This window comes from Photorhabdus aegyptia (assembly GCF_000612035.1).
GTDB classification, from domain to species: Bacteria; Pseudomonadota; Gammaproteobacteria; order Enterobacterales; family Enterobacteriaceae; genus Photorhabdus; species Photorhabdus akhurstii.
In genome coordinates this window covers 56286-111100 of the sequence record NZ_JFGV01000007.1, presented here as the reverse complement: position 1 = coordinate 111100, position 54815 = coordinate 56286, and the positions used below count along the sequence as shown (strand labels likewise).

At 41.4% G+C, this 54815-nt stretch carries 45 protein-coding genes, 1 tRNA gene and 2 pseudogenes; 24 read left to right on the top strand and 24 right to left on the bottom strand.

The annotated features are described in order from the left end of the window. Window positions 1-401 precede the first annotated feature (401 nt). Complete coding sequence (locus BA1DRAFT_RS23425) at window positions 402-875, bottom strand: GFA family protein (RefSeq protein WP_051560633.1); 474 nt, start codon at window positions 873-875, stop codon at window positions 402-404. Window positions 876-1423: 548 nt separating this feature from the next. On the opposite strand from BA1DRAFT_RS23425, the gene BA1DRAFT_RS03430 reads away from it, so the two are divergent. From BA1DRAFT_RS03430 to BA1DRAFT_RS03425, 3 genes are all read left to right on the top strand, one after another. Next, on the top strand, window positions 1424-2326 hold the full coding sequence (locus tag BA1DRAFT_RS03430; protein WP_235200958.1) for an MFS transporter: 903 nt from the start codon (window positions 1424-1426) through the stop codon (window positions 2324-2326). Between the two features lie 22 nt (window positions 2327-2348). Next, entirely contained in the window at window positions 2349-2633 is a 285-nt protein-coding gene (locus BA1DRAFT_RS23875) for an MFS transporter (RefSeq protein ID WP_235200957.1), read from the top strand. A 683-nt stretch (window positions 2634-3316) separates the two neighbouring features. Then, entirely contained in the window at window positions 3317-4459 is a 1143-nt protein-coding gene (locus BA1DRAFT_RS03425; protein WP_036776078.1) for a Fic family protein, read from the top strand. Here the strand turns inward: BA1DRAFT_RS03425 and BA1DRAFT_RS03420 are convergent. After that, window positions 4454-6256 carry a hypothetical protein gene (locus BA1DRAFT_RS03420; protein WP_036776087.1) on the bottom strand — a complete coding sequence of 601 codons (1803 nt, stop codon included), beginning with the start codon at window positions 6254-6256 and terminating at the stop codon, window positions 4454-4456. The genes BA1DRAFT_RS03425 and BA1DRAFT_RS03420 overlap by 6 nt on opposite strands. Window positions 6257-6299: 43 nt before the next feature. After that, the gene (locus BA1DRAFT_RS03415) at window positions 6300-10046 is read right to left on the bottom strand and encodes a hypothetical protein (RefSeq protein ID WP_036776076.1); all 3747 of its coding nucleotides are present in this window, start codon (window positions 10044-10046) and stop codon (window positions 6300-6302) included. Window positions 10047-10284: 238 nt separating this feature from the next. On the opposite strand from BA1DRAFT_RS03415, the pseudogene BA1DRAFT_RS24325 reads away from it, so the two are divergent. Further along, window positions 10285-10650, top strand: a pseudogene (locus BA1DRAFT_RS24325) (ash family protein); the annotation flags it as partial. Here BA1DRAFT_RS24325 and BA1DRAFT_RS03410 read toward each other — a convergent pair. From BA1DRAFT_RS03410 to aspA, 6 genes and pseudogenes are all read right to left on the bottom strand, one after another. Then, a pseudogene (locus tag BA1DRAFT_RS03410) lies at window positions 10642-11019 on the bottom strand (Arm DNA-binding domain-containing protein); the annotation flags it as partial. The pseudogenes BA1DRAFT_RS24325 and BA1DRAFT_RS03410 overlap by 9 nt on opposite strands. A 162-nt stretch (window positions 11020-11181) precedes the next feature. Further along, a tRNA-Phe gene (locus BA1DRAFT_RS03405) sits at window positions 11182-11257 on the bottom strand. 128 nt (window positions 11258-11385) lie between these two features. After that, window positions 11386-11958: a division control transcriptional repressor DicD gene (gene dicD, locus BA1DRAFT_RS03400; RefSeq protein WP_036776074.1), complete on the bottom strand. Its 573-nt coding sequence runs from the start codon at window positions 11956-11958 to the stop codon at window positions 11386-11388. Window positions 11959-11975: 17 nt separating this feature from the next. Next, window positions 11976-13703 carry a protein-disulfide reductase DsbD gene (locus BA1DRAFT_RS03395; protein WP_036776073.1) on the bottom strand — a complete coding sequence of 576 codons (1728 nt, stop codon included), beginning with the start codon at window positions 13701-13703 and terminating at the stop codon, window positions 11976-11978. Between the two features lie 184 nt (window positions 13704-13887). Continuing rightward, the gene (locus BA1DRAFT_RS03390; RefSeq protein ID WP_036776071.1) at window positions 13888-15189 is read right to left on the bottom strand and encodes an anaerobic C4-dicarboxylate transporter; all 1302 of its coding nucleotides are present in this window, start codon (window positions 15187-15189) and stop codon (window positions 13888-13890) included. A 140-nt stretch (window positions 15190-15329) separates the two neighbouring features. Next, window positions 15330-16754 carry an aspartate ammonia-lyase gene (aspA, locus tag BA1DRAFT_RS03385; protein WP_036776070.1) on the bottom strand — a complete coding sequence of 475 codons (1425 nt, stop codon included), beginning with the start codon at window positions 16752-16754 and terminating at the stop codon, window positions 15330-15332. A 376-nt stretch (window positions 16755-17130) separates the two neighbouring features. On the opposite strand from aspA, the gene BA1DRAFT_RS03380 reads away from it, so the two are divergent. The 5 genes from BA1DRAFT_RS03380 to BA1DRAFT_RS03360 all read left to right on the top strand — a co-directional run bounded on the left by BA1DRAFT_RS03380 (window position 17131) and on the right by BA1DRAFT_RS03360 (window position 22494). Beyond that, the gene (locus BA1DRAFT_RS03380; RefSeq protein ID WP_036776069.1) at window positions 17131-17619 is read left to right on the top strand and encodes an FxsA family protein; all 489 of its coding nucleotides are present in this window, start codon (window positions 17131-17133) and stop codon (window positions 17617-17619) included. 197 nt (window positions 17620-17816) lie between these two features. Then, window positions 17817-18110 carry a co-chaperone GroES gene (locus BA1DRAFT_RS03375; protein WP_036776068.1) on the top strand — a complete coding sequence of 98 codons (294 nt, stop codon included), beginning with the start codon at window positions 17817-17819 and terminating at the stop codon, window positions 18108-18110. A 49-nt stretch (window positions 18111-18159) separates the two neighbouring features. After that, window positions 18160-19806, top strand: coding sequence for a chaperonin GroEL (gene groL / locus BA1DRAFT_RS03370; RefSeq protein WP_036776066.1), 1647 nt, complete (start codon window positions 18160-18162; stop codon window positions 19804-19806). Window positions 19807-20457: 651 nt separating this feature from the next. Beyond that, a complete protein-coding gene (locus BA1DRAFT_RS03365; protein ID WP_235200956.1) occupies window positions 20458-21342 on the top strand; it encodes a LysR family transcriptional regulator in 885 nt (294 codons plus the stop codon). A gap of 807 nt (window positions 21343-22149) precedes the next feature. Continuing rightward, a complete protein-coding gene (locus BA1DRAFT_RS03360; protein ID WP_036776064.1) occupies window positions 22150-22494 on the top strand; it encodes a DUF4156 domain-containing protein in 345 nt (114 codons plus the stop codon). 59 nt (window positions 22495-22553) lie between these two features. Here the strand turns inward: BA1DRAFT_RS03360 and epmB are convergent, their stop codons facing one another. Then, the gene (gene epmB / locus BA1DRAFT_RS03355; protein WP_036776063.1) at window positions 22554-23582 is read right to left on the bottom strand and encodes an EF-P beta-lysylation protein EpmB; all 1029 of its coding nucleotides are present in this window, start codon (window positions 23580-23582) and stop codon (window positions 22554-22556) included. A gap of 38 nt (window positions 23583-23620) precedes the next feature. Here epmB and efp point away from each other — a divergent pair, with 38 nt between their 5' ends. Then, on the top strand, window positions 23621-24187 hold the full coding sequence (gene efp / locus BA1DRAFT_RS03350) for an elongation factor P (RefSeq protein WP_036776062.1): 567 nt from the start codon (window positions 23621-23623) through the stop codon (window positions 24185-24187). A gap of 234 nt (window positions 24188-24421) precedes the next feature. Continuing rightward, window positions 24422-24736: a quaternary ammonium compound efflux SMR transporter SugE gene (gene sugE / locus BA1DRAFT_RS03345; protein WP_036776061.1), complete on the top strand. Its 315-nt coding sequence runs from the start codon at window positions 24422-24424 to the stop codon at window positions 24734-24736. Window positions 24737-25016: 280 nt separating this feature from the next. On the opposite strand, the gene BA1DRAFT_RS03340 is transcribed toward sugE, so the two are convergent. The 5 genes from BA1DRAFT_RS03340 to frdA form a co-directional block, all read right to left on the bottom strand. Then, complete coding sequence (locus BA1DRAFT_RS03340) at window positions 25017-25907, bottom strand: Rpn family recombination-promoting nuclease/putative transposase (protein ID WP_036776060.1); 891 nt, start codon at window positions 25905-25907, stop codon at window positions 25017-25019. 283 nt (window positions 25908-26190) lie between these two features. Then, window positions 26191-26544: a fumarate reductase subunit FrdD gene (gene frdD / locus BA1DRAFT_RS03335; protein ID WP_036776059.1), complete on the bottom strand. Its 354-nt coding sequence runs from the start codon at window positions 26542-26544 to the stop codon at window positions 26191-26193. Between the two features lie 16 nt (window positions 26545-26560). Further along, complete coding sequence (frdC, locus tag BA1DRAFT_RS03330) at window positions 26561-26953, bottom strand: fumarate reductase subunit FrdC (protein ID WP_036776057.1); 393 nt, start codon at window positions 26951-26953, stop codon at window positions 26561-26563. A gap of 17 nt (window positions 26954-26970) precedes the next feature. Next, window positions 26971-27705 carry a succinate dehydrogenase/fumarate reductase iron-sulfur subunit gene (locus BA1DRAFT_RS03325; protein ID WP_036776056.1) on the bottom strand — a complete coding sequence of 245 codons (735 nt, stop codon included), beginning with the start codon at window positions 27703-27705 and terminating at the stop codon, window positions 26971-26973. After that, complete coding sequence (gene frdA, locus BA1DRAFT_RS03320) at window positions 27698-29494, bottom strand: fumarate reductase (quinol) flavoprotein subunit (RefSeq protein WP_036776055.1); 1797 nt, start codon at window positions 29492-29494, stop codon at window positions 27698-27700. The genes BA1DRAFT_RS03325 and frdA overlap by 8 nt, the downstream gene beginning before the upstream one ends. Window positions 29495-30222: 728 nt before the next feature. Here frdA and BA1DRAFT_RS03315 point away from each other — a divergent pair. From BA1DRAFT_RS03315 to epmA, 4 genes are all read left to right on the top strand, one after another. Beyond that, entirely contained in the window at window positions 30223-30636 is a 414-nt protein-coding gene (locus BA1DRAFT_RS03315) for a fascin domain-containing protein (RefSeq protein ID WP_036776054.1), read from the top strand. Between the two features lie 473 nt (window positions 30637-31109). Beyond that, complete coding sequence (locus BA1DRAFT_RS03310; protein WP_036776053.1) at window positions 31110-31523, top strand: fascin domain-containing protein; 414 nt, start codon at window positions 31110-31112, stop codon at window positions 31521-31523. Window positions 31524-31940: 417 nt separating this feature from the next. After that, a complete protein-coding gene (locus tag BA1DRAFT_RS03305; RefSeq protein ID WP_235200955.1) occupies window positions 31941-32357 on the top strand; it encodes a fascin domain-containing protein in 417 nt (138 codons plus the stop codon). 237 nt (window positions 32358-32594) lie between these two features. Beyond that, a complete protein-coding gene (epmA, locus tag BA1DRAFT_RS03300) occupies window positions 32595-33572 on the top strand; it encodes an elongation factor P--(R)-beta-lysine ligase (RefSeq protein WP_036776050.1) in 978 nt (325 codons plus the stop codon). 49 nt (window positions 33573-33621) lie between these two features. Here the strand turns inward: epmA and glpQ are convergent, their stop codons facing one another. Then, window positions 33622-34698 (bottom strand): glycerophosphodiester phosphodiesterase, encoded by a 1077-nt coding sequence (gene glpQ, locus BA1DRAFT_RS03295; protein ID WP_036776049.1) that lies wholly within the window; start codon window positions 34696-34698, stop codon window positions 33622-33624. Window positions 34699-34878: 180 nt separating this feature from the next. Next, the gene (glpT, locus tag BA1DRAFT_RS03290) at window positions 34879-36231 is read right to left on the bottom strand and encodes a glycerol-3-phosphate transporter (RefSeq protein ID WP_036776048.1); all 1353 of its coding nucleotides are present in this window, start codon (window positions 36229-36231) and stop codon (window positions 34879-34881) included. Window positions 36232-36761: 530 nt separating this feature from the next. On the opposite strand from glpT, the gene BA1DRAFT_RS03285 reads away from it, so the two are divergent. From BA1DRAFT_RS03285 to BA1DRAFT_RS03270, 4 genes are all read left to right on the top strand, one after another. Next, on the top strand, window positions 36762-37931 hold the full coding sequence (locus BA1DRAFT_RS03285) for an RNA-guided endonuclease InsQ/TnpB family protein (RefSeq protein ID WP_036776047.1): 1170 nt from the start codon (window positions 36762-36764) through the stop codon (window positions 37929-37931). Between the two features lie 308 nt (window positions 37932-38239). Continuing rightward, window positions 38240-38671: a DUF29 domain-containing protein gene (locus tag BA1DRAFT_RS03280; protein ID WP_036776046.1), complete on the top strand. Its 432-nt coding sequence runs from the start codon at window positions 38240-38242 to the stop codon at window positions 38669-38671. A gap of 460 nt (window positions 38672-39131) precedes the next feature. After that, window positions 39132-40157, top strand: coding sequence for a hypothetical protein (locus BA1DRAFT_RS03275; protein WP_235200954.1), 1026 nt, complete (start codon window positions 39132-39134; stop codon window positions 40155-40157). Window positions 40158-40464: 307 nt separating this feature from the next. Continuing rightward, window positions 40465-40965, top strand: a complete 501-nt coding sequence (locus tag BA1DRAFT_RS03270) for a tetratricopeptide repeat protein (protein ID WP_235200953.1) — start codon at window positions 40465-40467, stop codon at window positions 40963-40965. A 198-nt stretch (window positions 40966-41163) separates the two neighbouring features. Here the strand turns inward: BA1DRAFT_RS03270 and BA1DRAFT_RS03265 are convergent, their stop codons facing one another. Both BA1DRAFT_RS03265 and fucA read right to left on the bottom strand, forming a co-directional pair. Beyond that, window positions 41164-42264, bottom strand: coding sequence for a glycerol dehydrogenase (locus tag BA1DRAFT_RS03265; protein ID WP_036776044.1), 1101 nt, complete (start codon window positions 42262-42264; stop codon window positions 41164-41166). Between the two features lie 324 nt (window positions 42265-42588). After that, window positions 42589-43239, bottom strand: coding sequence for an L-fuculose-phosphate aldolase (gene fucA / locus BA1DRAFT_RS03260; RefSeq protein ID WP_036776043.1), 651 nt, complete (start codon window positions 43237-43239; stop codon window positions 42589-42591). Between the two features lie 465 nt (window positions 43240-43704). Here fucA and fucP point away from each other — a divergent pair, with 465 nt between their 5' ends. The 4 genes from fucP (at window position 43705) to fucR (ending at window position 49260) form a co-directional block, all read left to right on the top strand. Continuing rightward, window positions 43705-45015 carry an L-fucose:H+ symporter permease gene (gene fucP / locus BA1DRAFT_RS03255; protein ID WP_036776042.1) on the top strand — a complete coding sequence of 437 codons (1311 nt, stop codon included), beginning with the start codon at window positions 43705-43707 and terminating at the stop codon, window positions 45013-45015. A 47-nt stretch (window positions 45016-45062) separates the two neighbouring features. After that, a complete protein-coding gene (fucI, locus tag BA1DRAFT_RS03250; protein WP_152544266.1) occupies window positions 45063-46841 on the top strand; it encodes an L-fucose isomerase in 1779 nt (592 codons plus the stop codon). A 57-nt stretch (window positions 46842-46898) separates the two neighbouring features. After that, window positions 46899-48338 carry an L-fuculokinase gene (gene fucK / locus BA1DRAFT_RS03245; protein ID WP_036776040.1) on the top strand — a complete coding sequence of 480 codons (1440 nt, stop codon included), beginning with the start codon at window positions 46899-46901 and terminating at the stop codon, window positions 48336-48338. 220 nt (window positions 48339-48558) lie between these two features. Beyond that, on the top strand, window positions 48559-49260 hold the full coding sequence (gene fucR / locus BA1DRAFT_RS03240) for an L-fucose operon activator (RefSeq protein ID WP_036776085.1): 702 nt from the start codon (window positions 48559-48561) through the stop codon (window positions 49258-49260). A gap of 84 nt (window positions 49261-49344) precedes the next feature. Here the strand turns inward: fucR and BA1DRAFT_RS03235 are convergent, their stop codons facing one another. After that, a complete protein-coding gene (locus BA1DRAFT_RS03235; protein WP_036776038.1) occupies window positions 49345-50019 on the bottom strand; it encodes a 7-cyano-7-deazaguanine/7-aminomethyl-7-deazaguanine transporter in 675 nt (224 codons plus the stop codon). 187 nt (window positions 50020-50206) lie between these two features. On the opposite strand from BA1DRAFT_RS03235, the gene tusA reads away from it, so the two are divergent. Further along, window positions 50207-50461, top strand: coding sequence for a sulfurtransferase TusA (gene tusA / locus BA1DRAFT_RS03230; protein ID WP_036776036.1), 255 nt, complete (start codon window positions 50207-50209; stop codon window positions 50459-50461). A gap of 149 nt (window positions 50462-50610) precedes the next feature. Here tusA and BA1DRAFT_RS03225 read toward each other — a convergent pair whose 3' ends face one another. From BA1DRAFT_RS03225 to rsmD, 4 genes are all read right to left on the bottom strand, one after another. Next, window positions 50611-52890: a zinc/cadmium/mercury/lead-transporting ATPase gene (locus BA1DRAFT_RS03225; RefSeq protein ID WP_036776035.1), complete on the bottom strand. Its 2280-nt coding sequence runs from the start codon at window positions 52888-52890 to the stop codon at window positions 50611-50613. Between the two features lie 144 nt (window positions 52891-53034). After that, window positions 53035-53661 (bottom strand): lysoplasmalogenase, encoded by a 627-nt coding sequence (locus tag BA1DRAFT_RS03220; protein ID WP_036776034.1) that lies wholly within the window; start codon window positions 53659-53661, stop codon window positions 53035-53037. A gap of 265 nt (window positions 53662-53926) precedes the next feature. After that, window positions 53927-54208 (bottom strand): DUF1145 family protein, encoded by a 282-nt coding sequence (locus BA1DRAFT_RS03215; protein WP_036776032.1) that lies wholly within the window; start codon window positions 54206-54208, stop codon window positions 53927-53929. A gap of 22 nt (window positions 54209-54230) precedes the next feature. Next, entirely contained in the window at window positions 54231-54815 is a 585-nt protein-coding gene (rsmD, locus tag BA1DRAFT_RS03210; RefSeq protein WP_036776031.1) for a 16S rRNA (guanine(966)-N(2))-methyltransferase, read from the bottom strand.

The window sequence follows — 54815 nt, the reverse complement described above, 5'->3', positions numbered from 1 at the left end:
GGCGTTTGGATAATGTGATAACGTTGTAACCGCTAAATTAACGTGACACAGAATTCTGAACGCCCTCGATAAGGCGCAACAAGATGAAAAAAAATAAGTCTATATTAGCTTTGTTGTATTTATCTTGCTCTTTTTTTCTCTTCATATTTTTTATGTGCATACTAGCTGCAACACTTGGCTATTGGGTTGGAGGTGGAAAAGAAATTTTCCACTTCATTAGTAGCAACATTAGTATGTACTTGAAAGTCAGTACATCTGGATTTCTAGTCGGCTTTGTGCTTTGGTTATTTGATATTCGTTAGTTACCCGATAAGAACGATCCCAGCTGTTGAGCTGGGATTTTTTTGTTGTGGAGAATAATCACTTAAGTGTCGATAAAAACCGGTAAGGCTCCGGTGAATTCACCTTGTCTTTTTCTTCCGGTCCATGCACGCTACTACTTCCTTATTTTCATTTGGAGACTGACACCATGAGCCGTAGCCGATATACCCCGGAGCAAAAACAACAACATGTGATCCAATGGTGTCACAGTGACTGGTGTTTAGTCCCAACATTTGATGGATGGGGTTCATAGGTAATCGGACGTTAACGACGGCATAATCGTGACCGTTAATCTGACTGATGACAACAGGCACTACTCCACACTGGCTACAGATGTGAAACTGTGCTGTACCGGTTTCAAAAGAGTATCTATGTAGCAGCTTTTGTTCTCTGATACTCAGCCGAAGCTGCCCTGCCGGGAATGATGTCCAGACTGCATTGTGCTTGGTACAAAAAGAGCAAGTATATGTTCGTGCCGGAATCTCCAGAGGTTCAGGCTCCCAATTAAACGTAAATTCAATATTCTTACAGTGACAACTACCGGAAATCACCATGTGTACCCCCTCAGTTTTCGTGTCTTAACAATAGCGAGGAAATGTGATCTGGTATTACTCGTTTGTGAGTTTAAAAAAAATATATCATTGTTCAAATAATAATGGCTTTGTTTTTAGCATTATATGTTGTGTTTTGTGTTTTTTTTATTCATTTTTGAATTTAAATTCTATATTTTTTTGTTTGCTGAAAGTGATATTGATGTTACTATTTTTATAACTGATATTTACATAAGTTTATTTTTGTAAAAGTTGATTATTAAAGAAGTTGTGTGAAAGTATCTGATTATTTGGAGGACTTATTTATAGAGTGGGAATTATTAATCTAAAGAGTCGATGAGATTCGACTTTTATGTTGTTATGAAGAGCGATTAATTCTTGCGGCACAAAGTGGTATGCAAAGTAATTTATTGTTTTTTACATGAAAAGCATTAATTTTTCATTAAATAAGTGATCGTGTGAATTTAATGAAAATTTAACTGGCGCGGGTTTTTATTTTATATGGAATTTATTCTGGGATAGTATTTATTATATTGAGTGGTTAATAGTCCATGAACAATAAATCTTCATCTTTATTATTTATCGTTTTAATGGCTTTTCTTTCTATGGGTGGGCTGGTTTCATCGGATATATTCTTACCCGCTTTGAGTAAAATGGGGAACTATTATCACGTCAGCGAATCTAGTATACAAAGTGCAATAGCTATATTTCTATTTGGTATAGCCTTTTCTCAACTTATTTATGGGCCATTAAGTGATTGCTTAGGAAGAAAAGCGGTTCTTATTTCTGGAATGATTATATGGCTGATTTCAACAATCGGTATTTTTTACAGTACGCATATTAGTGAATTACTATTATTGCGTTTATTCCAGGGAATAGGCGCTTGTGCGGGTATTACATTAAGTCGTGCCATTATTAGTGATTTGATGGGGAAAGAAGAGGCAGCCAATTTGTATCTGATTATTTTCCCTTTTGTGGGAATGTCACCCGCTGTCGCACCCATGATCGGAGGTATGTTAAGTGAATATTATGGTTGGAAAGCCTGTTTTTTATTTCTTACTTTATTTATAACAGCTGCGCTTATATTGTGCTTGCTAGTTCTGGAAGAGTCACTGCCAATAGAAAAACGCCAAAAATTGAGTGTTAAAAATGTATTAGTTAGTACTTACCAAGTGATAATAAATAAAAAGTTTCTTTACTATGCAGCAATACCTTGCTTCGCTTATACAGCATATTTTTCTTATTTGATTGAATCTCCATTTATTCTTACCGCTATGGGATTACCAGAAAGATATGTTGGTTATACCTATATAATGCTCTCTTTGAGTTATGTGTTGGGTAATCTTACGGCTAAGAAATGTAAGTCGCCAGCAGGGCATGAGAAAGACGATTTTTCATGGTTATCTCATCTTTGCTGTTGGCGGTATTGCTTTCACGATACAAATGTTTTTTAGTCCCTACCCATTGATAACTTCTGTGCTAACAATATCAATATTGACTTTCGGTAATGGTTTTTTGCTGCCACTAGGTACTGCATCGGCAATTGCCACTTATTCTCAAGCGGCTGGGACAGCTTCCGGCGTAATGGGAACATTGCAATTAGGTAGTGCGGGATTGGCATCATTGCTTATTGGTTATATATCTCACCATGAACCGATTAAAGTGGCATCTATTATCACCGTTGTTTCCTTGGTCGGTAGCATTATTTATATAACTGGTAATAGAGGTAATAAAGAAATCAGTAAGAAACAAACAATATAAACTAAAATAGGAATGAAAAGTGGTTAATAATATAGATGTCACATTATGTGTATTAGTGTGATTGCCGAGGGAGATTGACGACCCTATCATCAAACACAAAGCTGGTTTGTTGAACCCAACATCGTGTTAATTTATTGATTTATTTTGGATTGGCCTGGCAGTTGCAATAGGATTTGTAAGTATTGCGTTCAAGCAGAAAAAAGACACATAACTTCTTATGTATCCTACATCATAACCCTTGTATTCAATTCAATATCGAAGTACTGAAAAGCTAAACTAACTACAGTTATACATTCGGGTTCTTGTTTCGGCCGCCGGTTGAGTTTTCTCATCTCTCAAACAGCGTCCCCACGAAGGCCCCCACAAAAAATCGCTTTTGTTTTGTGATGGTTATCAAGAAAAATTGGTATTTAAGATAGTGGGGCTTCGTTATGTGTGGAGTCAGGTCCACATATAACGACCAGACCTCCACACATAGCGGCGCTAAAAAATCCATACTGCATTATGCAATCAAAGCCCCATCCCCCTTCTCATTGAACATCTTTCAAACTTACATTTGATATGTTGGAACAACGGTTTTTGAGATAATCAAAAACAGTGTTCTTTCTAAGATATAGATTCTATTACTATTTTTGCTATACTTTTGAGATGTTTTTATTCACCAGTTGAGATAACTAAACATCATGGTTCAATTTAATCACTTTGAACTCTCGCTTCTGAACCCCAGCTTTGACTCCCCTTTGGTCGATGCGCTGACGGAACTGGAGTTACTCCGGCACCTGCGGCTGGAAACTGATGTTCACCCTATCCTGTTTGCGCAGTTGAAGGCCGTTTTCCACATGCTGGAGAGTCTTGGCTCCGCAAGGATTGAGGGAAACCATACCACGCTTGCCGACTATGTTGAAAGCAAGGTTGAAGGAACGCAGAGTTCGACGGACCAACTCAAAGAAATCAACAATATTGAAGCCGCGATGGAGTACATCGACGAATACCTGAGCAACGGCGATGACATAACAGAATATTTTATCCGCGAGTTGCATAGTCTGGCGGTAGCCGGGCTGCAACAGGAAGGCGACAGAACGCCCGGAGCATATCGGCAACATAACGTCAGCATCGCTCTGTCTGACCATTTACCGCCGGACCACATCCGCGTTCCTGATTATATGGCGGAACTGACCGCCTTTATTAATCGTGCCGATAAGCCAAAGTACGATCTGATGAAGATTGCACTGGTGCACCACCGCTTTGGCTGGATACATCCATTTGGCAACGGTAATGGCAGAACGGTCAGATTGCTGACCTATGCATTGCTTATCAAGTATGGTTTTAATGTTCAGGCTGGTGGGCGGGTTCTCAATCCGACAGCGGTATTCTGCAATGATCGTGAACGCTATTACGCCATGCTTTCGTTAGCTGATAAGGGAACAGAGCAGGGGCTGGAAGAATGGTGCTTATATGTGCTTTCGGGGATCTCCTCTGAGCTGAAGAAAGTCGATCAACTGACAAACCACGCTTTCCTGAGCGAAAAGATCCTGTATCCGGCCATCGATTTCTCATCGGAGAGAGGGCTGATAAACCCGCTGGAATCGAAGGTTCTGAAACGCGTTGTTGAGCTGGGGACGATAAAAGCGGGCGATCTACGCGCCGTTTTGCCTGAGCTTAAACCGACGCAGGTGACTTATCAGCTTGGTAAGCTGATTGAACGGGGACTGCTTCAGCCAGTAGAAGAGGGGGCTCGTACCTATACGGCGAAGTTTTCTAACTCATATCTGATTCGTGGGGTGATTAAGGTTCTGCGGGAAGAAGGGTTTATTCCTAACCTATAATCTTATTATATTTTGGAATGATATATTCTCTAAAATATCTTTTCGTTGCGATAGCGCATCACAAGTGCATTCTAAAAATAATGTCAGAAGCTGACCGTTAAGATGATCTTCATTTAGTAGTGGTTTGCGATCGGCACAAAAATGCATTGTGCAGTTATTTATTTTTGTGCACCAGCATACATAGAAATGACTTTTTGATATTAATGAAATATTTCCTTGGTAAGTATTACTGATATTCCATTTTACATTGACATCAGGAAAATTTGAAGGGACCTGTGACCAGTATTTTTCCAGTTCTTCATATCTCCAGTGAGATCTCCAATGAGGATCAAGAATAATCATGTCGAAATTAATAGCACCATCTTCTAATACAGAATGAGTTCCTTTAAGTGATGCAAATTTATCTATTACAGAAATAAAAAACGGATTTATTTTGGATTTATATTGCTCTAGATATGAAAAAAGTGATGACAATTCACTTAGGTTATCTATCGAGTCAAATAATGCAATAAATTCTGTCAAGAAAAGAATATGATAACTATATTTTAGTTGCGGTGGCTTAAAAGGAAGCATAGCAGTAGTAAGATTAGAGCTTATGAAAATAAACTCAATATCATCAATTGCAAGTTGCTTTCCTGAGCCATTTCGAATACCTAATAGTTGTGATGATGAAATCGGTGATAAAGCCCATTTTCCTTGGCTAAAAAGTTCGAAAACATCTTCTTCTATCTTTTTTAGTTTGTTTATTGGATTAATATCAAAAGGTACAAATAAATAATACTTATCATTTCCCTGTAGTATCCCAGCGAATTTATAAGGTAGGATCTTTTTTTGATTCAGAAGCAGAAATGGTCCCTCAATAATGTTTTCAAAACGCTGGGATATGAAATTTGAAATTGCATCTGAACAATCGATATCCATTTTCTGGGAAGCATAGTGCTCAATAATTACATTTGCCATATTCCTGAATGACAATGGATAAACACGATCACCAATATTGATACCAATAGCAGGGAGCGCTATGCCTTCCATTATTATATTTGATAATTCAGTGGTGGAGTTAATGCTTTTAAATTCCCCTGGTTTTTTAATAAATATATTTTCTGTCTGATTTATTATTTCCTCAAACGCATGACTGGCATCCGTTAAAGCCTGATGGCAGGTTTTCCAGAACGTTTCTGGAGGGATTTCGACATGACCGGGTGAGAACTCTTGTTCTGAGAGTGTATCAACTGGATTTATGCCTGATAAAAACTGGTTCTGTAAAATAAGAACATTTTCCATTTGCTTAAGAATAATTGGATATTCTGCGTATCTAATTTCAAAAGCTTTAATATAATCATATAAGCGTTCGACTGAGCTACCATAAAAAATTTTATAAATACTATCTCCCCACGGTATTCTTATTTGTCCCCAGTCTTGTTCAGGGATAAAATCTTCCATTTGAGGAATATCAGGTAATATATTGTAAATAATGCTAAAAAATTCGCTTGCTTGTTGGTATGTTTTAAGTTCCTTTTGGTTGTTAAATGTACTGACGTCCATGGAAAGCAAGGTGTTGAAAGCGATAGTGTGTTTTACAGGTGACGAAATATTGGGTAGCCATAATTCGGAAATACTTAATGCGAGAAAAAGTTCTGCGAGGTTGTATTCTGTATAAACAGATGTTAATTTTTCTTTTATTTGTGGCATAATGTCCTTATAGTTTCTTATCCCCCTGTTCGGGAATTTATCTTTGGACTTATTATTGTTTTTTTTCTTTTTTGAATCTCGTTTTGACTTGCTGTTCTTTCCCATTTTTAAATCCTTTTGAGAACTAAGTGTATGTAATGTGTTGTATTTAATATCCTTCAAGTCTTAATTTTGCATGCCGATCTTGATTTACAGCATCAAAATCATAATGTGAAGCAAGGTCATCAAAGACACACGCCAATTTGGGATGAGTGAAATATAACTGGTTAGCTATTTCTTTGTACTGGTCAACTAGTTTTCGTTCTTTATCACCGCCTTCATAATAAGCTCTTACTGTTGTACCACGGCTATTGATAGTGCCATAATAGAATCCTTCTCTGATCTCATCTCGTTCTGTTTCTTCCAGCAAATCTCTGATTATTATGCTGGACCATGGTGCGTTATTTAGATGTTTTGAGCGGGATAGCCATTTACCGATTATGTAATCAGTAGTATTGCTTCTGTCATTTTCTGCCGCCAATTTCCTGACTTCCTCAATCCAGTTACTAAATACGACTTCATCAATATTATCATCTGGTCTCTGACCGGGGATTCCTTTCCCTTGATCCAGAACTCTGCCAGCTTGTTGTGCCGCAGCCATTAAGGATTCATCCTGTTTATACTCTTTCTTAGATTCTGGTTTATAAGCAAGACATATTAATTGCACAAAGAGTGGTGGATTGGAAAGTAATTCCGTGTAAAGGTTTTTTGCTCCTTTTTCACAATTCCTGAATGCTGAGAAAAAGAAGAATTCCAGTAAGGATAAATCTAAACGAGAGACCTGGCCTGATGATTCAAGATATTCAATAGCTCTGGATAGATACCAGCCATCTGGTATTGGTACATCTTTTTCAGTGGTAGTTCTGAATCCATTTAACAGTTTCAATAGGTTTTGCCAGGAAACTTTCTCTATACGATGTTTTACGAGATTAAATGTTGATATATATCTGTCAGCGAACATCATTTTTCCGATGAAGTAATCAATTTCATCAGCATTATCACTCCAGATGTGTGGATAATTGATTCCCTTCCAGTACAGCATTTGGGCGCTTTCAGGGTAACTTGAGAGGTTGTGCCATGTAGCCATATTGGGTGGGAGTATTGAGTGGAATGCGGCAATTTTGTCATCACTATTCATCTCATTTTTAAATTCTTGAGAATTTAACAGGATAAGTTTCTTTTCTTCAGGCAGCCAGGCATAAAATGAACTTATCAATTGATCATGAAATGGGAAACCATTACCTTTGAATTTTTCAATAATCCATGTGAATGAATCTATCAAATTTAAGTTACAGGTAGCCAGAGACTCACCTATTACAGACGGTGATTGTGCTAATGAAAGTAAAGACGATATTCCATCCAATCCTTGGTGGAAATATATCTCTTCTATTGCATTGGTTCGCATTTTTATTATTTTTTCACTATGTATTATGCGATCTATTTCATTTCCTTCAGGTAATGCAGGGTATTGAGATGTGAAAAGTCGGCGTTTATCAAGAATAATATCTTTAGGTGTTAATAAACCGACGAATGACATGAGGTCTTCTGCAACAGTTCTGCTTTTTTTATCTCCATCTTTGTTATACGAGTTATGCCAACTCAGATAGTGATATAGTGCTTCTCTGATGATCTCCTTGTCTCCATCAGAAAAAGAAATTGCGCGTTTAATTAATGCAATAAGTCTTTCTTGGTAGGTTCCTTCAAAATGGTCTATTCGCTTAATAAGCGCTGCTATTCTTTCGACATTTTTTTCTGCCAGAACCAGAATTCGCTCACTAAGTGCAGAATAATATTCATAAAGAAAAGTTCCTCTCATTTGTGCACTGCCAGCATCATCATCCCGCCATTTTGGTCTGGCATTTCCCATATAAACACCGCCCATAGGATCAGTTTGTTCATAGAGAAAACGCCAGACAATGCTATCGTGCTTTTTGATAAGCATATCAAGTACGACGAGTCTTTGTTCATCAGTAGCCATTGTTTGTGGCCAGTAGGGTCTGAGCAACGATTTTAGGGTATTTTCCGGTGTATTGGTCCAGTTTCCCTGAATTCTTAATGATGATAGCGTTGCAAGAATAAGACTGATTCTAAGTAATCGCCTTGGATTCCAGGCTAGGATTTCCAGCGCATGCAATAAGTCAGCATGCCAACAACGCATACCAAAGCCTGTGCTTTCGCTCGTTTCTGTTAGTAGACGAGTAACGGAAACCTCTGTTGATTGCAAACTTGTTTCTATGGATTTTAAGAACACCTCTGGTGATGCTTCAGCTAACGGACATAATACGTCTGTTAATGACAGCCATCTCTCACCATCGGCATCCATCAACAGATCTCTAACCAGATTGTCGATGGCGGCAATGATGAAATCTGAATTAATCCCTTCACTGCTTTCAGCGTAGATTCTGAGCTTTACCAGTGAGTCAGCGATTGATTTCAGAATAAAATCTGATTCTGAACGAACTTTTCCATAGATAGCCGCCATCCAGCGATCTTCGTTTTTAAGCTCCAGGGCAGGATCGGGTTTAAGTAGCGTTTGTTTTACAACCAAGAAGAAACGTTCAAGCTGACTTTCTGTCAGTCGAGGGGCTAGTTGATACAATAGCTCAATGGGAGATTTTGCTTTCCATACATCACCAATCTGTAATACCGGAGAGTCATCCCGAAGAGATATTTCGCATAGTTCCTGTTCCAGTTCTTCGTAATCTTTTTGCGCAATAGTTTCAACGCAATATTTATCGCCTTCCTTTTTGGTATTCCAGCATCCTACCAGAGTCAGCGTGATTAGCGCTTTTGCTGGCGATGTGGTCAGCCATACGGGAGATGATATTGCCGGGTTTTTGGCCCTAAGACGTCGATAAACCGACCAGGATCGTCCGGTTGTTTGCGATAACCGCCTTGCATCGGATTCCTCCTCTCCTAAAGCAATGAGCTTCTCTTCAAAATCGCTTCGAGTAAGACGTTCCAATGTAATGGTATCACTTCGCTTATTGTTCGTAGTATTGTGATCGCCCAGGGAAAAGGGAATAAAAATAGTTCGTTCAGGCTGGTGTCGGCTTTGTCTGGAAATATCACTGTTCATTGCCAGACAAAATTGAATTGAGGGATTTTTATCAATAAAGTGCCATCCATCATCAGTAGTTATGCAGGCTGATATATTTTCATGTCCCATCTCTATTAAGCTGGCACAGGCAAAAGCGATACCTTCTTCCTGACTGTCTGCCCGGATAATAATTTGTTCTTTTTTATCTGATAGAAAGTCGTTCAGTGTGTTTTTTTCCTCTTCCCTGCCAGCCAGTAAGGTGTCTTTTGTTAACGGAAATTGTGACTGATTGCACCATCGTTCCCAGAAATGGGAAATGGATTCAATGCCTGCACCAGTATGGCCTGTTATTTCACTGAACCAGAGAGCTACAGCCGGAGTGTTTTCCAGCCACGCCTCCAGATCGTCAGCATCAAGAGCATAAACGCCGGACCAGATGTTTTCAGCCTGTGCTTCTTTGAGCCAGCTATCTTTTTTGGACCACCGGCGTGGTGATACGAAAACAAAGCGACTTTGAGCTGCTTCCTGTGGTGAAATTTGTTGATTTCTTTTCCGAAAATCTGAGCGGGCTTTAGTAATGATGTCGGAGGAACAGCCCATTTCCCAGAAAGAGGCACCATCAGGAACCCAGATGTTGCCTTTGTCAGCCTGGACAATACCATCCCAGCCGCTGCTTGAAACAGAATCACCGCCGGGCATGCTCAATGCTGTTATTGTTGTGGTCGCGCTAATTAATCGCCGGATCAAAATGGGCAACATTCCCTGAGCGTCTCTTGTGTCCGCCCACTGTTCAATTTGGGTAGCGGTGATCCTCATATTGAGATCCTTAGAGTGTGTTTTCTGGATTATATTCCCGATTATTCATTGAATAAAATGGAAAAAATGAAACTTTAGTCTTTTGTTTGATGCGAAAGACGAATGATTAGTTTTGCAGGTAAGAGAGAGTTATTTTTGCGATAAGCCTTTCATAACCTCACTTGCTGTTAACTGCTAATCGCGGTGCAAATTCAGGTGCCGGGATTGGTCTCCTGAAGATATTCCTTACTGGCGACATATGACGCGCTTTGCGTCTTTTTTATGTCGTTCATCCGGCTACATCTCAATGGTGGGCCGGGCGGAGGCGTCGCAAGACGCGCCGGTGTCCAGTAAGGCCGGTAAGACCAACTCTGTCCGGTTCCACCACCTCAAAATTGGTCTCTTCGGTGGTGGTTCAATTAATCACTTACTGGAGGCTGCCACTATGGCTACGATCCCTACTCAAACACACCCGTTACTTGCTATTCCCTTCAATGCCGCCACGGACTTCACCGTCCTTGCCGATCACTGCGAAAACTTCGCCGAAACCCTGATTGAAAGTAAAGATATAGCGTTAAAAATGGCGCTCTGCGGCAGGATCAATGCCTGTTTGACGCAGCTCCAGCGAGCGCAGGATCTTCGCCGTGTGATGCTCCGTCCAGCGGATATTTCCCGCCAGCCACTTACGGGCGACCTCTTCAAAGGTATTACCGCTTTTCTTCGCCTGCTTCTCCTGCTGCTTTTTCACCCCCGGATTGTCGCCCGCGCTGAGTACGGCGCGAGCTTCTTCACGCAGCTTACGCGCATTCGCCAGCGTAACGGTCGGGTAAGCGCCAAACGCCAGCTTCTTCTCCTTGCCGCCAAAGCGGTACTTGAGTTGCCAGAGTTTAGAACCGTTGGGTTTAATCAGCAGGTACAGACCCTGCGCATCGCTGAGTTTGTAGGGTTTATCGAGCGGCTTGGCGTTACGGATGGCGGTATCGGTGAGTCGCATGGCGGGGGCTCCAGAGTTTATCGAACCAACAGGCCCCCAATTAAGCCCCAAAAACTCTGAATGTCAAAAAACCTAGCAGTATCTATTGATGCTCCAGGCTCTTTGCAACTTACTGATTTTTTAACGTTTCAGGACGTATAGGAGCGCCATGAAACTAAACTTTGGTGCCCGGAGGCGGAATCGAACCACCGACACGAGGATTTTCAATCCTCTGCTCTACCGACTGAGCTATCCGGGCAACGGGGCGCATTAAACCGTATTCAGCCTAAGTCGTCAATGCCTTTCTGATAAAAAATGATAAAAGCTGATTGTTTGCTCTCTTTTTGCCCGGAATTTGTGTGGTTGTTCATCTTAGGCTGATTTTTGTTAACTTAATGCGCCATTTTTGCGGCATAAGGCAATAGCTAAAACATCTTCTGCCAGCAGTTTTGCCGTAGCGATATCAGCAATATCCCGTTTGATCAGTAGCTTACTCAGGCAACCTTCCAGAATCAGTTCCATCTGTTTAGCAACGAGTTCGCAATCTTCAATATCTAGTTGATGTAGTAGCCCGGTGGTGTAACGGGAAGAACTCTGTTTTTGTAATTCAGCTAATTGATGAATGGGATGGTTAGGTTCAGGGAATGCGCTACAGGCCGCGATAAATAGGCAACCTGGATAGCGTTTCTCTTTTACTTTTTCATCAAGGGCGGCATAACGAGCTAGTAGTTTCTGTTCTGGCGTCAGATTTTCATCCAGTAATATCTGTCGCTGCCAGACTTCAATTTGTTGGCCGTGATAACGTAGACAGTCATAAAGTAGAGCTTCCCGATCAGGCCAGAATTGTTTGAGATATTCGATATCCATGTTAAGCGAGCCAAAAAGTATCTCAGTTGTGATGGATAAGCCATGTTGCTCCAGTAAGTTTAAGGCATGACTAAGAACTTGTTCTCGTTGCACGGTGTTCTCCTTCTGAATCATTTTGGCAGATGTTGCAAGTGCTCGTTAAAGCGGGTTGCATCCATAAAACCATTTACCCGTGAATCAGGGATCTCTTTTCCCTGGGAATCAAAAAACAGAATGGTCGGTAATCCCCGAACGTTCAGTTTTTCTAAAAGCTGTTTCTGTTGTGGGCTGTTATTGGTGACATTGGCCTGTAACAGTAAGGTATCCCGCAGTTGTGACTGAACTTGTGGATCGCTGAATGTATATTTTTCAAATTCTTTACAAGCGGTACACCAGTCAGCATAGAAATCAAGCATAATGGTTTTATGGCTGTTTTGTGTCATTATTTGTTCTAATTCCTGCCAGTTATTTATCTGACGGAAGTTGAGGCTGTGTTGCGACTGTTGTGTAACTGTTGTACCCCAAAACCAATCCTGCAATGGACGGGTAGCTATCAGCATCAGAATTAACAATATCAGTTGTATGACTCGTACCCAACCGTTTTGGCTTCTAATCGTCAGAGCAAATCCCCATCCTAGGAAACTGACGGCCAGCAGGCTCCATAATCGTATTCCCCAGCTATCACCGATAACTCTTTCCAGCAGGAAAACGGGTAGCGCGAGGATAATGAAGCCAAAAGCTTCTTTAACATACTGCATCCAAGGCCCACTGCGTGGCAGGAGTTTATGACCAAATAGGGTGACGGCAATGAGCGGTAATCCCATTCCCAAAGCGTAAAGATAAAGGGTTAGGCCACCTGCCACAGTATTACCACTTTGAGCAATGTAGAGCAAAATAGCGCTTAAAGGCGCGGTAGTACAAGGGGAGCAAATTAATCCCGCTAACGCCCCCATAGCGAATACACCGAGAAGTGAACCGCTTTTTTGCTGGTTGCTCCAGTTGACTAAGCGTGTCTGAACAGTGGAAGGCAGTTGCAGAGAATAGAGGCCGAACATTGATAGTGCTAGCAGAATAAACAATACGGATAAGCCAATCAGTACATACGGATGTTGCAGTGCGGCTTGAAATTGTAGACCCGCAGCCGCTACAACCAATCCAAGTAATGTGTAGGTGATCGCCATGCCTTGAACATAGCTTAGCGCTAACCAAAATATCTGTTTTAGGTTCTTAGGGTGTTGGCTGCCAAGAATAATGCTGGAAATCAATGGGTACATCGGTAGTACGCAAGGTGTAAAGGCGATACCGATGCCAATCAGGATTGCCCAGAGTGGTGAGAAAGGTAAATATTGTTGATCATTGGATGCGCTTTCTGGTGTTTTCTGAACAGGTTCAGTAGGTGTTGCGTCAGTTGTTTTTGCTGGGATAACTGCACTCAATGGCACAAGGCGGGTTTCAGGTGGATAGCAATATCCTGCGGCGGCACAGCCTTGATAAGTGACAACGATATTAGAATTGTTGTTCGCCTCTGTAACAGGAACATTGACGATGAGTTGTTGGAAATAAACTTCAGTTTCACCAAAGAACTCATCTCGATGAGCTGTACCTTGTGGCAACGTGATTTTACCCAGTGTGGCCTGTTGCGGCTCAATATGAAGTTGTTTGCGATAAAGGTAATACCCCGGTTTGATCTGCCAGTCCAACGTCAATTTGTCGCCTTTTTGCTGAAAATCAAACATGAATGCCTGATCTACTGGCAAATATGGATTTTGCCCCGGTTGCTCAAACAGCGCGTTCGCTGCTATTGGGGTAAAGAGGGTGCTGCAAAGCAGCAAAAATAGCATCAGAGTACGTTTAATCATAAAGATAATGATCGCTAATTAAATGAAATAGATTCAGCACTATAACCTAAGGCTGTCAGACCAGAAAGTGCTCTGGTTAAGATTAGAGCAGTCATCGAAGGTTTTCAGAGAAAATAGATCGTTTGGGAGAGGGGAGTCAGGGGCGGTATACGCCCCCGGATTAAGTGGTTATTGGCAGCCGGAATTAGAGGATCATACTGCCGAATAGGAAACCGAAGGCAACAGCCAGAGCAACCCCAATGGTGCCAGGGATAAAGAATGGATGATTAAATACAAAACGGCCGATACGGGTAGTGCCGGTGTCATCCATCTGAACCGCGGCAACCAAGGTTGGATAAGTGGGCAATATAAACAACCCAGAAACCGCCGAGAAAGAGGCGATGGCTGTCAATGGTGTGACGTTCAGAGCCAAAGCCATCGGCATCAATGCTTTTGCGGTTGCCGCCTGAGAATAGAGTAGAGCGGAACAGAAGAAGAAAATAATCGCTAGCAACCAAGGTTGAGAGTGAATTAAGTCTCCGGCAGTGCCTTTAATCCAATCCATGTTCGCCTGTACAAAAGTATCGCCTAGCCATGCAACACCTAGAATACAGATACATGCGCTCATACCCGCTTTAAAGGTACTGGAGTTCAGAATAGCGTCAGTATCAACTGAACAGAACGTCGTCGTGATAGTTGCGATACTCAACATAATGATCAGAATGGCGTGAGTGGTGTTCATCAGGGGTTCTTCAACCAGACCGATGCTTGGGCTATTGACGATAGCGTAAATAACAACACCGATAACTCCTGACAGGAATAACAGAACGGAAGCTTTAGCCTTTGGTTTAACTTCAATTTGTTTGCTGCCACGCAGAGTTACTAGATTGTCTTCCAGACGATTTAAGTAAACGGGATCATCAGACAGCTTGGAATTGAACGCCCAAGAGATGATGAAAGACATCAGAATGATAGCGGCGAAAGTGGATGGTAATAGCACCATTAACAGATGGATATAGCTGACGCCGTGGCCTTCCATCAGAGAAGACATATAAACGACCGCCGCAGAAATGGGTGAGGCGGTGATGCCAATTTGGGCCGCTACAACCGCTGTGGAAAGTGGGCGGCATGGCTTAATGCCTTGCTCTTTCGCAACTTCAGTAATAACAGGCAGTGCTGACAGGGAGATGTTACCTGTACCTGCAAATAGTGTCAGGAAATAGGTAACGATAGGTGCGAGTATCGTGATGTATTTTGGATTTTTACGCAGCAGTTTTTCAGTTTGCTGAACCAAATAATCCAGACCACCGGCAACTTGCATTGCAGAGATAGCAGCGATAACTGCCATAATGATGGAAATAACATCAAATGGGATATGCCCTGGTTTAACGCCAATTGCAGCCAGCACCAGAACGCCAAGACCACCGGCAAATCCAATGCCAATTCCCCCTAATCTTGCACCCAGGAAGATGGCCAGCAGAACGATAATCAATTCTACGGCTAACATAATAGTGACTCCTTGAAATAATTAAAAATTTGAAAATTTTAGGTTAATACTTTGTGCATGTAGGGAAGTAAAAAGGCACGCTATCCAGTTGGAGTTGCGTGCCTTGTTGCTAAGAGCTATTTTTTATTATATTCAACAACTTAATCGTCAAAACGTTTTGCCTTGTAAGATGGGCATTTTAGGTTCTCTACAGAGAAGATGTCATCCAATTGAGTTTCGGTCAGTAAGCCTCGTTCCAGCACGACTTCACGAACACTTTTACCGGTTTCAGCACAAATTTTACCAACAATGTCACCATTGTGGTGACCGATGAATGGGTTCAGATATGTCACGATACCGATCGAGTTGAATACGAAATTTTCGCAAACTTCTTTGTTAGCCGTGATGCCATTAACGCATTTTTCTACCAGGTTGCGGCAAGCGTTGCTTAGCAGGGAGATAGATTCAAACATGGCCTGACCGATAGCAGGTTCCATTACATTGAGCTGTAACTGGCCTGCTTCGGACGCCATAGTAACACAAATATCGTTACCAATAACTTTGAAGCAAACCTGATTCACAACTTCTGGAATAACCGGGTTCACTTTTGCCGGCATAATAGAAGAGCCTGCCTGTAATTCTGGTAGGTTGATTTCATTCAGGCCGGCACGAGGGCCAGAAGAGAGCAAACGCAGGTCATTGCAGATTTTAGACAGTTTGACAGCCAGGCGCTTCAGAGCACCGTGGATCATAACATAAGCCCCACAGTCAGAGGTTGCTTCAATCAGATCTTCGGCTGGTATGCAAGGTAGACCTGAAACTTCAGCCAGTTTTTCAACCGCCAATTTCTGATAACCTGGTGCTGTATTCAAGCCGGTACCGATAGCAGTAGCGCCAAGGTTAACTTCCAGCAGTAATTCAGAGGTTCGGTTTAGGTTTTTAACTTCCTCTTTCAGCAGGATAGAGAATGCGTTGAATTCCTGCCCCAGCGTCATAGGAACAGCATCCTGTAACTGGGTACGACCCATTTTTAGGATATCGCTGAATTCTCTCGCTTTTTTATCGAAGCCCGCAATTAACAGTTCAATAGATTCGATCAGTTTCAGGATGGAGTTATAAACTGCAATACGGAAACCGGTTGGGTAGGCGTCATTAGTTGATTGGCTTTTATTCAAGTGGTCATTAGGATTCAGGTACTCATATTCGCCTTTTTTATGGCCTAACAGTTCCAGACCAATGTTTGCCAGAACTTCATTGGTATTCATGTTGAGTGAAGTACCGGCGCCGCCCTGAAACACATCGACCGGAAACTGATCCATGCATTTGCCGGTATGGAGCACTTCGTCACATGCTTTGATGATGATGTCTGCAATCTTTTTAGGAATCGTTTGCAGTTCTTTGTTAGCTAAGGCTGCGGCTTTTTTTACCATCACCATGCCACGGATAAATTCGGGTACATCATTAATGGTGTTGTTACTGATATGGAAGTTTTCAATCGCACGTAAGGTGTGAATACCATAATAGGCTTCAGCAGGGACTTCTCGTTTACCTAACAGGTCTTCTTCGATACGAATGTTGTTTGACATGAGAACCTTCTTATTAGATGACGTTTTTACTGTCTAATTATGCGTTCATTAAATCATTATGTTGCCAACAGCAATAGATATGATATGAACTTTTTATCACCGGATTGCCCACGTGATCATATGCTGGTTAGCAATAAATGCATTGAATCTGGATCACTTTATAGTGGTATTTGTTTAGTCTGATTTGATATATGTGATATTTATCACAATTGCGTGTTTAATTAGCAAAATTTTCAGAGGATTGAAAACGATAACTGTGACCCCAATTATATCTTTAATAAACTAAAAAACATTAATTTGGTTGTCCCTTGGATTTTGTTGATATGATTTATTCAGGATACAACCCGTTCATCCAAATCAATTGAAGGAGCACCAAGTGCGTTGGTTGCCATTTATCCTGATATTTTTGCTTGTCTACATTGAGTCAACCTTATTTGTGCGCGTTGCCTCCGAATTAGGCGTGCTGTTAACTCTGTTACTGGTGTTGTTTACTTCTTGTGTCGGTATCTCTTTGGTACGCAGTCAGGGCATAAAGAATTTTCTCCAGATCCAGCAGAAGCTGGTTAACGGCGAGAGTCCGGCCGCAGAAATGATAAAAAGCGTTTCTCTTTTACTGTCGGGTTTCCTGTTAGTCCTTCCCGGCTTTTTTACGGATTTCCTTGGATTGCTGTTGTTACTGCCAGCGGTTCAAAAAACATTAGTGATGAAACTGATGTCACATATCAATTTCTATCGTCCTCATAATAGCGGTGGGTTTAGACGAGATAGTAATACTTTCGAGGGTGAATATGAGCGTAAGCAGGATAACCCCTCCCGTACGTTGAAAGATAGTAAACCCGATGATGACGAGCATAAGCCTCATTGATAAGCGGTAATTTTCTGAATGTTTAGTTTAATCATCGGTTTTTTTCTGTGGGCAAGAAAAAAGTAAAATATTTTTTTGCCTGCCCTTGAAGTATCATAAATAAGTCCCCATTTAATTTATTATGATACTGGTTTAATGAAAACATACTGGTATCAATCCTCTTACCTGATATGGACTTTCTTATAGGAGAGCTATCAATGAATATTCGTCCATTGCATGATCGTGTAATCGTCAAGCGTAAAGAAGTTGAATCAAAATCTGCTGGCGGTATTGTGCTGACTGGCACAGCTGCGAGTAAATCCACTCGTGGTGAAGTTCTGGCTGTAGGCAATGGCCGCATCCTTGAAAACGGTGATGTGAAAGCACTGTGTGTGAAAGTTGGAGATATCGTTATTTTTAACGATGGTTACGGTATTAAGTCAGAGAAGATCGACAACGAAGAAGTGTTGATCATGTCTGAAAGCGACATTCTGGCAATTGTTGAAGCGTAATTGTTGCGCTTAGATCTTCTTAACTGAACGAATTTAAAGGAAAGAAACAATGGCAGCTAAAGACGTAAAATTTGGTAGCGACGCTCGCGTTAAGATGCTACGTGGTGTGAATATTCTTGCTGATGCAGTAAAAGTAACCCTAGGTCCTAAAGGCCGTAACGTTGTGCTGGATAAATCTTTCGGCGCTCCTGCAATCACTAAAGACGGCGTTTCCGTAGCTCGTGAAATTGAACTGGAAGACAAGTTCGAAAACATGGGTGCTCAGATGGTGAAAGAAGTTGCTTCTAAAGCGAACGATGCTGCGGGCGACGGTACAACAACAGCAACTGTATTGGCTCAGTCTATTGTTACTGAAGGTCTGAAAGCCGTAGCCGCTGGTATGAACCCAATGGATCTGAAACGCGGTATCGACAAAGCTGTGGTTGCAGCAGTGGCAGAACTGAAAAAGCTGTCCGTACCTTGCTCTGATTCCACCTCTATTGCTCAGGTAGGTACTATCTCCGCGAATTCCGACGAAACTGTGGGTAAATTGATCGCAGAAGCGATGGATAAAGTCGGTAAAGAAGGTGTAATCACCGTTGAAGAAGGTACTGGCCTGGAAGACGAGCTGGATGTCGTTGAAGGTATGCAGTTTGACCGTGGTTACCTCTCTCCTTATTTCATCAACAAACCAGAAAACGGTTCTGTTGAATTAGAAAACCCATATATTCTTCTGGTAGATAAAAAAATCTCCAACATCCGTGAACTGTTGCCAGTTCTGGAAGGTGTAGCTAAGGCAAGCAAGCCTTTGCTGATTGTTGCTGAAGATGTTGAAGGTGAAGCACTGGCTACTCTGGTTGTTAACACCATGCGTGGCATCGTTAAAGTTGCTGCGGTTAAAGCGCCTGGCTTCGGTGACCGCCGTAAAGCTATGCTGCAAGACATCGCTGTCTTGACTAACGGTAATGTTATTTCTGAAGAGATTGGCCTGGAGTTGGAAAAAGCAACTCTGGAAGATCTGGGTCAGGCAAAACGTATCGTTATCAACAAAGATACCACCACCATCATTGATGGCATTGGTGAAGAAGCTGCAATTGCAGGCCGTGTTTCTCAGATCAATCAGCAGATCAAAGAGTCCACTTCTGATTATGACCGTGAAAAACTGCAAGAGCGCGTAGCTAAATTGGCTGGCGGTGTTGCTGTTATTAAAGTTGGTGCTGCAACAGAAGTTGAAATGAAAGAAAAACGTGCTCGCGTTGACGATGCTCTGCATGCGACTCGCGCAGCAGTAGAAGAAGGCGTGGTAGCTGGTGGTGGTGTTGCACTGGTTCGCGTTGCAGCAGCTATTGCTGGTCTGAAAGGCGATAACGAAGATCAAAACGTAGGTATCCGTGTTGCAATGCGCGCGATGGAAGCTCCTTTGCGTCAGATCGTTGACAACGCAGGTGAAGAGCCGTCTGTTATCGCAAACAACGTGAAAGCAGGTGAAGGCAACTTCGGTTATAACGCAACGACTGAACAGTATGGCGATATGATCGCAATGGGTATTCTGGACCCAACCAAAGTAACCCGTTCTGCACTGCAATTTGCAGCATCTATCGCTGGCCTGATGATCACCACTGAATGTATGATCACTGATCTGCCTAAAGACGATAAAGCTGATTTAGGCGCAGCAGGTGGTATGGGTGGCATGGGCGGTATGGGCGGCATGATGTAATAGCCGCGTAGGTCGCTAGCCTGGCGGGTTACGTCCGTAGTGACCACTAACTTTTATAGTGGTAGTCGCTAACCAACCCGCCGAAATAGCATTTGATAAAATCCGATATTCGGGCTGAGTTTTAGCCCGGATATCGATTTCCGTTTTACTCAGTGATTGGTTTATTAGGATAGCTGGAAGACTTTCCCGTCAATCCTGTTTTTGCTGACACCCCGATGAATGGCGCAAGAGCTGCTCTTGTTATAGCGTTCTCTTCTCCTGTTTCTCTCCTCAGCACTATCCAGTGTGTCATGCTCGTGATCAAAAGTTTGGGCAATACAGTTCTGTTCTGTACCTGTGTGAAGCTATGACTTTTTGACATCCTCTGAAGGATGGGGTTTTACGGCGCATCGGATAAAGTGACTCGCCCTTTTTATCAGCTTAAAAGGCGACTTGATGTTCCACTATCTTATTCGTAAACAGCGTCAATCCCAGGCCATAAACACGTAACGGCCTAAGTAATAGAAGTGATTTGGCATAGGACAAATTCTTAAGGAAAAAATATCTCCTTAAACTTAGAAAAAATGAGCATATTAGACTAAAATTCATTTATTCATAGGACTTTGGAAAATAATTCAAATATCTATGCACAAATTTAATCGATCTACAGAAATGGCTGTGTTCGTTCAGGTAATTGAGTCGGCGAGTCTCTCTGCCGCTGCTCGCAAGCTCGACATGACGCCATCAGCAGTCAGTAAGCTTATTAATCGACTGGAGATGCGACTTGGTGTACGGCTGTTGAATAGAACAACACGTAAACTTCAATTAACGGCTGAGGGTTCTGTTTTCTATGAGCGTAGTGTCAGGATTTTGGAGGACATCATAGCCGCAGAACAAGAGGCAAATCAGGGAACAGCACCGCGTGGACGTATACGTGTGAATTGTCATGTTGCCTTTGGAAAACATTGCTTGATGCCTATATTACCGGACTTCCTGCAATGCTACCCGGAGATCACGCTCGACATCTCGTTATGTGACTTGGTAGTGGATTTACTTGATGATCATAGCGATGTGGCAATTCGTACTGGTCCCCCTCTGGACGACTCATGTCTCATGGTGCGCCGGTTGGGGTCAAGTCGAATGGTTGTGGTAGGATCTCCTTCATACCTTGAAAGAGTAGGGATGCCTGCTACGCCTGGCGATCTAGGGCGCTACAATCGACTTGGTTTTGGTTTCACCCGCCATGTGAAAGCGTGGCCTTTCATCGGTTCGGAAGAGTGGGTGCAACAATTGCCTTCAGGGAACTTGTTACTTGGTGATGGAGAAACCATGCGTAAAGCCGCAATAGCAGGACTTGGCTTAGCACGACTGGCCTGTTTCCATGTGAATGCTGATATTCAGGCTGGTTTGCTGCTACCTGTACTTGAGAACTATAATCCTGGCGATAAGGAAGAAATATATGCCGTTTTTGTCGGCACAGGCAGGCAACCTCCATCACGAGTACGGGTATTTCTCGACTATCTAGCAGAGTACATCCATATTGGTGATGGATGGTAATAACCATGAAATTGGTACCACGAAAATATTTGATCGAGTGTTATCGTGGTATCAATGGAATATCTGTATTCAAATTGAATCCGTGTTAAAAAGACATAGTTATTTATATATAATAAAATCCACATGAAATTAAGATGAGTATAATTGCTAAATCATCTTAATAAGTGTAATTTTTGCTAAATATAACATCAGATAATTACTTAATAAAAGATTGTTGTGAGATATTACCAATTTAAAACTGTTGATAGATGTTCTAATGGTATTTTTAACGAGATGGTTTAAGTTTAATATCATTCGCAACATCGGAATTGAATTTATCAGATAAAAAACAAGCACAAATATGCTAATAGGAAATATATGTCGGATTATTATAAGCTTATCCAAGACACTTTTAGGAGTTAAAGAATCGGTTAAATGTTTACATTATACTTTTAATATTGCAGATTGATTTTTTAAATTAATAGAGATGTAGGAAAATTTATAATCCATATTAGTTTTGGTACTTGTAATATCGTGAATGATTTATCAGGTCATTAATATAATGGATAAAAGATTTTTTTGGGATATAACTAATGGGATAATTAATGAATTACCTTTTTATGGGAAAAGTAACTTATTGAGCTTATTCGTGTTATTTATTCGGTTATTTCCCCTATTTTTTTACTGAATTCATCTTGGTATAAAAGATTTTTGGCCTAAACATTCTACCTTAAGGATACTTTATTAAATTATTTTTTGCGATATTGGCACACAACAAGGTATATTGATGATTAATTGTCGAATTTACAACAATGAGTGAGGAAAAACATGCGAATTAAAGTTTTGCTCAGCGCTTCAGTGTTGCTACTGCTGGCAGGGTGTACGACTACCAACCAATTAACTTCTGGAGGTTCACAGGTTCTTTTTGTTGACATTAAGCCCGATAGCGAGTGTCAGTTATTAGGTGAAGTAACAGGTACACAAAGCAATTGGATGACTGGTGTAAGTAATGAAAGTAGCTCGATGCGTGGGGCAGCTAATGATTTACGCAATAAAGCCGCAGTTATGGGGGGAAATGTGATTTATGGAGTCACCAGTCCGAGTGAAAGTCTGTTATCGAGCTTTGCTCCGCTGGATAGTAAAATGATTGGTCAGGTCTATAAATGCCAGTAATGGCATTCAGGATTTGAATGATATGCCCGGCTAAAAAGTATCCGGGCATGAATTTTTTGTTAATTTTGCCTTAATCCCAAATCAAGAGGTGTCTTACTCGGTTCTCCGCCGATTTCCCTTGCCAGACGAGGTACTAAGTAACCTGAAATTTTTGTCAGTAATTCTCGAATAAGCTCCCTGGCTTCTTCATCGCTGATCATAAAGTGGGCTGCTCCTTGTACTTTATCCAGCACATGAATGTAATAAGGCAGAATGCCTGCATCAAACAGAGCATTGCTCAAATCAGCCAGAGTATCAGAATGATTATTGACACCGCGTAACAGCACACTTTGATTTAATAACGTGATACCTGCTTGTTTCAGCAATATCATGCTGTTCCGTAAGGATTGGTCGATCTCATTAGCATGATTGATATGTGTCACCATGAGCACCTGTAATCTTGATTGTGCCAGCCGATCACAAAGTGTTGTTGTGATCCGGGCAGGAATAACCACAGGCAGACGAGTATGAATACGTAGTCGTTTGATATGGGAAATTTTTTCCAGATTGCTAATCAACCAATCAAGTTCGTGATCTTTTGCCATTAAAGGATCGCCGCCAGAGAAGATAATCTCATCAAGTTCAGGATGTTGCTGAATGTAATCTAACGCTTGTTGCCAATTGCGTTTATTACCTTTGTTATCTTCGTATGGGAAATGACGGCGGAAGCAATAACGGCAGTTAACCGCACATCCTCCTTTAACCAGCAATAGTGCACGATTACGGTATTTATGTAATAGACCGGGGACAGCACTGCGTTGTTCATCCAGAGGATCGGTAGAAAAACCAGGTGTAAGTGTAAATTCTTCTGGTGTCGTTATGACCTGAAGCAATAGTGGATCATCAGGATCGTTTACTTGCATACGTGCAACAAAAGCCCTAGGTACCCGTAGTGGAAACAGGCGACGTGCGTCACTCCCCTTACTCAATGTCGGGTGTTCATCTAAAGATAATAATTGTAATAATTCATCAGGGTCGGTAATAACATCTGTAAGTTGTTTCAACCAGTCTTCTCTGATGATGATCTTTGGGGTTATAATGTGCGCCATTTTTTGGCTAAGCCATTTTGTTTAGAAAGAGGATCTCCATGGCTACTTATAGTACCAATGAATTCCGTTCAGGTCTTAAAATCATGTTAGATGGCGAGCCGTGCGCTATTCTTGAAAGTGAATTCGTGAAGCCGGGTAAAGGTCAGGCGTTTGCCCGTGTTCGTATTCGTAAGCTGATTTCCGGTAAACTGCTGGAAAAGACCTTTAAGTCTACTGACTCTGTAGAATCTGCCGACGTGATGGATATGAACCTGACTTACCTGTATAACGATGGTGAGTTTTGGCACTTTATGAATAACGAAACCTTCGAGCAATTAGCTGCTGATGAAAAAGCAGTTGGCGATAATGCGAAATGGTTAGTAGAACAAGCTGAGTGTATCCTGACGTTGTGGAATGGTCAGCCTATCTCTGTGACTCCGCCAAACTTTGTTGAATTAGAAATTACTGATACTGATCCAGGTCTGAAAGGTGATACCGCAGGTACGGGTGGTAAACCAGCAACTTTGAGCACTGGTGCTGTAGTTAAAGTACCTCTGTTCGTTCAAATCGGTGAAGTGATTAAAGTGGATACCCGTTCTGGTGAATACGTTTCTCGCGTAAAATAATTACCCCGACTGTATTCGATAAAAGCCGCAGTTCTGGAAGCAGACTGTGGTTTTTCTTTATTGGTGATAATACCGGGCATGGCTATTTTGTCTTTTAAGCTCACGATATTGTGTTATTGATACTGCAATTTTACACGACTATAATTCATCTCTGTTTCTAATGGTTATCCGGGACGACCTGGATATACTGCCGTTTTTTGGGGACGACTCCACAACTATATATGGGGCGTTGATATGTCCTGGTTTGTTCTTGTTATTGCTGGTTTATTCGAAGTCGTCTGGGCGGTTGGCCTGAAATATACTCATGGTTTCACCCGGTTGATACCGAGCCTTATTACAGCCGGTGCTGTGGCGCTCAGTATGGGGTTGCTTGCTTATGCGATGAAAGGATTGCCAATAGGTACAGCTTATGCGGTGTGGACTGGAATAGGCGCAGTGGGTACTGCCATTTTTGGCATTATAGTGTTCGGTGAATCTGCAAGTTTTGCCCGGATTCTAAGTTTTGTTCTGATTATCGCCGGTATTATCGGTTTGAAATTGTCCAGTTAATATTGAACTGCACTCCAAAGGTTTCACATTTTGGCAGTGCAGCTTCTATACCCGTCATCTTTCAAGTTGCCTCTTTGTTGGCTGCACTCACTCACCCCAGTCACATAGTTCTCTATGCTCCCGGGGATTCGCTCCCTTGCCGTCGCGATGCATCTTGAAATCCATAGGGTATATATAGGATATTCTTTATCAAGAAATACCGACTTTTTGTAGTGCTTCTGCACGTTTCGTGCATTTGTGCATAGATCTTTACGCTATCAAAAAGGGTTGGTAGCGTGAATTAGTGACGTATTTGCTCCAGTTCATTCTGGCTTAGTCCGGTAGTTTTCATCACTGTTTCACGATCGATGCCAAGATCCAGCAGTGAACGGGCAATTTTCAATGCCGCTAGTTTTTCACCTTCCAGACGCCCTTTCTGTTCTAATTTCTGTGCAATGGTCATTAGTACCTCCTCATACTTCGGCACCTGCTTTGCCAGTTGCCGGATAAACCCTTCCGGATCAGCCGTATCGCCTGCCTGTAACAGATAGTTTAGCACGCTTTTTAACTGCTCATCCGTATAGTAATCGTACGCCAGCAGTATTACCAGCTCTTGCAATAGCTCCGAGATGTCTCGCTGTCGGATATGTTTTTGTACCATCTCCAGCAGGGCGACCCGTTTGTGCGTCAGTATTTCATCATCAGGGATAACCGTGAGGTCCACCAGTGGGAATGCATTGGAGTAGATTTCTGCTGCCAACGTCGGAGTATCAAAGCAGTCGAGCCAGTTGGTACTCCACGGATATGGCCGCGTTTTCCCGTGGTAAAACAATATTGGGATCACCAGCGGTAATTTCTTATGTCCTTGCTCTAAATGCCGCTGCATTGCTGAAATACTGTAACGCATCAGCCGGAACGCCATCATTTTGTCTGGGGAACTCTGGTGTTCAATTACACAATACACATAACCGTCACCTTGCACCGTTTTCAGGGAATAGAGGATATCGGAATAGTGTGCTCGCAAATCCTCTTCAATAAACGACCCAGGTTCCAGCCGGAGTGTATCGAGATCACATACTGCCTGTAATGCCGCCGACAAATGTATCTCCAGAAAATCCTTGGCTGTTTCAACATGACTTAAAAACTGCTTAAAAACGGCATCATGTGGCGTTGGTGTATTTTTTCTTTTCATGGGTGAATGGTAGCATACTTTCTTTTATATTGAAGGAATATTAGGCAAAGGAACTATCACTTCCGCCTATGCTTTTTTCACTTGTGTAGTTTTTCCTTTCGTGAATCAAAAGCAGGAGAATTTCGGAGAAATGAATATATCTTGGATGATAGCTTGAATAAGTTAAAGGCTGGACAAACCAGCCTTTAAAGATATTTTCCTGCGTAAACAGATGTGAGGGTAGGTTTTTGACAACATTGATCAGGGTAAAGAGTATTTATAACTTCAGCTCGTTGCTGTTCGACTACAACGTAAAAACCCCAATAATCGCGACAACACTCAGAATCGCTGCCAGGCCGTAGAAAATCCATTTACTTGCAGGGATATGAATTTTCAGGTCATGCATACCGTGGTGGATACGGTGTGAACCACACCATAGCGGTAGAATAATCATCAGTAATAGGAAAGCACGACCAATAAAACTCTGGCTAAAAGCGAGAATTCGTGTGTAGCTTAATGCTTCTGGTGCTACTCCCAATGGTAAAAGGATTGCTACCAATAAAATAATGGCAGGGGCTACAATTGCGCCCCACATACCACCGGCGCCAAATAATCCCCAAAAAATCGGTTCATCGGAACGTTTAGGTATTTGATTCATTAGATCCTCCTTGAGGTTAAAATAAGGCTATACCTAATATAATCATGGTGGCGATAATAGTGACGGTCCATAGTAGTTTGATTACTGGCCCAGATCCCATTTTTTCGCCTTTTATCACTATGTTAGCTGCCTTCGGCGCTAGCTCAAACCAAGTTTTAGTATGCAGCAGAGCACCTAGCAGGGTGATGATATTAATCAGCAGAATGACAGGGTTTTTCAGGAACGTGACAAATTCATCCCAGCTTTGTGCGCCGCCTTTTAGGGCGAATAGACCGTATATCAATAAGATACTGAACCACATAGTCGTCACTGCGGTACTTTCACGTAGAATATAGAAGCGGTAAAAGCTCAGTTTCTGCCACCAGTTGGGAGCCATGCTGCGAATATAAGGTTTACGTTTAGTCGTCATTACTCTCTTCCTCCCCCTTATTGTGGTTTTAGCATGGCGATCATGAAATCTTTCGCGCTTTCGATCTTGCCTTGTTGGATAGCCGCGGCTGGATCGACATGTTTCGGACAGACCTCAGAACAGTAACCAACGAATGTACAGCTCCATACCCCATTCTGGCTGTTAAGTTGGGGCATACGCTTCTTCTTACCGTGGTCGCGGTTGTCGAGGTTGTAACGATGAGCCAGCGTGATTGCCGCCGGGCCGATAAATTCAGGGTTCAGACCAAACTGAGGGCAAGCGGCATAACATAAGCCACAGTTAATACAGCCGGAAAATTGATGATATTTCGCCATCTGTGCTGGAGTTTGAATATTTGGTCCTTCAATAGGTTTACGGTCATTCCCGATGATGTATGGTTTGATAGCTTCCAGGCTTTCAATGAAGTGGGTCATATCCACTACCAGGTCACGCTCAATAGGGAAGTTAGCTAGCGCTTCAACTCTCATCCCTTGAGGATAATCACGCAGGAAGGTTTTACAGGCCAGCTTCGGCACGCGGTTAACCATCATGCCGCAAGAGCCACAGATAGCCATACGGCAAGACCAGCGGTAAGAGAGGTCGGGAGCGAGATTGTCTTTAATGTAACCTAGGGCATCAAGTAGAGAAGTTTGCTCATCATAAGGAATTTCATAGGCTATAAAATGGGGTTTATGGTCACTTTCTGGGTTATAGCGCATGACCTCCACTCTCAGGGTGTTCATATCAACCATTCTCCTGCTCCTTATATTTTTTCTCTTGTGCTGCGGCTTCACCGCCATATACACGTTTTGCGGGTGTGGATTTGGTGATTTTCACATCGCTGTATGCTAGGTGAGGGACATCTCCGGGGTTATAGAAAGCGAGTGTATGTTTTAGGAAGTTTTCATCATCACGTTCGGTACAACCTTCATCCAGACGTTGATGAGCGCCACGGGACTCTTTACGGTTTATCGCAGAATGAATCATACATTCAGCCACATCCAAGCCAAAGCCAAGCTCAATGGTGTACAGTAGATCTGTGTTGAACACATTGGTGTTGTCGGTGATTTTCACTCGTTTGAAGCGATCTTTTAATTCGGCAATCTTATCGATCGTTTTTAACATGAGTTCAGGGGTGCGATAGATACCGCAGCCTTCTTCCATCGAGATCCCCATTTCATCACGGATCTTCGACCAACTTTCCGTCCCTTTCTGTTTCAGTAAATTGTTCAAACGTGCGACTACATCACGGGCCTGAGCATCCAATGGGCGGTCATTAACGGGTTTGGTTTGTTGAACATGTTTTACAGCTTCTTCACCGGCCAGACGGCCAAAGACCACCAATTCAGCCAGAGAATTGGAACCAAGGCGGTTTGCGCCATGCAGGCCGACAGAAGAACATTCACCGACAGCGAATAGCCCTTTAATTCGGGTTTCACATTTCTGGTCAGTTTCGATGCCGCCCATCGTGTAATGTACTGTAGGTCGGACCGGAATGGGCTCTTTAACGGGATCAACACCGACATACGCTTTTGCCAGTTCACAGATGAAGGGCAGGCGTTCAAGTAATGTCTTCTCTCCTAAATGGCGTAGATCGAGATAAACCACATTGCCACGCGGAGTTGAAATAGTACGACCGGCACGCCATTCATGCCAAAAAGCCTGAGAAACTTTGTCACGGGGACCTAGTTCCATATATTTGTTTTCAGGTTTGCCTAATGGAGTTTCAGGGCCGAGGCCATAATCTTGTAAATAGCGGTAGCCATCTTTGTTGACCAGAATTCCGCCTTCACCACGACAACCTTCTGTCATTAGGATACCGGAACCTGGCAGACCGGTTGGATGATACTGAACAAATTCCATATCACGCAGTGGTACGCCGTGACGGAATGCTATGCCCATACCATCACCGGTCACGATACCGCCGTTGGTATTGTAACGGTATACACGGCCTGCGCCGCCGGTTGCCATAATGACGGCATTGGCTCTTATCTGAATTTTAGTGCCTTCCATCATATTTAGTGCAACCAGACCGCGTGCTTGCCCTTCGTCCACCAGAATATCGAGGACAAAATGTTCATCAAAGCGCTGGATTTGAGGGTACTTAAGGGAGGTCTGGAATAGCGTATGCAGCATGTGGAAGCCAGTTTTATCCGCAGCGAACCAGGTACGTTCTATTTTCATACCCCCAAAACGACGCACGTTGATGGAACCATCTTCTTTACGGCTCCACGGGCAGCCCCATTGCTCTAGCTGGATCATTTCTGTCGGGCAATGTTCTACGAAGTATTCAACAACATCTTGCTCACATAACCAATCACCACCGGATACTGTGTCGTTGAAATGGAAGTCATAGGAGTCGTGAACTTGGGTGACTGCGGCTGATCCACCTTCTGCTGCTACAGTGTGGCTACGCATTGGGTAAACTTTTGAGATTAGAGCAATCTTCATTTGAGGATTAGCTTCAGCGGCGGCAATTGCGGCACGTAGACCAGCGCCTCCGGCTCCGATAATAGCGAGATCGGCATTAAAGATTTGCACTGTGCTTCTCCATTGTTTAAGTGAAATTAATTAGTAAGCAAAATCGGCGTAACTTTCCTAAATGTTGTTGTTATTGCTTCTTATATAGCAAGATTCTGTAGGCAAAATCCTGTGCTTTAACGATTAAGGACCGCTATTTATTACTGTTTGTATTGGATTAAGTATAGCGAGTTCCAGGTGAGGTAAATTTGATATGAAAGGGTATTATTGTCAGATTTAGTTACAAAAATATGATCTGAGACAAGAATGAGTTATTTTATCTTCCGTTCATCCCGATCTGGTAACAAGAGTGCCTTTTGAGGAAAATGGTGGTGTGTCATGGTGGGATAAGTCATAGTCTGTATAGTATGAATTTAACTTATCTGGTATTTTTATCGGTGTTAGAAATTGTGTAAGTTCAGTGATATTCAGGCAATTTATTTTTTCTGATAATATTGTAGTTAATAATCTTAAATTATTTTTTTATTTTTTATGATTATTTTTTAAATTAAATATAAAAATGACTTTTGTTTATTTTATGAATGTTATAATTGAAAGTAAAATAACCTTGCCATTAAAAATAGATTCGGAAATATAATTTGCTATTTGATTTTAATGACCTATATTTAGTAAAGGAGTTTTGTTTTTACAGGTATAGGGATAAGTAACATTTAAATAGTTTTTCATGATTAAAGTCATTTAACTTAATTAATTTAAGAAATCAAAATGTATTTAAATAGGAGAATATTATGGGATTACCAAATATCACTATTGCATTACAAGCAGATAATAATCTTTACCTGAGTCGAGTAGATCTGGCGGGGGTTCAGTATATTGAAGCTGTTAAATCTGCCATTGATATATACTCAAGATATAAATTAATACAGCTTGGTACTAATAAGATAGCGCTTCTTGCTGATAATGGGCTTTATTTGAGCCGGATTACTCGAACTGGTGGTGATTATATTGAAGCAGCGAAATCGAGTATTGATGTTTATTCTACGTTTACAGTAGAGGATGTCGGATGTAATGTGATTGCTCTACGCGCGGATAACGGGAAATATTTAAGTCGAATCACTCAGAATGGTGTTGATTACATTAAGCCGGATAAAGTTAATTTAGACGTGTATTGCCACTTTAAAGTGACCACACTAATTGCATAAATAATGATCTTTACTTGAGTTTTTTTATGGTGGTCAGGTAAAACTGGCCACTATTATTTTGTCTTATTTTTGCACTAAAATAATATCAACTATTTAATATATCTAATAAAAACCTATTACTTACTTCAAGATAATTAGATAATAATAGGATTTAGAGTTATTTATAATATTGTAATTAATGACTTTAAATAATTTTTTGTTTTATTTATAGTTTGTAGTTTTATAATTTAAATGTGAATCCAAGTGTGAAAATTATTTATGTTTAATGAATATTATAATTAAATCTTAAATGATTATATTATTCAAAATAGATACCAAAATATATTTTAGTATTTAATAATCATATTGGTTGTATATATTCATTTAAAGTATTTTATATTTATAGGAATAGTAAAATGTGATGTTTAAATTAATAAGTTATAACTAATATAGTTGAATGAAATAAATTAAATGTATTTAAACAGGAGAATGTTATGGGATTATCAAGTAGCCCTATTGCATTACAGGCAGATAATGGGTGCTATTTAAGTCGAATTGATCGAGGTGGAGGGTTTGACTTTATTGAAGCTAATAAATCTATTATTGATATTTACACCAAATATTCTGCAACACAACTTAGCTCCAATAAGATAGCACTTCGTGCAAGCAATGGCCTCTATTTAAGTCGAATCTCTCTGGCTGGCAGTGATTATATAGTAGCGACAAAATCAGACATTGATGTTTATTCAATTTTTACTTTAGAGTATATCGACGATAATGTGATAGCTTTGTGTGCAGATAATGGAAAGTATCTGAGTCGGATCAATGCCGGTGGTATTTTTAATTATATTAAACCGGATAAATACGACTTGGATATATATTGCCAGTTTAAAGTTGTAAAACTGTAATTCGATAATTTTGATCTTTAATGATATCTTATTATGGTGGTCAGTTTTATCTGATCACCATTATGTTAATAGCAAAAAAATAGGATTAGTCACTTAATACACCAGATAAAATATTAATTATATTTCGTAATGATTTTGTTGATAATGTATTTTTCGTGTTACTGATCATATTATAATTATCATCTTAAATTATTTTTCAGTTTCCTTATAATATTTTACTTTTAATTTAAGCATGATAATTTCATCTGGTTATTTAATAATTGTCTATGTCGCCCATAATAAATAGAGAATATATTTTATTGTTTAACAGTATTAGTATATATTCAACAAGGGGATTTTATTTCTATGGGTATAGCGATTCGATATGAGGTTTAAATGGTATTCTATAGAGCAATTAATTATATTTAAACGGAGGGTATGATGGCATTATCAGAGCACACTATCGCATTGCAGGCAGATAATGGACTCTATTTGAGTCGATTCAGTCAAGGAAAGGTTAATTACATCCAGGCCGGAAGATATACTATGGGTGCTTCTTCCCGATATGTAGTGAAGCTATTTGATGCTTATACAATGGCACTTCGGGCGGACAATGGACTTTATTTGAGTCGGGTTGTTCGGCCTGGTGGTAATTATATTGAAGCAGCAAAATTTAGTATTGATGTTTATTCTACGTTTACTGTAGAAGATGTCGGCTATAATTTGATAACACTAAAGGCAGATAATGGAAAATATCTGAGTAGGATCAGCATAAAAGGTATTAATTATATTAAGCCGGATAAAATCCATATAGATGTATTTTGCCATTTTAAATTGATAACTCTGTTAGAGTAAATGGTGATTTTGTCTGGTATTGGCTTTGTTGTATCAGGAAAAATCGATCGCTATTTTATTTTTATCTGACGGTAATATTTGGGCAGATAGCTAATAATATATCCGGCAGTAGTCAATCTGCGATAGTCTTGATGCGAGACAAGCTAAGTTGTTCCGGGATGATCAGACGGTAATAATTTGTCTGATATGTGTGATGCAGGTAGACTGCACGTTTGGTTTTATTTTGGAGTCATTTACATGAGCGAAACAGCAAACTGGCAGCCAAGTGCACCTATCGCCAACTTGTTGAAACGAGCGACTATTTTAGCAGAAATACGGCGCTTTTTCGCAGATCGTGGGGTATTGGAAGTTGAAACGCCTGCGATGGGTCAGTTTACAGTGACTGATATTCAATTGTTTCCTTTTCAGACGGAGTTTGTTGGTCCAGGTGCCGCGGATGGTATGACTCTTTATCTGATGACAAGCCCGGAATATCACATGAAGCGCCTGCTGGCAGCAGGAAGTGGCCCTATTTATCAGCTCGGTCGCTGTTTCCGTAATGAAGAGGCTGGTCGTTATCATAATCCTGAATTTACCATGCTGGAATGGTATCGGCCTCACTATGATATGTATCGCTTGATGAATGAAGTTGATGATTTACTTCAAGAGATCCTTGACTGTGAAAGTGCAGAATCACTCTCTTATCAACAAGCTTTCCTGCGTTATCTGGATATTGACCCGCTATCAGCAGAGAAAGAAAAGTTGCGTGAAGTCGCGGCTAAGCTGGATCTGAGCAATATTGCTGATATAGAAGAAGATCGGGATATTTTATTGCAACTTTTGTTTGCTGTTGGCGTTGAACCGCATATTGGTACTGAAAAGCCAACTTTTATCTATCATTTTCCGGCTTCTCAGGCTTCTCTGGCGGAAATTAGCAAAGAAGATCATCGGGTGGCAGAGCGTTTCGAAGTCTATTTTAAAGGCGTTGAATTGGCAAATGGCTTCCGTGAGCTAACTGATAGTCATGAACAGCGTCAGCGTTTTGAACAGGATAACCGTAAACGTGCAGAGTTAGGTTTACCTGTTCGACCAATTGATGAAAACTTGGTTGGCGCTCTGAAACAAGGGATGCCTGAGTGTGCAGGCGTGGCGCTTGGTGTCGATCGTTTGGTGATGCTGGCTTTGCGGGCTGAAAAGCTCAGTGATGTTATGGCCTTTTCGATAAGTAAGGCGTAGTTATTCAACGATAGGAATAGGGCGCAGATTGAGGCGCCCTGTTTGCATCTTATTTATGTTGATGCTGTTTTTGCAGGAATTTCACACCTAAGTCGGGAAAATCGGTGAATACGCCATCTACACCCGCTTGGTTATAAATGATATCGAAAAGCTGGTCGCCACTGGCGGCGTATTTCGGCAGTTGATCGACCCGAATCGTGTATGGATGGACTTCTATATTATTGGCGTGAGCCTCTTTCACCATATTGGTTAACTTAATATTGGTTGGTGTGGAATCCTCAGACACAATCATATGGTAATCAGGGCCGATGCCGTCAGCATATGTTGCCACTTTTTTCATAGCGCCTGGTTTGAACATCCAGTCATAGCTGTAATTTATCCATTTGCCGTCTGATTGTTTTTCATAAGTTTCATTCCAGTCGGTGTAGGCGATCAGTTGGATTAGTTTCAGATCCATGCCTAGCTTGGGTTCCAATTCGTTTTTGATGCGTTTGAGTTCGTTGACATCAAAACATTGGAGGTAAACTTTGTCACTTTTCTTGGTGTAACCATACTCTTTTAGCACTGTCAGCACCTTAGTGGAAATATCTTTACCCTCTTGCTGATGGAACCAAGGTGCCTTGATTTCAGGATAAATGCCGATGTTTTTTCCGGTAGATTTATTCAATCCCTGAACAAACTCAATCTCTTCTTGAAAAGTGTGGATTCGGAAATCAGACTTCCACATTGGGAAACGGTTGGAGAAATTTTGTATTTGTCGGTCGTTTTTAATATCGAAGCCTTCTGTGAATTTTAATGATTTTATTTCAGACAAGGTAAAGTCGATGGCATAGTAGCGTCCATCTTTACGGGCACGGCCAGGGAATTTATTGGCAACGTCAGTGACACGATCAAGGTAGTGGTCGTGTAAGACTATCAGTTCATTATCTTTAGTCATGACCAGATCTTGTTCCAGATAATCAGCCCCTTCGGCATAAGCCATCGCTTTGGCTGGCAGAGTGTGTTCAGGCAGATATCCACTCGCGCCTCGATGGGCAATAACAATCTTATCAGCTGCTTGGGTGATACCTGACATCGATGAGGCTAAAATAATACCTGCTATTATTGTTTTGATTGGAGCTTGCATGTGTTTTCTCCGTTTTAGCGATGAGATGAAATCTATCTCATTAAACTGTGCGCTTGATTGTGTTAGACACTGACTAACATAATCTCTTAGCTTAGTTTAGATGCTGAAAAAAGCCGCAACATATAAATGCCGCGGCGTAATTAATATTATCGGTGATATATCACAGTTTAATGACAGAAATTAGCCATATTGTTGGGTGATTTCTTGTTTATGTTTGCTTTCGGTAATTGTAACGATTAGCAATAGAATAACGGACAAGATACTCCCGCCAATCATTACCATAAAGCCGCTGTCCCAACCGAAAAAGTCAACGGTGTAGCCGATGATAGCACTTGCAGCAACAGAGCCGCCTAAGTAACCAAATAAGCCGGTGAAGCCAGCGGCTGTACCGGCGGCTTTCTTGGGAGCAAGCTCAAGGGCATGTAGACCAGTCAGCATAACCGGGCCGTAGATAAGGAAACCAATAGTCAGCATACAAGCCATATCTACCGCTGGATTACCTGGTGGGTTCAGCCAGAATACGATAGTTGCAATCGTGACCAGTGTCATAAAGAACACACCGGTTGCACCACGGTTACCTTTAAATATTTTGTCTGACATCCAACCACATAGTAGCGTGCCTGGGATACCGGCATATTCGTACAGGAAATAAGCCCATGAAGATTTATCCAGTGCGAAATGTTTGGCTTCACGCAGATAAGTTGGCGACCAATCAAGAATGCCGTAACGTAGCAGATAAACAAATACGTTAGCCATAGCAACCATCCACAGCAGTTTGTTCGGTAACACGTACTGCATGAAAATCTGTTTAGCTGTTAATTCTTTTTCATCTTTCTCTGTATAATCAGATGGATAGTCGTTTTTATACTCTTCGATTGGTGGCAAGCCACAGGATTGTGGTGTGTCACGCATCAGCGCGAACGCAATCAATGCAACGAGAATGGCGGCGAAAGCTGGCATGTAAAGTGCGGCTTTCCAGTCATTGAACCACGCCATACCCAACAGGAATAGCAATGGCGGTAAGCCTCCGCCAACATTGTGCGCGCAGTTCCAGATAGAAACGATACCGCCACGTTCTTTCTGTGACCACCAGTGCACCATAGTACGACCACAAGGAGGCCAACCCATACCCTGGAACCAGCCACATAGGAACAGCAGTATGAACATGGTAGTGATGCTGGAAGTTGCCCAGGGTACGAAACCCATAAACAGCATAACAACCGCCGCGAGGAGCAGACCGGCGGGTAAGAAGAATCGTGGGTTAGAACGGTCGGATACGGAGCCCATGATGAATTTGGAGATGCCGTATGCGATAGAGATCCCTGATAGCGCGAAACCGAGATCCCCTTTGGAAAAACCCTGCTCAACCAGATAAGGCATTGCCAGAGCAAAGTTTTTCCTTACCAGATAATAAGCCGCGTAGCCAAAGAAGATCCCCATAAAAATTTGCCAGCGTAAGCGACGATAGACGGGATCTATCTGTTCTGTTGACAGCCGGGACCTATGAGGTGCCGGCTTGAAAATACTTAACATATTTTGCCTCCGATGGCATTTCTAGTTATATAAATAGCTCGCCGGTTGACTAATGCCACCGGATGGGAAAATGAAAGGTTTTGTAAGTGGTTATTTTCCATAACGAAAATTATGATAGTAGAAATAACCCAACCTATCTGTGAAACAACCCTCAGTTGTTAAAGTTGTTCTGCCCCGGCGACAATTCTGAGTGATTTGTTAACTTTTTAAAATGTACTTTACCAATGAAATTGTGACTATCGTCACAATAACGAGCTTTATTTAATTATTGGTGAGCGTTTTTGGTTCGTTTTTGTTCTTTATCAAACAAAAACCATAGTTTTTATGCATCTTCTATACGTGTATCCTTTCAGACAAGGGAAACGTTTCATTAGCAAAAACCGCCGTAAACCCTTGCCCAGCGCGGGCGGGGATATCAGGCGAAAAGCCCAGAGGGCTTTAGGGCTGGCGACTCCGGCGTCTCCTGACTGGATTGATATCTGCCAGTAAAACAGGCTAAAATGAATGCACTTTATCAATGAGCGCTGAATATGTTAAGAGCGACCAAAGTCCGCGTCTACCCCACATCCGAACAGGCAGAGTATCTTAACGGCCAGTTCGGGGCGGTCCGTTTTGCGTACAACAAGGCGCTGCACATCAAAAAGCAGGCTTACAAACGTCACGGCGTGAATTTAAATCCGCGCAAAGACCTCAAACCGTTACTGGCGGTCGCGAAGCAATCCCGCAAGTATGCCTGGCTCAAAGAATATGACTCCATTGCATTACAGCAGGCGGTGATTAATCTGCATACTGCGTTTGATAATTTTTTCAACCCGAAGTTGCGCGCCCAATTTCCCACGTTCAAGCGCAAACAGGGCAGGCAATCCAGCTATCACTGTGTTGGGGTGAAAGTGCTGGAGGGCGCAGTGAAGATCCCGAAATTGTCACCGATAGAAGCACGCATACACAGAAAAATTGAAGGGAAAGTGAAGAGCATTACGTTCTCTCGCACCGCCACGGGAAAATATTTCGCCGCTATCCTGTGTGACGACGGCAAAGAGGCGCCGGAAAAGCCGGGCGTTATCACCCGCGTGACCGGGTGTGATATGGGGCTATCCCACTATCTTATCCAGTCGAACGGAGAGAAGGTCAATAACCCCCGTCACCTTATCAACGCCGCCCGTAACCTGCGTCGTAAGCAAAAATCGCTGTCCCGCAAACAACAGGGCAGCGCTAACCGCGGCAAGGCACGCTTACGTCTGGCGGCCGTCCATGAGCGGGTAGCCCATGCCCGCGCCGATTTTCAACACAAACTCTCCCGAACAATAGTTGACGAAAACCAAGCGATCATTGTTGAGACGCTGAAATCGGCCAACATGATGAAGAATCACCATATAGCTCGCGCTATCGGGGATGCAGGCTGGCATGGCTTCGTCAAGAAACTGGAATACAAAGCCGCAGCGGCGGGCGTCCATCTGGTCAAACTGAATCAGTGGTTCGCCAGTTCAAAAACCTGCCATTGCTGTGGTCACAAAATGCCGGAAATGCCGCTGTGTAAGCGGATCTGGCCATGCCCTTGCTGTCGAGTCGAACATGACCGCGATATCAATGCGGCGCTCAACATCCAGCGCAAGGGCATAACAGAATTACAGGCGGCGGGACTCGTCGTCTCTGCCCACGGAGGCCAGCGTAAATCCGTCATAAAGACGGTGGCGGCCTGAGAAGTGGGAAGCCTCGCCGTTTTTTACGGCGGGGAGCAGTCACGCGTAGTGTATTTCCTGAAACTTGTCCTTGGACGTTTGAGCAAATAATGGATGAAAACTTTTGGCCTGAATAGACTCGATAAATTTGTTTTTCCAAATGAAAGGGTAAAACCACCGGCTTTAAGCTGCAATACTGTGCTGTACCTTTATGGTGAATGGGCTGCTAATCGATTTTGATGATAAATATACTGTTTTGACGGTATGCCAATAATCTGTCAGACTCATAATTTATACAGTTGCATAGCTGATATACAAGTGGAGGAACCATGACGACACGTTATGACAGCGATTTTTATGGTTGGACGCAGGAGCAAGCCAGTTTGCTTCGTTCCGGTGATTTGAGCCAGTTGGATACGGAAAATCTTCTTGAGGAAATTGAGGCTATGGGGCGAAGCGAGCGCAGAGAATTACGATCCCGGTTGGAAATTTTACTCGCACACTTACTGAAATGGAGATATCAGGCAGATCGCAGAGGGCGGAGTTGGGAACTGACCATTGAAGAACAGCGTGATAAAGCAATTGATTGTTTGCAAGAATCTCCTAGTTTGAAAAATAAGTTGGATGAGCATTTGGAAAAAGCTTACATCGCTGCTCGTCGATTAGCAGAAAAAGAAACGCTAATTAATCGGAATATATTCCCTGAAACTTGTCCTTGGACATTTGAGCAAATAATGGATGAAAATTTTTGGCCAGACTAGACTCGATAAATTTATTTCCTAACGCACTGATTTTGAACAGTGCGTTTTCTTGGTTGCTTAACAACGTGGTTGATTGATTTTCACTTCACAGCAAGCAGTATTAACAGAAATTATTTGCTTTTCAGTGGATACTCCTTGTATTAGCTAAAATGATTCTTTTTCATTTTTATGACCTTTGTCGTATCAATAATTACAGAAAAATTCATTGTGATCGCTGTGGCTGTACTCAAGGCAACAGTAGGAGCCAAAATAGTAACGGAAGTAAAATGCTAACAGTTTTAATTTCTTGTCGAAGAATATAATAATAAAGATAAAATATTAGTAAATTATTAATTTGATTTTTTTATATAAACTTATAAAATTTCGGTAGTGATATTGATAATTATTTCCATTTGCAGTAAATTGTATTTTCTTTAATTTATCAAAGATAATCATGGAAGTTTTCAATAAGGAAATAACTATGCCAAGTAAAGACTATGGGTTAGTTGATAAAGTTTTTAACGAAAATTTTAAAGGAATGCATGTAGAAACAATAACAGTAAAAATAGCGCCTTCAGGTACTAAATATACTAATTCGGCAGGAGACGTTAGCAAATCTACTTTTGGACATGTATGGGTTGAATTTCAGGGTGAATCAATCGGATGGGGCTTGGGTGATAATAAGCAAGTAGGAGGAGTTGAGAACATAACTTTTAGAGATTCAATCGCATACGATAAATCAAAAATTTCCAGTGTTACATATCCAATATATTCAGAAAGTGTTGTTCATAATATGAGAAATTACATTTCTGATTTAAAAAATGGAAATTTCTATGATTTTAAGCCGAATTATAACCTCCTTACTAATAACTGTATAGATTTTGTAAACTCAATTCTTCGAGTTTCACATTATGATAATGATAAACATGATATAGATTTCATTCAGGAATTACGAGGAATGAGTCCAAATGCCGTATTAGATAATCTTGAAGAAATTGTTGAAGATCAGAAAAGTACAGAGACACCACTTATTATTGATTTAACTGGCGATGGTATTATTACCATAGCGGAAAATGGTTCTATATATTTTGATCATGATAATGATGGTATTGTTGAAAGTTCAGGATGGATAGAAGCCAATAATGCATTTCTGGTATGGGATAAAAATGGAGATGGAAAAATAAATAACGGAAATGAGTTGTTTGGGAATAATTCTATATTAAAAAATGGAATCAAATCAGCAAATGGGTTTGCTGCATTAGCAGATCTTGACGATAATTTTGATGGTATTTTTAATCAAAATGATAGTCTATGGAATTCATTAGAGTTATGGATTGATGCCAATAAAGATGGTATAACTGATAATGGAGAGTTGTATAAATTAAGTGAATCAGGAATCTCTGCTATAAATCTTACCTATAAAGAAAATGGATTCAAGGATATATACCCTATGGATTTCAAGGTGCATCGCGACGGCAAGGGAGCGAATCCCCGGGAGCATAGATAACTATGTGACAGGGGTGAGAGAGTGCAGCCAACAAAGAGGCAACTTGAAAGATAACGGGTATAAATGGTAATATTCACGGGCTTGAAAGCTCAGTACTCTGGAATAATGGGGATACGACTAAGATAGTGGATGTGTTTTTTGCTGTGGATAAAAATATACAGATGGCGTCACTAAATTCAAATATTGACATAATAGGGATAAATAATATTTTTAGCGAGATTATATTATGAGTCATTTTTTTGTAAAAAATAAGAAATATTTTCTCTACTCACTGTTCTTTTTTTCTTTTATTGTTCAGAGTTCAGACATGAACATACAAGATACCCCATCGATTGTCTTCAATCATTCAAATGATTTTTTATCAGAATTCTCTATTCCAATGCCTAAAAATGAAGATGAATATCATGCGTTAATAGAGAAAGCAAATAGTGGTAATATAGATGCAAACTGGATGCTCGCTGTAATACAACAAACAGAAGGTTATCGTCAAGAAGCCAGTAAAAGATATAAGTTATCTATATCAAGAAATGATAAATATAAGTTAAGATCTATGGTTAATTTGGGATTTATTTTAGAGGATGAAAATAGATACTCAGATGCGAGAGCACTTTTCGAATTAGCTGGAAAAAGTGGATATTTTGAGGGCTATCGCACCATCGGAACCAATTATTTAAATGGGATTGGTGTAAATCAAGATTTTAATAAGGCCAAAGAGTATTTTAATAAAGGAAGCCAAATTGGATGTCATGAATGCACATTTCTTATTAATAATTGGAGTGATGTTATTAAGTTGAAAAAATCAGAATAGTGAACTTATATTTTGAGTTAACCTGTTAGTACTTAAGTGATGAGATCTTTTCAGGAATAAAAATTTGGGGAGGCGGGGTTCTTAAATATGGCGGCAGGCTCTGTTTGATGAACGAGGCTGCATTAAAACAAATGATTAAATAAAAAATCAGTGCCTTGTCAACAAATTGAGCGGACAATTTGCCCGCTCTTGTCAAACTTAATACAGCCAGTCGCGTCCCATCCGGTCAGCAGCCATAATAGCGGCGTACACTTTTTCCGGTGTCACTTCAAAAGGCAGGTTGTGAATGGTTTCTTCCTCGGCACAACTTGTTTTCGCTACTGCCATCACTTTTTCTTTCAGTCTTTCACCATCTTTTACCCCAAGTTGATCCAGAGTAACCGGTAGTCCCATCTGTACACAGAAATCAAGGAAAGTGTCTAATTCTTCATTTGGGCTATTTTCCAGTATTAGTTGAACTAATATCCCGAAGGCGACTTTTTCACCGTGGTACATGTGGTGGCATTCTTCTAATACGGTAAAGCCATTGTGTATGGAATGAGCGGCGGCTAAACCTGTATTTTCAAAGCCCAGGCCGCTTAAGTAAGTAATAGCTTCGATAACATTTTCCACCGCTGGTGTGCTGACGCCGGCTTCAACAGCCAGCTTTGCTTTATAGCCCTCTTCTAACAAAGTTTCGTAACAGAGATGGGAAAGGGCTATTGCGATACGGGATATCCCGCCATCTGTCATTCGCGGTTTATGGCTGGCTCCACAAACGCGGGCTTCGAAGTAAGTTGCCAGCGCGTCGCCAATTCCGGCAATCAGAAAACGGGTTGGGGCTTTAGCGATAAGGCTGGTATCGACTAGGACAATATCTGGGTTTGTTGGGAAAAACTGATAGTCTTCATATTTGCCATCATCACTGTAAATAACAGAGAGTGCGCTAGTTGGGGCGTTAGTGGAAGCAATAGTGGGAGCAATCAGAACAGGTAATCTGGATTCGTAAGCAACCGCTTTTGCAGTATCTTGTACTTTGCCTCCTCCGATACCAATAACGGCTTGGCATTCATGTTTTTTAAGAATGTCAGACAGGCGTTTAATCTCATTCCGGCTACATTCACCGCCAAAAACTTCAAAATGGCGAGTAATATCATGCTGTTCCAGGCTGTTATGAATAGTATCTCCCACCAATTTCATCGCGGAATTACCGATGATAACCAAAACGTGGTCGGCGATAGTTTTTGTATATTTACCAATATGGAGTAGGGCATCAGGTCCCTGAATATATTTGGAGGGGGATTGAATAATTTTCAACATAAGAATATTCCTTTTGTGGAAACTCAATATCTGTTTGTCGCATCAATTTTCCTAACGAACAGGGAACAAAATGTGACAAACCGGTAAACTGTCTTTGGGTGAAAAAAGTACTTAAATTACTTAACAGGCTAACACCATCTATAAAAATTAATGGTTGGTTATGGATAAATAAAGTTGTTATACCCGTTTTATAGTAGGAAATGTGTGTTTTTTTGATCTATGCCCGGATCTTTGTACTGGAACAGGCCCTTCTTCTCCATTGGGCCTGGCTGCGTTTGGTGAAGTTAGCGCCATAATGACTGCCTACAAAATGGTCCTATTTTTTCAATTTTTTTCAACTTTTAAGCCATATGTCTTAAATTTCTCAAGCACAATTGCTATTTCCTCCGGGCTTAGAATAGGAACTGGATTTTGGATCGTCAGGGTCTGTAAATATAGATGAGCGAGCACTTCAACTTCATGCGCGAGCCACAGTGCTTTTTGTAGATTAACCTCGCAAACAATCATCCCATGATGCTGTAATAGAATGGCTTTTCTGTTTTTAAAACCATTAAATACATAGTCAGAAAGTTGTTTGGTGCCAAATGTTGCATAAGGTACACAGGGAATTGAATCTCCTCCCGCTGCTGCAATCATGTAATGAATGGCCGGGATTGGTTTATTTAAAATAGAAACCGCTGTGCAATGAATTGCATGATTATGGACAACGGCATTGGCATCGGGTCTGGCATGATAGACCGCCTGATGAAAGCGCCATTCACTCGAAGGGATCTTATTATCCTCAGGTTGACCGTTTTCATCTACATAAACAATATGTGTTTCAGTCAATTGTTCATAAGGGATTCCTGTCGGTGTAATTAACATTCCATTGTGATAGCGGACACTGACATTACCCGCTGTGCCTTGATTTAATCCTAATCGCGTCATTTCTAAGCATGTATTAATAATTTCACGAGATAATGTACTTCTTTTCATGATTATTTACCTTGTTTAAATTAGAAGTATGCTTTTATGTTAGTCAATGAAAAATAAATAAATGAAGTTTTCTATTTATTTTTGTTGTAATACTTTGTTGTTTTTAAATAAATATTTAATTCAATTTTTGTGATTAAGTTCAAATGTTTTCATCACTTTTTGTATTTTACAGATATCTGTATTTGTTTTTTTATTCCGTATTTTTCATTTCTAACTCAAACGGTCATTTATTGGTTTTATTGACCGTTTTTTCATAAAAAAGATTATTCGGTCATCTTTATGACCGAATTAAATAAAAAAAATATAAACGGGCATGTGTAATGGATCTATTTTAGTGATGAGGTTCACAATTTAGTGGCATGAATAAATAAGTGTGATTGGGATCATTTTCTTATCTTATAGATAGCTAAAAATACGACTGATTATGGAAGACTTACAGTATCAACTGCGATAGATGAGGGTGCTATGGATAATATATCGATGCAATCAAGTATAACGCGGGATAATAAAAAAAACAGAGGTTATTTAATCCCTTTTACTCTTTTATGTTCTCTGTTTTTTTTATGGGCTGTGGCAAATAACTTAAATGATATATTGTTGCCTCAATTTCAAAAAGCTTTTGTCTTAACAAATTTCCAAGCGGGATTAATTCAATCGGCATTTTATTTTGGTTATTTTATTATTCCTATTCCTGCTGGCATATTAATGAATAAGTTAAATTATAAAGCAGGGATAATTACTGGATTATTATTTTATGCTGTTGGTGCTGCCCTTTTTTGGCCTGCCGCAGAAGCGATGAGTTATACACTATTCTTGGTGGGGCTGTTTATTATCGCTGCGGGGTTAGGGTGCCTGGAAACAGCGGCTAACCCTTTCGTCACAGTATTAGGGCCTGAAAAAACCGGACATTTTCGCATTAATCTGGCACAAACATTTAACTCGTTTGGGGCAATTGTCGCCGTTATTTTTGGGCAAAGTTTAATTTTATCTGATGTCCCTCATTTCCCCCAAGAAACACTTGATAAAATGACTGTTGAACAACTTGATACTTATAATCACAGTCTCGTCTTAGCGGTACAGTCCCCTTATATGATTATCGCTGCTGCTGTTTTAATGATTGCATTTTTGATTTTATTTACTAAATTTCCAGTGATACAAAGTGATGAGCATGATAATAGCAGCTCATTTTTTGAGTCTTTAGGCCGCCTGATTAAAATCAAACATTGGCGCTGGGCAGTATTAGCGCAATTTTGCTATGTCGGTGCGCAAACAGCTTGCTGGAGTTACCTGATTCGTTATGCTGTTGATGAAATTCCAAGTATGACCTTGGGGTATGCCGCCAATTATCTGACAGCAACAATGGTATTTTTCTTTATTGGTCGATCGACGGGTACTTGGTTAGTTAAGCGATTTGCTCCAGAAAAAGTATTATCTTGTTATGCCTTGATATCCATGATCCTTTGCATTATTTCCGCGTTCGTGGGGGGATACATCGGCTTAATTGCATTGACCGTTTGTAGCATGTTTATGTCTATTCAATACCCAACTATCTTTTCATTAGGGATTAAAGGATTAGGTCAGGACACTAAATATGGCTCTTCACTCATTGTCATGACGATTGTTGGCGGTGGCATTGTGACGCCTATTATGGGATTTGTCAGTGATGCTGTGGGCCACATTCCAACGGCTGAGCTCGTACCTGCTTTCTGTTTTGCTGTGATTTTGATTTTCGCAAAATTCCGTGCGAATGCGTTACCTGGTAATTCGTTTAATTAAGAAAGCAAGTAACAACTTTATTTGTATGAGGAAATAGTATGAATCGTATGAAAAAAAATATGAATTTACCTAAAATTGGTATTCGCCCAGTTATTGATGGCCGCCGTATGGGAGTGCGTGAATCACTCGAAGAGCAAACCCTGAATATGGCAAAAGCGACAGCTAATTTATTAACTGGACATATTTACCATGCTTGTGGCACCCCTGTTGAATGCGTTATTGCAGACACATGTATTGCAGGTCTTGCTGAATCTGCGGCTTGTGATGAAAAATTCAGTGCATTAAATATTGGCCTGACAATTACCGTCACGCCGTGTTGGTGTTATGGCAGTGAAACATTAGATATGGAACCAACAAGACCAAAAGCTATTTGGGGATTTAATGGGACGGAACGCCCTGGTGCAGTCTACCTTGCGGCAGCTTTAGCCGCCCACTCGCAAAAAGGTATTCCCGCTTTTTCTATATACGGGCATGAAGTTCAAGATGCTGATGACACTCATATTCCTGATGATGTCAAAGAAAAATTGCTACGATTTGCTCGTGCTGGATTAGCCGTTGCCAGTATGAAAGGAAAAACTTACCTCTCTATTGGTGGTGCGTCAATGGGCATCGCAGGTTCAATTGTTGATCATAATTTTTTTGAATCTTGGCTTGGTATGAAAGTCCAATCTGTTGATATGACGGAATTACGCCGTCGTATTGATCTGCAAATATATGATGAAGAGGAACTTGAGCTAGCCTTATCTTGGGCGGATAACTATTTCCGATATGGTGAAGATCTGAATGCTAAACAATATCACCGTTCACCAGAAAGCCGTCGCCAGGTTCTTCGCGAAAGTTTACTCATGGCTATTTGCATTCGCGACATGATGCAGGGAAACCTAAAACTGAAAGAAAAAGGGTATGGCGAAGAAGCCCTCGGCTATGATGCTATTGTTGCGGGTTTCCAAGGGCAACGTCATTGGACAGATCAATATCCCAATGGCGATACTGCGGAAGCGATTTTGAATAGTTCATTCGACTGGAACGGCATTCGTCAACCATTTACGGTTGCAACAGAGAATGACAGTCTAAATGGCGTTGCGATGTTATTTGGTCAGATGCTAACAGGGACAGCACAAATTTTTGCTGATGTTCGAACTTTCTGGTCTCCAGAATCTGTCGAGCGTGTTACGGGCAAAAAACTCACGGGACAGGCTGAAAATGGCGTGATCCATCTGATTAATTCAGGTTCTGCAACACTGGATGGGACCTGTTGCCAAAAAGACGTTCAAGGCCGTCCTACGATGAAACCTCATTGGGAAATTACCGCAGAGGAAGTGGATGCTTGTCTGGCTGCAACGCAATGGTACCCGGCGCTCCATGAATATTTCAGAGGGGGTGGTTTTTCCTCCAAATTCTTAACCAAAGGCAGTGTTCCTTTCACCTTGAGTCGTGTCAATATTATTAAAGGTCTTGGCCCCGTCCTGCAAATCGCTGAGGGTTGGAGTGCGGAATTGCCTAAAGATATTCATGACGTTCTGGATAAACGGACAAATGAAACCTGGCCAACAACTTGGTTTGTTCCGCGTTTAACCGGTAAAGGTGTCTTTAAGGATGTATATTCCGTTATGGCGAATTGGGGTGCTAATCATGGTGTGCTTTCTATTGGTCATGTTGGCGCTGATTTCATTACATTAGCTTCTATGCTCAGAATACCAGTTTGTATGCATAACGTAGATGAGCAAGCCATTTATCGTCCTTCTGCATGGAATGCGCACGGTATGGATCTGGAAGGTTCAGATTACCGAGCCTGCCAAAACTATGGTCCTCTCTATAAGAAATAGTGACTGCTGGCGGTGCAATATGAATTGTACCGCCTCTGTTCCATAACAGGAGAGTGTATGATTCGAGATGTCGTTTTAGTTTTGGATTGCGGGGCCACGAATGTGCGTGCTATTGCGGTTGACTCTCAGGGGAATGTGGTTGCAAAGGAGTCAACACCGAATACTAGTGAGCCTGATAAAGCCAATCCTCACTGGCACATATGGTCACTGGATGCCATTTTAGAACGGTTGGCAGGCTGTTGTCGTATGGTTATCCCCCAATTATCAAGTTATAAGATACGTGCAATAACAGTGACGACTTTTGGTGTTGACGGAACACTGGTCGATGCAAAAGGAGAGCTGCTTTATCCAATGATTAGTTGGAAATGTCCACGAACAACCTCTATTGTTGAGAATATTGAGCGTTATTTCTCCGCTGAGAAATTACAAACGATATCCGGTGTCGGGCAATTTAATTTTAATACGCTTTATAAATTAATCTGGTTAAAGGAAAATCATCCTTATCTTTACGATAAAGCCCATGCATGGCTGTTTATCTCTTCTTTAATCAATTATCGATTAACAGGCGTGATGTCAACTGATAGAACGATGGCCGGGACCAGTCAGTTGCTAAATATTCATAATGAGCAGTTTAGTAGGGAAATTTTAGATGCGATTTCTATTTCAGAGAATTTATTTCCTGAACTCATTTCTGCCGGCGAACCAATTGGCACTTTAACGCCGGAGGCGGCAAAAAAATTGAATTTACCTTCCGGCGTTCCGGTTATTTCCTCTGGACATGATACGCAATTTGCCTTATTTGGTTCAGGCGCGGGTTTGAATCAACCCGTCTTGTCTTCCGGTACTTGGGAAATTCTGATGGTACGTAGCCCTCATGTGGATACCCATATTTTACCTCATTATGTTGGCTCTACATGTGAATTAGACGCAAGAAAAGGGATCTTTAATCCAGGATTACAATGGTTGGCTTCTGGAATACTTGAATGGATCAGACAGCTTTTTTGGCAAGGTATTTCTCCTTCGGATGCTTATCTGCAAATGATCCATGAAGCTTTATCTGTTCCTCCCGGCGCTAATAACTTAAGAATGAATTGTCGTTTATTAACCTCCGAGGCGGGATGGTGCGGAATAACGTTAAATACTGAACGACGTCATTTTTATCGTGCCGCATTAGAAGCGTTAGGATATCAATTAAAACAAAACCTATCTCTTTTGGAAAAGATAAGTGGATTTCATGCTAAAGAGTTGATATTAGTGGGCGGCGGTAGCCGAAATTATCTTTGGAATCAAATAAAAGCAGATATTTTAAACCTACCTATAAAAGTCGTTAATGAATCTGAGACGACGGTATTAGGCGCTTCTTTCTTTGCTTGGTTTGGTATCGGTTGCTATGAATCGTCAGAAAAGGCTCGTGAGCAGTTTTCTTATCGCTATGAATTGTATACACCTGGTGAGCACCAAGAAGCTTATCATTCATTAGCTAAAAATTTTATATAGGAATAGGTAATCTTCCGTTAAAGGCAATTGTCCTATTTATTTCTTCTCGCCATCTCTTTTAAACATGCTGGTTAAAGTAGGAAATGATAACGTTTTTGCTATCATCGTCACAGAGAACACGGCTAAATGTGGAAATATATTGCTAAACAAGGCGTGGTTTTCTAATGCTGATATTGGGCAGAATCATCCTATTCTGTCCCAATATAAAAGGGATTCCTTTATGAGAAATGAACGCCATCAAAAAATCATGGATCTTCTCCATCACCATGAATCGTTAACAACCACTGAACTTTCCGTAGTTTTGCAAGTAAGTAAAGAGACAATACGCCGAGATTTGCGATTTCTCCAAGAGCATGGTCATCTTCTTCGTCTGCATGGGAGAGCAAAAAGTTTAAACAGGGAAACACAGGATAATGGTGATCCTTTTAACATGCGGGTTAAAAGCCATTTTTCGAGTAAATCACTTATTGCTCAGCAAGCTGTGACTTGGATAAACGAAGGAATGATAATCGCACTTGATGCAAGTTCAACATGTTGGTATCTGGCAAAACAACTTCCTGATATTAATATTACTATTTTTACCAATAGCATTCGTATTTGTCATGAATTATCAAAGAAGAAAAATATTCAATTAATCAGTTCAGGGGGAGTGCTGCATCGTAAATATGCTTGTTATATTAGTTCATCACTTATTACACAATTGAAAAATCTAGAGATCGATCTATTTCTTTTTTCCTGTGATGGCATTGATGTGAATGGTGATTTATGGGATTCGAATATTGATAATGCGGAATTTAAAGAGATTCTTATAAAACGAGCATTACAATCAATTTTGCTAATTGATAAGAGTAAAATTAACCGAAAAAGCGAAATTAGAATAGGAAATCGTAGTAATATCACTGACATAATATCGAATTATTAGGGCAAGGTGGCAGGCTATTACCTTGTCCAATCTCTTAATCAGGCGATCTGATTAAGAGACAGGTATTTGTCGGGCGTATAAAAATCAGCGTACTTGAATATAGGTACTATTAGTTTGATAGTTAAAGAAATATTTGAGGATTAGGTTCAATAAAATGCCGTAAGCGGGTAGGAAAAAGAGTAAGCAGATTAATAGCTTAAAGCAGTAATCGACTAACCCAATCTCGATCCAGTTAGCAGCCATAAAAGCATCGGTACTGCGATAGAAGGCGATAGAGAAAAAGGCAAGGGTGTCAAGTAAGTTGCCGAAGAACATCGCTGCTGCGGGAGCGACCCACCAATTACGTCTCCGGCGCAGACGATTGAAGACGTATACATCCAGTATCTGCCCAAGGAAGTAAGCCATAAAGCTGGCGCAGGCAATACGGGCAACAAACAGATTGAATTCAAGTAGTGCGGTAAACTCTTGCCACACGCCTTGGAAAAATAGGGCAGAAATCATATAAGAGATCAGCAATGCGGGAAGCATGACGGTGGTAATGATTCGCCTTGCCAGTGGTGCGCCGTAGATACGAACCGTCAAATCAGTTGCAAGAAAAATAAATGGAAAAGTAAAGGCTCCCCAGGTGGTATGAAAACCGAAAATAGAGACGGGGAGTTGCACCAGATAATTACTGGAAATAATAATTAGAATATGAAATAGCGAAAGCCAAATTAAAGCGGTAGTGCGCTGTTGGGTAATTGTAGTTGATAAAAACATTATTGTACCTTTTTGGAACATGGGGTGAGGGAACCCAATCAAATATCTGCCGTTTTAACCAACGGCGCCTCACATGATACGTTGGTTGTACACAAATTCAAAATGCCTGTATGTAAAGTTAATTTTTGCTAGCTTTTTTATAATATAATCCAGTTCCATAGATTGCCTGAAATTGTAGAGATAAGTTATGCCCGATGTGTTTACTAATCCAGACAAAACCCTTGATACACAGGGGCTTCGCTGTCCTGAACCGGTAATGATGGTGCGGAAAACTGTGCGTCATATGGAAGCAGGGCAGATGTTATTAATTCTTGCTGATGATCCGGCAACTACGCGGGATATTCCCAGTTTCTGCCGTTTTATGGAGCACCAATTGGTTGCGCAAGAAACGGAACAAATGCCTTATCGCTATCTGGTGCGGAAAAAAGAGAGCCAACTCTGAAATAACAACCAAGTTGAAAAATGAACGATTTTGCTTTTTACCATGCTTTCGAACGTCAATGAACTTTTATCACTGAATTCATCTTGCTATGGTACAGGATATGAGCCGGAAATAAGACTCATATCCTTATAATAGCCAGGCAATTTTCGTTATTTCAGCTTAATCCTTAATAACCTTACCGCGTTTGCCGTCACAAGAGCGGTTGCGCCAGAATCCGCCAGTACTGCCATCCACAAGCCTGTAATACCCAATAGGCTGGTGATAAGGAAGATACCTTTTAGTCCCAAGGCAATAGCTATGTTTTGGCGGATATTATTATGCGTTGCGCGGGAAAGGGTGATGATTTCCGACAAACCTGTCAGACGGTTGTGAGTCAATGCCGCATCTGCGGTTTCCAGAGCGACATCAGTACCGCTTCCCATCGCTACTCCGATACTGGAAGCTTTCATTGCGGGAGCGTCATTGATGCCGTCGCCGACCATCATTGTGTTGTGATCTTTATTCAATGCAATGACCGCTTTGACTTTATCTTCCGGCATTAGCCCGGCGCGGAAATCTATTCCTAACTGACCTGCAATTGCCGTTGCTGCACGTGGGTTATCTCCCGTCAACATCACTGATTTAATACCTTGATCTTTCAGTAAACGGATAGCATCAATTGCATCTTGACGTAACGTATCTTGCATCGCGATAAGGCCAGTAAATTGTTCATCATGCATCACGGCAACAACGGTTTTACCGCCATCTTCTAACTGAACAATTTTGTGTTTCCAATGCTCGGATAACGTGTTTGCTGGCAGTTTTCCGGGTGCACTGACGAGAATACGCTTACCGTCTAACTGACCTTCAACACCAACCCCCGCCAGCGCTTTACGCTGTTCAGCTTCGGTAATATTAACCTTTTTACTTTCTGCGTATTGCAAAATGGCTTTAGCCAGTGGGTGGTGGGAGCCACTTTCTACTGCGGAAGCCAAAGTTAATAACTGAGATTCGCTGATGTTTTCTGCTGGTTGTACATCTGTGACTTGTGGTTTACCGGCGGTCAGCGTACCGGTTTTATCAAAAGCGATTGTGGTGATTAGTCCCAGTTGTTCCAGCGCCGCACCGCCTTTAATCAAGGCGCCTCGGCGGGTTGCGGCTGCAAGGGCAGAGGTAATTGCGGCGGGTGTGGAAATTACCAAAGCACAAGGGCAACCGATCAGTAGCAAAGTCAGGCCACGGTAGATCCAGGTTTCCCAAGGTTGGCTGAATACAGTCGGTGGAATAATGATAACCAATGCAGAGAACAGCATAATCAGCGGAGTGTAAATCCGGCTAAAGCGGTCAATGAAACGCTCAATCGGTGCGCGGCGTTCTTCGGCTTCTTCAATCAGTTGCAGAATACGGTCAATGGCATTGTTGCCCTGTTCGGATAACACTTTCATTTGGACTGCACGATCCACGGACAAACAACCTGCCGGAACTTTTTCTCCTTGCATTCGCTCAACCGGAACAGATTCGCCTGTCAGCGCACTTTCATCAAAGCTAGCGAATGAATTGAGTAATTCGGCATCAGTGGGTAGACGTCCGCCTGGAGCAATCTCGATGATATCGCCGGGGCGAAGGTCTGAAACTGGGACAGTTCTTTTCTCACCATTTTTTACCAGTAATGCTTCTTCGGGCACCAGTGCCATCAATGCGCTAACCCCTCGACGAGCGCGACCGGCAGCATAAGCTTCCAGCATTTCACCAAGCATAAACAGCAGTAATACCATTGCCGCTTCAGCGGTGGCGTCAATAAACAGTGCGCCGATGGCGGCAACACTCATCAGTGTTTCAATGGCGAATGGCGTACCTGATCGTATGAGTTGCCAGGCTTTGGTAACGATAGGCACCAATCCAATCACGGTGGTGATAATAAAGGCAATACGGCCAAATGAGGGATTGATGTGAGAGATTCCCCAACTTATCAACATCATCAATGAAAGAGTGATGATCGGGGCAAACTCTTTCCAGCGGCTGCTTTTTGCTGCTTTCTGGCTTGAATCGGAATTGCGTAGAGCAAATCCAGCCTGATTAACGGCTTGAATAACGGCTGAACGTATATCTGTATCCGCATCCACAACGAGTTTTTCTGTTGCGAATAGAACCTTGGCTTGCTTCACTTCTGGAATTTTGCTGACCGCGGTTTCAATTTTGCGGGCGCAACTTGGACAATCCATACCATTAACAACCCAACTGAAACGTTGGCTCGCCAAAAGCTCAGGTGCTTGTGTCTCTTGTGTATCATGGGAATGGCTATGCTTATGTGAGCAAGCCTTACCATGTTCATGATTATGTAAATGCTCACTAACTTTTTTAGCCTGATCTGAACAAGCGGTAGTCGCGCAGCAGCTTCCATGCTGGTGGTTATGTTGATGAGCACTATTTTTGTTTGAATTTGAGTACATGGACTCCCCCTGAACAGAGTTAACTCAAAGATAATGAGCAAACTCTACACTTTGGAGCCTACTCTAGAGTCAAACAAAAAAAGAAAATAAATTGGTAAATTGTGCGACTGAGTACGGCTGTTCATTTTCAATATAATTTTTCTTTTAAAGATAAAGGGAACGAATAATTAGAAAATGGCCGATAAAATAACAGGTTGCTACAATCGCCTTAGAAGATTTGAATTGGAGGCGGTAATTGTTGATCAGCCAGAAACTGTGTGACAGTAACAACAAGATAGTGCCTGCTAACAGAGAGAAACCATACGCTGTATTAAGGGAGAAGTATTGTTCACCGGCCATCCACACCATTATCAGGAGCATAACGACTGAGGCAACAACCAGCCAGCGCATTTCCTCCAATTTATTCCAAATAACCAGCAGAATAACGGAGCCCAGAACCAGTAAAATTAATGGCAATGGGAAGAAGAAACTGAAATTCATCTGTAATACAAAGCTTATCGTGTAGAGCAGATAACAGAGGAATAATGTGCTTAGAGAGAATAGTGAATACTTACTGGGGAGCATGCGCAGAGCATCTGATATTAAAGCAGTCAATAACCCAAGACAGATTAAATAGCCTGAAATATGCAGTTCAGGTGCTTGCCATGCCCAGAATAATAACAATAGCAGAGTGATTGGCCTGAATAGCCATCTTTGCCAGTTTGGTCCACGGTAAGCGGCGTCAACATACAACCAACCAGAAAAAAATACTGCGATAAATGGCCAGCTCATCTTCGTTCCTTAAATAAGTGATGGATAAGGGGTCTGCTCTCTTACTGTCAAAATATATACTGAAATAATGGTGATTGGTTTAAGTATCTGTGCGGAAATAGGCAGTAAATTAATACATGATTTATCTGTTCAGCAAAGAAAGCAGGCGATAAGTCGTGTTGAGACAGATAGTGACAGTGTTTGGACTCATAACCGGAAAGGGGAATGAAATGAATCATTCCTCATCTAATTGTATATACTTTCCGGGTATTAAGGAGCGTGTCCACTATTTGAGGTGATGGCTTTTCTCTTTTCGTTGTTTTTTCTGCATTGACAGTAGCTCAAAGACACCAAAAAAGAAGATCTTGGTTTGCATCAGGCTAGAGAGTTTTTGGTCTTTGGGCTGACTAGCTTTCAGAAGCAGCATTTGAAATGCATGCATGACCACCATGAAAATCATGGCGACATCCATAAAATACTTCAATGGTTTTGGAAATGGATGGATCAGGTTAAAGATCAGAAATCCCCAAACGCAGATCATTAACAGTTTGCCCAATTGAATAAACATCAGTGTTACTCCAAAGTAATCATTATGCAGGTAAATAACGGATATAGAGCCGGTATGCGACTTGTCCGGCGACTTTTTCACGATGAAGCTGCCAGTTAACAGGCACATCAATCGCCGTTGATTCAGATTCAGCTTCAACATAAATCCAGCTTTCATCTGCCAGCCAATTTTGTTCTTCCAACAATTTTATGGTTTCGCTAAGCATTCCTTGACGAAAAGGAGGATCAAGGAAAACGACATCGTAGGGTTTTCCTGGTTGAGATAAATAGGTTAATGCACTGTCGTTAATGACCTTGGCATTTTGGGCACTGAGCAAATCCAAATTAGCGGAAAGCTGCTTGGCTATATTACGTTCATATTCAATCAGGGTAACTTGTGCTGCATAACGAGAAAGCGCCTCTAATCCAAGCGCTCCGCTCCCTGCATAACAATCTAGGCAGTGTGCTTCCTGAATAATCGGGGCTAGCCAGTTAAATAGCGTCTCTCTGACGCGATCTGTCGTTGGACGTAATCCGGGGCTATCCGGTACCGGTAATTTTCGGCCTCGCCATTTTCCGCCAATAATGCGGATTTGTCCTATTGATTGCCGTTGTGGTTTCTTTGCCAT

Excerpts from the sequence above, each read along its gene's own strand:
- BA1DRAFT_RS23425 (WP_051560633.1), bottom strand. The coding sequence starts at position 875 with ATGGTGATTTCCGGTAGTTGTCACTGTAAGAATATTGAATTTACGTTT.
- BA1DRAFT_RS03430 (WP_235200958.1), top strand. The coding sequence starts at position 1,424 with ATGAACAATAAATCTTCATCTTTATTATTTATCGTTTTAATGGCTTTT.
- BA1DRAFT_RS03425 (WP_036776078.1), top strand. The coding sequence starts at position 3,317 with ATGGTTCAATTTAATCACTTTGAACTCTCGCTTCTGAACCCCAGCTTT.
- BA1DRAFT_RS03420 (WP_036776087.1), bottom strand. The coding sequence starts at position 6,256 with ATGGGAAAGAACAGCAAGTCAAAACGAGATTCAAAAAAGAAAAAAAAC.
- BA1DRAFT_RS03415 (WP_036776076.1), bottom strand. The coding sequence starts at position 10,046 with ATGAGGATCACCGCTACCCAAATTGAACAGTGGGCGGACACAAGAGAC.
- BA1DRAFT_RS03395 (WP_036776073.1), bottom strand. The coding sequence starts at position 13,703 with ATGATTAAACGTACTCTGATGCTATTTTTGCTGCTTTGCAGCACCCTC.
- BA1DRAFT_RS03390 (WP_036776071.1), bottom strand. The coding sequence starts at position 15,189 with ATGTTAGCCGTAGAATTGATTATCGTTCTGCTGGCCATCTTCCTGGGT.
- aspA (WP_036776070.1), bottom strand. The coding sequence starts at position 16,754 with ATGTCAAACAACATTCGTATCGAAGAAGACCTGTTAGGTAAACGAGAA.
- BA1DRAFT_RS03375 (WP_036776068.1), top strand. The coding sequence starts at position 17,817 with ATGAATATTCGTCCATTGCATGATCGTGTAATCGTCAAGCGTAAAGAA.
- groL (WP_036776066.1), top strand. The coding sequence starts at position 18,160 with ATGGCAGCTAAAGACGTAAAATTTGGTAGCGACGCTCGCGTTAAGATG.
- BA1DRAFT_RS03365 (WP_235200956.1), top strand. The coding sequence starts at position 20,458 with ATGGCTGTGTTCGTTCAGGTAATTGAGTCGGCGAGTCTCTCTGCCGCT.
- BA1DRAFT_RS03360 (WP_036776064.1), top strand. The coding sequence starts at position 22,150 with ATGCGAATTAAAGTTTTGCTCAGCGCTTCAGTGTTGCTACTGCTGGCA.
- epmB (WP_036776063.1), bottom strand. The coding sequence starts at position 23,582 with ATGGCGCACATTATAACCCCAAAGATCATCATCAGAGAAGACTGGTTG.
- efp (WP_036776062.1), top strand. The coding sequence starts at position 23,621 with ATGGCTACTTATAGTACCAATGAATTCCGTTCAGGTCTTAAAATCATG.
- sugE (WP_036776061.1), top strand. The coding sequence starts at position 24,422 with ATGTCCTGGTTTGTTCTTGTTATTGCTGGTTTATTCGAAGTCGTCTGG.
- BA1DRAFT_RS03340 (WP_036776060.1), bottom strand. The coding sequence starts at position 25,907 with ATGAAAAGAAAAAATACACCAACGCCACATGATGCCGTTTTTAAGCAG.
- frdD (WP_036776059.1), bottom strand. The coding sequence starts at position 26,544 with ATGAATCAAATACCTAAACGTTCCGATGAACCGATTTTTTGGGGATTA.
- frdC (WP_036776057.1), bottom strand. The coding sequence starts at position 26,953 with ATGACGACTAAACGTAAACCTTATATTCGCAGCATGGCTCCCAACTGG.
- BA1DRAFT_RS03325 (WP_036776056.1), bottom strand. The coding sequence starts at position 27,705 with ATGGTTGATATGAACACCCTGAGAGTGGAGGTCATGCGCTATAACCCA.
- BA1DRAFT_RS03315 (WP_036776054.1), top strand. The coding sequence starts at position 30,223 with ATGGGATTACCAAATATCACTATTGCATTACAAGCAGATAATAATCTT.
- BA1DRAFT_RS03310 (WP_036776053.1), top strand. The coding sequence starts at position 31,110 with ATGGGATTATCAAGTAGCCCTATTGCATTACAGGCAGATAATGGGTGC.
- BA1DRAFT_RS03305 (WP_235200955.1), top strand. The coding sequence starts at position 31,941 with ATGATGGCATTATCAGAGCACACTATCGCATTGCAGGCAGATAATGGA.
- epmA (WP_036776050.1), top strand. The coding sequence starts at position 32,595 with ATGAGCGAAACAGCAAACTGGCAGCCAAGTGCACCTATCGCCAACTTG.
- glpQ (WP_036776049.1), bottom strand. The coding sequence starts at position 34,698 with ATGCAAGCTCCAATCAAAACAATAATAGCAGGTATTATTTTAGCCTCA.
- glpT (WP_036776048.1), bottom strand. The coding sequence starts at position 36,231 with ATGTTAAGTATTTTCAAGCCGGCACCTCATAGGTCCCGGCTGTCAACA.
- BA1DRAFT_RS03285 (WP_036776047.1), top strand. The coding sequence starts at position 36,762 with ATGTTAAGAGCGACCAAAGTCCGCGTCTACCCCACATCCGAACAGGCA.
- BA1DRAFT_RS03280 (WP_036776046.1), top strand. The coding sequence starts at position 38,240 with ATGACGACACGTTATGACAGCGATTTTTATGGTTGGACGCAGGAGCAA.
- BA1DRAFT_RS03275 (WP_235200954.1), top strand. The coding sequence starts at position 39,132 with ATGCCAAGTAAAGACTATGGGTTAGTTGATAAAGTTTTTAACGAAAAT.
- BA1DRAFT_RS03270 (WP_235200953.1), top strand. The coding sequence starts at position 40,465 with ATGAACATACAAGATACCCCATCGATTGTCTTCAATCATTCAAATGAT.
- BA1DRAFT_RS03265 (WP_036776044.1), bottom strand. The coding sequence starts at position 42,264 with ATGTTGAAAATTATTCAATCCCCCTCCAAATATATTCAGGGACCTGAT.
- fucA (WP_036776043.1), bottom strand. The coding sequence starts at position 43,239 with ATGAAAAGAAGTACATTATCTCGTGAAATTATTAATACATGCTTAGAA.
- fucP (WP_036776042.1), top strand. The coding sequence starts at position 43,705 with ATGGATAATATATCGATGCAATCAAGTATAACGCGGGATAATAAAAAA.
- fucI (WP_152544266.1), top strand. The coding sequence starts at position 45,063 with ATGAAAAAAAATATGAATTTACCTAAAATTGGTATTCGCCCAGTTATT.
- fucK (WP_036776040.1), top strand. The coding sequence starts at position 46,899 with ATGATTCGAGATGTCGTTTTAGTTTTGGATTGCGGGGCCACGAATGTG.
- fucR (WP_036776085.1), top strand. The coding sequence starts at position 48,559 with ATGAGAAATGAACGCCATCAAAAAATCATGGATCTTCTCCATCACCAT.
- BA1DRAFT_RS03235 (WP_036776038.1), bottom strand. The coding sequence starts at position 50,019 with ATGTTTTTATCAACTACAATTACCCAACAGCGCACTACCGCTTTAATT.
- tusA (WP_036776036.1), top strand. The coding sequence starts at position 50,207 with ATGCCCGATGTGTTTACTAATCCAGACAAAACCCTTGATACACAGGGG.
- BA1DRAFT_RS03225 (WP_036776035.1), bottom strand. The coding sequence starts at position 52,890 with ATGTACTCAAATTCAAACAAAAATAGTGCTCATCAACATAACCACCAG.
- BA1DRAFT_RS03220 (WP_036776034.1), bottom strand. The coding sequence starts at position 53,661 with ATGAGCTGGCCATTTATCGCAGTATTTTTTTCTGGTTGGTTGTATGTT.
- BA1DRAFT_RS03215 (WP_036776032.1), bottom strand. The coding sequence starts at position 54,208 with ATGTTTATTCAATTGGGCAAACTGTTAATGATCTGCGTTTGGGGATTT.
- rsmD (WP_036776031.1), bottom strand. The coding sequence starts at position 54,815 with ATGGCAAAGAAACCACAACGGCAATCAATAGGACAAATCCGCATTATT.